This window comes from Bradyrhizobium lupini (assembly GCF_040939785.1).
Taxonomy (GTDB): domain Bacteria; phylum Pseudomonadota; class Alphaproteobacteria; order Rhizobiales; family Xanthobacteraceae; genus Bradyrhizobium; species Bradyrhizobium canariense_D.
Genome location: NZ_CP162553.1, coordinates 2,436,485 through 2,494,155, shown reverse-complemented (window position 1 = coordinate 2,494,155; position 57,671 = coordinate 2,436,485). Strand labels below are relative to the sequence as shown.

The following is a 57,671-nucleotide window of genomic DNA, read 5'->3' as shown; positions in this document are numbered from 1 at the left end:
CGCACCTGCAATTGCGCATAACATGCATCGCACGTATTCAATCTTACGCTTGCCGACTACGCGCTTGGCGTGCTGCATCAGTCGCTATTCGGATGCGATCGGTGGGAAGGATCAGGGAGTAGCGATCACATTGCCTGGCGCGGCCTTTCCACACAATCCCGGAAACAATGAATTAATCCTGCGGGGCGGCCATCCAAAAAAAAGCATACCGACGCTGAGCATGGTCTACTCAGTGCATGACCGAAAAGTTAGCTGAATCTCGCTCGCGTACTCGGGAGGTTGAGCCTTGCCGACAACGAACTGTGGCCTCGGCTCGATTCCGTTAAAGAACCGTCGGGGCTGACGGCTATCCTGGATGTCGAGTTTAGGCGCAACGAAATTGCACGCCGGGGACGGAAGTCTCGAGGTTTCGCCGGTTGTGTCAGCTTGAGGATTATATGACCCTGTCAAATTCGCTCGCCACAATGGATGTCGCGACTTCGCTGCACCCGTATACGGATGCACGCGCCTTTGAGGCGACGGGGCCTCTGATCATGGATCGGGGGGACGGCATTTATGTCTATGATTCTAGCGGCAAGCAGTACATCGAGGCGCTTGCTGGATTGTGGTCGGTTGCCGTCGGATTTAGTGAAAAGCGCTTGCTCAGCGCGGCTATGCAGCAGATGGAAAAGCTGCCATATTATCACATCTTCGCCGGCAAATCGCACGAGCCGTCTATCAGGTTGTCGGATAAACTAGTCGAGATTGCGGACGATCAGCGCCTGTCAAGAGTGTTCTATACTAACTCCGGCTCCGAGGCGAACGATACGATAATTAAGCTTGTCTGGTTCATGAACAATGCTTTGGGCCGGCCTCAAAAGAAAACGTTCTTGGCTCGCAACAAAGCCTATCATGGTATTACTATCGGCGCGGGCAGTCTAACTGGCCTGCCCAACAACCACCGCGATTTCGACCTGCCTGCAATCCCAGTAGTGCATCTGACTTGTCCGCACTACTACCGCTTCGGGATAGATGGAGAATCTGAGGCCGAGTTTACCCAGCGCCTGCTGGTCGAGGCCGAACACACAATATTGCAAAAAGGGCCTGAGACGATCGCCGCGTTCATCGGCGAGCCCGTTATGGCAGCCGGCGGCGTCTTGCTGCCGCCGGAAGGCTATTGGCCCGGCATCGAAGCGCTTTGCCGCAAGTACGATATTCTCCTAGTCGCGGATGAGGTTATTACCGGCTTTGGGCGTCTGGGCACGTCGTTCGGGTACAAAAAGTTCGGTTTCTCGCCCGACATCGTCACCGTCTCGAAGCAGATCACGTCAAGCTATATGCCGTTGGGTGCAGTCCTGTTCGGAGAGCGTATCTACAACGCCGTCGCCGACAACTCTCACAAAATCGGTACATTCGGCCATGGCTATACTGGATCTGCGCATCCCGTCGCTACAGCTGTCGCGCTCGAAAATCTGAAAATCATCGAGGAGCGCGACCTGATTGGCAACGCCGCAAAACTACAGGATCAGTTCCAGGACCGTCTTAGTCAACTGGCTGAACTTCCGTTTGTCGGAGAGGTACGTGGTGTGGGCCTCATTTGTGCCGTAGAGCTTGTCGCGGACAAGGCTTCGAAACGCCCGTTCTCGAAGCCTGGACGAGTGGGTACTCTGGCAATGCAGATTGGCCACGAGCAAGGTCTTATCTTCCGCTCTATCGGCGATACGCTGGCACTATGTCCACCGTTGATCGTGACTGAGGACCAAATTAGCGAGATTGTCGCTCGGATGCACCGCGTTTTGACTCTCACTGTGGCTCAGATTAAAGCCCTCGGCATCGATTGAACCGACGGCGGCATTCCTGATCTATGATCATGCTTACTATCTTGAGAACTCTAAATCTGGCGCAATGGCGTCCGCGATCCTTCTTGCCGCCATCTGAAGCGGTGACGTCGAAGGAAACGTCGATATTGTCGAATTTGTGTGACCTTGCCCCCGGGTTTTATCCAGTCCTGAGTTCGCCCGTGCCGTTGGTGACGTGCCCCCGCCAAATTAGGCCAGTTTGAACTGGAATTTTCCATTTATGATCCCCTGACGGGACGAGGAGAGTTCCATGAAGGCATCGAAGTTTTCAGAGGCGCAGATCGCATTTGTTTTGCAAGCTGAAGATGGCTCGGCAGTGGCAGAGGTCTGCCGCAAGGCCGGGATCAGCGAGGCGACGTTCTACAATTGGCGGAAGAAATATGCTGGCCTGTTGCCCTCAGAGATGAAGCGGCTGCGTCAGCTTGAGGAAGAGAACAGCAAGCTGAAGCGGATTGTCGCCGACCTGTCGTTGGACAAGGCCATGCTTCAGGATGTGCTGTCAAAAAAGCTCTAAAGCCTGGCCGCAAGCGTGAGCTTGTCGACAAGGTGCGAAGTGACTGGAAGGTCTCGATCAGGCGGGCCTGCTCGGCTCTTCGGATCGATCGCGCACTGTACGTCTACAAGTCGAAACGCGCCGGCCAGGCCGCTCTCAAAAGTCGGATCGAGGACATCTGCGAGACGCAGGTGAGATACGGCTATCGCCGGGTCCATGTCCTGCTGCAACGTGACGGCTGGGCCATCAACGTCAAACGCGTCTATCGTCTTTATCGGGAATTAAGCCTGCAATTACGCAACAAGGCGCCGAAGCGTAGCGTCAAGGCTAAGCTGCGCGAGGATAGGACGGAAGCACGCCAGATCAATGAGACCTGGGCAATGGACTTCGTTCACGACCAGCTCGCCACAGGCCGCAAGATTCGTGTTCTCACGATTGTGGACACCTTCAGTCGCTTCTCGCCAGCCGTCGATCCGCGCTTCAGTTATCGAGGCGAGGATGTCGTGCTGACCTTGGAGCGTATCTGCAAGCTCCTTGGCTATCCCAGGACGATTCGCGTCGACCACGGATCAGAGTTTATCTCCCGCGATCTCGATATCTGGGCTTACCACAAGGGCGTGGTGCTGGATTTCTCGCGGCCCGGAAAACCGAGACGACAGCTTCATCGAATCTTTCAACGGCAAGTTCAGAAGCGAGTGCCTGAACACGCACTGGTTCCTGAGCCTTGACGACGCGCGGCAGAAAATGGAGGATTGGCGTAGAGACTACAACGAAGTCCGGCCCCACAGCGCGATCGGCAATAAGGCGCCGATATCGCTGTTGAATGGCTCATCGGCGCCCCAGCCGGCATGAGCATAACCCCGGCAAATTCCAGCGCCGGCTGGCCTAGGTTTGGGGAGCACTTCAGTCTTGGGCCAGAACGAACTTCAAACTGGATTAAGCCCAAGGGGCAAGGTCATGTGTTTCGTAGGAACGGGCGAATTCAACCCGGACAGCGTCGCCCTAGCAGCTATCGTCCGTCCTATAATTTTACGCGCCCGTCGCCCACTTCCGTCATCGACGCCGCGCTCGATGATCCGCCCCACGTTACGTGAGCAGCTCGGTTCTACGTCGCCAATCGCGATCCCGAACTTGTCTCGGCACGCTGTCGCCTCACACGACAGCCGAGCACTGGCGGAACGCCCTCAAACTGGCTGTAGGCATCCGTTTGGGCCGTTCAGCTTGGCCTGGTTGTTCGAGGGCAGGCGTAGGACGTCGAGCCGCTGTTTGGCTAACCTGCGGCGATGCGTGCAAGATTGGTGGTGAGCCAACCTGAGATCGACGATTGTTCAAGCCGGGCGACGTCGAATAGAGTTGCGCTGGTGGCCAGCTTCGACCGTCGCCATCGAGCGCGAACAGACATTCTTGCGCTCGAGTACGCGCTGACGCTTGCTCCACCACGAGCAGTCCATCTCACATGACCGCCAGCTGATGTGCCCCTCGGGCGGGTAGAGAGATAGAGAACGATCGTTTTCTGTTACAACGTGCGAAGCAGTGTGCGGGCTTACTGATGAGATGCGCGGGCTTCATCGCGCGCTGCACGGGGGGTGATTCTGGTGATGAGCTCTATATACGTGGCAGGGTCTGGTACGCAGTAGCGCAGCAGCGAGTGCAATCTCTGCTGAGCTAGTGCGCGTGGTCCCTCGCATCATTGGCTCATGAGTTAGATCCTGGCGATATGACTACCGCGCTCGATATCGTTCTCTGGTCCGATCCTGGCAGTCCTAGTGGCGATCTGATCATACTCTCGAGGCAGCCGAATGAGAATTTGATTGGCCGCATTGGCGAGCGAGCGGTTGCTTCAAGCCACCGGACTGACCCGTGGTGCGTTGAAATAAGTCGATCTGCAGGGGCTGATTGCAGAATTTAAGCGGTAAGGCGCGGTTTGCTGCATCAAACGGCATTGAAATCCCGTTATCTTTAGGAGGAGACCCAGCGTGGGTGTTTGACGTTCTTGGCCGGTAAAGGGAGATGACTTTGACAGGCGTCGCGCGGCCAGATGTCCACACGTCTTCCCATTTCACCTCGAGGTTCTCTCGGTCGATGAGAACCCGATCTTGATCCACGTGGGGCGATTACTCAAAGCTACGTCGCTGTTCTGGCTTAGTGCAAATCGAGGCCAGCGTGATTGAGTGTCTGTGGATGTTGCGTGCGCGGAACGCAGTAAGTTGTGCTCGCGCGCGATGCGCACCTGCGACGTTTTTCGCTGCCTACTACAACCGACGTCATTCTGTTTGGCGGTGCTAAGGTCTCGCTTGACGCGAGTCGAGAAGTCTTGGTCCGCAGCCAGAGGTGAATCCACACGCCGTAGTGATCGATTCGGAATCAAACCAGGGGAGAACTATGAGCGATCAAACCAACACTGCACCTAAAACTTCCGGCCTCGATCGCCGGAGTGTCCTGCGGGCCGCTGCCGCCGCAATGGCGATCCCTGCGGTTGCGCGAGCTACGGCCGCCTTTGCAAAGGAGAAGCTCTCCGGTAGCGGCGAAGTCGTTGTGTTTGTGTGGGGCGGTTCAACCACCGAAGCAGTACGTAAAAACGTATTCGAACCCTTCACCAGTACGACTGGCATCAAAGTTAGCGACGTGGTGGGTGATATTGCCGAGCCCCAGGTCAAGGCAATGAACCAAGCCGGCCGTGTGGATTGGGACATCGCCCCGATACAGGCGTCCACCTATCCGGCGATGAGCCAGGCCGGTATGTTCGTTCCGATCGACTATAGCCTCTGGGACGACGAATCGATCGAAGGCGTACCTAAAGCCGTGCGCATGAAAGACGCATTCCCCGTGATCCAATCGGGCCAGGTGCTGGCTTATGACGAGCGCGTATTCGGAAAGAATGGACCAAAGAACTGGGCCGATTTCTGGAACGTCAAGGCTTTCCCTGGGCCGCGCGGCCTCTACGCTCCTATCGGCAAGTTCAGCATCATTCCCGCATTGTTGGCCGACGGCGTCGCTAAGACCGACATCTGGCCGCTGACGGACGACAAAATTGATCGAGCATTCAAAAAGCTCGACGAAATTAAACCGCACGTGGCGAAGTGGTGGACATCCGGTGGTGAATCGGGCCAGCTCCTTGTCAATCGCGAGTATGTGATGACCACTGCCTATGAAGCTACCATAATTGTGCTAGCCCGGCAGGGAGCGCCGCTGGGAATGGTGTGGGACAACACGCCTGTCAATTACACGTACTGGACGGTACTCAAGGGCGGGCCGAACAACGAAAATGCGCAAAAGCTGATCGCATTTGTGAATCGAGCAAAAATTGCTGCCGGCTGGACGTTGAGCTTGCCCGAGCCTGGTCCGAATGTGCATCAGCTCCAATATCTCCCGTCCGATCTGGTCCCGCTGCTCAGCATCAGCCACCCCGATAGCTTGATCATTGAGGACTCCGCTTGGCTTGGCACGATGCGGCCGGACGGCAAAACCAATTACGATCACATTCAGGAGCGGTGGCTGGCGTGGCGGGCACGATAATCTTCCCACCACGAGACGGGGAGCCGAAGTCCGCGTGGGTCTTGCGATCAGCGAGACCCACGCCGTGGGCTTGGCTTCTGCTACCCGGAGGACTCTTCCTCGCGGTACTCTTTATCTTACCGCTGATAGGACTGTTGGCGCTTTCACTTGGAATGCCCAATTGGACCCTTTCGAATTTTTTGCGTATCGGCGCGGATCCCGCCTATGTGAAGGTTCTGCGTACAACAGTTGAGATAAGTGTGCCTGTGACCGCGCTGGCCTTGGTGCTGGCGTACCCAATCGCCTACGCATTGGCCACGCGAGGATCGATCCTGCGTGTCTTCCTCCTCATGGCAGTCGTGTTGCCGTATTTCACGAGCGTCTTGGTTCGGACCTTTGCCTGGATCATTCTTTTGGGACGAGGCGGGGTAATCAACGACGTCCTGCTCAAACTTGGCTTCGTCTCTCAGCCAATCTCGATGCTCTACAACCGTTTTACTGTAATCATGGGCATGACCCAAATTATCATGCCCCTCATGATCCTGCCTATTTATACGGTCATGTCGAGCGTTGATCAGAGACTGTTGCGTGCTGCAAGGGCGAACGGCGCGAGTGCGCTCGCGGCCTTTCTAACCGTTTTCCTGCCGCTCAGCTTGCCAGGCGTGTTGGCCGCCGTGTTGCTGGTCTTTATCAGTTGCCTCGGCTTTTACATAACGCCAGCATTGCTTGGAGGTTTGTCTGACGTCACGATAACAATGGAAATTTATAATCAGGTGGTTGATCAGCTCAATTGGAGCTTTGGATCGGCACTGTCCATGGTTCTTCTAGCGGCGGTATTGGCAATTCTGTGGATCGGTTCCCGCTTCTTTCCCATCGATCGGCTTCTGGGATTGTCGGACGACGAGAATGCATCGCTTGTGGCTGTCCGCCAGCCCCTGGGGAGATCCTGGCTGATGCATATTGGCTCGGCAGCCAACGCGCTCGACCGATGGCTTCCCTCGATCGGAGGCTATGGCGTCTCGATTGCTTCGAGCCTGATGGGAGCGCTTCTTCTGCTCCCGGTGCTAGGCGTGGTCTATCTGTCGTTCAGCTCGTCGCCCTATTTCGAATTTCCGGCGCCAGGTTACTCGCTCCACAATTACCAGGCCTATCTCTCTGACATGCATTGGATACGCGCTACGCTGACCAGCGTCCGTGTCGCGTTGATGGCAACCGCGATAGCAACAGTGCTTGGAACCACGCTGGCTTTCGGTCTTGCTCGTGGTCGTGTGCCCGGACGCAAAGCAATTGTCGCACTTGTCATCGCCCCAATCATCGTACCAACGATTGTGGTGGCGGTTGCCACCTACTTCCTGCTCGCGCGGGTGGGGCTTCAAGGCACAGAGTTCGGATTGGCGCTTGGTCAGGCGGTCTACTCCATCCCTTTCGTGGTCGTGATCGTAGCTGCCAATCTTCGTGACCTCAACCCGGCATATGAGCGTGCGGCCCGCAGCCTTGGCGCGGGACCGGTTGCGACCATCCGAACCATCGTCGCACCGCTGATTATGCCGTCGTTGGTCGTAGCCGCCTTTTTCGCCTTTCTGAATTCGTTTGACGATGTTGTCTATGTTCTGTTTCTAGGCATCGGGAGGATCAGTACTTTGCCTATGCTCATGTGGCAAAGCATCAGACAAAGTGTAAATCCGACCATATCAGCGGTGGCCACTCTGCAGGTTGCATTGGCAGCGATTGTCATCGCCGCCAATGCCCTATCGAGGTATCGAAGAAGGACCTGACAGTCGCGATTTCACAATCTCTTTGAAGGGATCGGCTTGCGTCTATGCTTGACCATACGCTTAAGTCGGACGTGACGTCGCGCCGGCTGGAAGTGATTACGGAGCCGGGACGCCGTCGTTGATTTCCAAGGGCGACACAGGCCGGATCGTCGAGAAGGCGCTGGTCCCGGGCGCCGTCGTTTCCGAGATTTCCCGGCGACACGGGCTTACCCCACAACAAGTTGCTGACCTTGCGGGGGGGCTGGGTTGAAAGCAATTAACGAAGCTGGACGCATCGATTGGGATTCGAGGATCGCCCCTTGGGCCGTACCCAACTTACACAGGCGGTAGCGGTGTATGCACGTATCAGCGCAGTTTGCTCACGTAGACAGGCGGTCATTGAAGCTCCTAAGAAGTGGGACCCAAGGCTTTTCCGGGACGCCGCACGGATCAATCCTACAGTGCGCCTATACTCAGTTTTTTAGAGGCCAGCCCGCTGTTCTTGGCGATCGAAGCCAACCGCTTGTTAAGATAGTCAAGGGATGCCTCGTCTAGCCCGGCGAACATCGTCAAATTGAGAGCCTGCCTCTTGCTTGAGAGGTTCGCAATTTCCGCCCGCGCCTCTTCGGTCAGCGAGATCTGCAGGAAACGTGCGTCGTCACGGGATGTCACGCGAGATAGAAATCGCTTCTCTTCAAGCTTTTTCGTTTGGTTCGTAACGAACGCCGGGTGGATCCGAAGCTTGTTTGCTACCGCAATCCCAGAAACCCCGCGACCCTCATCGATTTCATCGATAGCCATCAGAATCAACCATTGGGGCTCGCTTATTCCCATCATGTCGGCCCACGTCTTGTGTATCTCCTCCAGCTGGGAGTGGATCTCAACGATGTTCCAGATGAACTCCGTAACAGCCTTATCTAATTGATCTTCATCGCCCATTTGGTCTTTCCGCCACATGTCCGTGCTCCCGACAGGCACAAATCCGATCATTAGCGGGAATACGGGCGGCCGTCTCGCTACGATTTGAAGCGGTATACCGGTCATGCATAAATTAATTGACATATGCAATTCATATGACTTAAGAAGACTGAGTACCACGAGGCCGTTTTGGCCGATGGTTCATGAGAAATCTCCAAGGAGAGCCTCTGGGATGCCCCCCGAGGTTCTTTTTTTGATTCTGCTCGATTTAGGTCTGCTCGGACCATTGATATGTTGCAAAAATGTAACAATCCGCGCTTAAATATTGGCACTCTAAATTAATTAATGGAAGCAATTGTTGAACAGCGCTATACGGCGTTGGACGGAGAGGGGGCGCCTCGAAGTCGTTCCGTCAAGGCCGACCCACTGGGCAGGCTAGTAGCGGCGGGATCTGGACGACGGAAACGATTTTTCAACTAGGAGCTTCATCGATGAAACTAACAAAAGGTCTCATCCTCGGTTCTGCGGCACTGTTCGCGGGCGCCGGGGCACAGGCAGCCGATCTGCCTGTCAAGGCTAAGGCCGTTGAGTACGTGAAAATCTGCTCACTTTACGGTGCAGGTTTCTATTATATCCCCGGCACCGACACATGCATCAAGCTGGGTGGTTATTTGCGTGTCGACGGCACATTCGGCACGAACGCCGACTTTGATGCTGCCAGCAGTGGTGTTAACGGGGCGCGGAACCGACTGAGCAATTACTACGGGACTCTTGCCCGTCAGGACCTTCAGATCGACACCCGGACTGCGACCGAATACGGTGTGGTCCGGACCTTCGCCGAGCTGGTGTTCACCTGGACGTCCGGCAGTTATACTGGTGCTGGCACGACCGCCGTGAATGGCCAGACCGCGTACAATGGCAGCAACCCCGCAGGAAGCGGTGGCGGCCAGGTTGCCGGCGGTAAGCTTGGTATCTACTACGCCTTCATCCAGTTCGCCGGCTTCACATTCGGCAAAGCGGAATCGCAGTTCCGAACGCCGTGGGGCGAATATCCGGCGAACAACATGGAGTTGCCGGGTAGCGCCGGCTGGGACCCTGTGAACCAGATCTCTTACACTGCGGATTTTGGCCAGGGCATTACGGCTTCATTCTCGGCCCAGGACCAGGTTCCCAATTATCAGGGTAACGTCTGGAACGTCAGCGGCGCAACCGCTGCAGGTCTTGCAACCGGCGCCTACGGTGCCAACGACCTCGGCGGGTCACGAGCTCCCGACCTTGTCGCGCGTGTTCGCGTCGATCAGGCTTGGGGTCTTTTCCAGGCATCATTCGCCGCGCATGACAACCATACGGGATACTACGGCGCCGACGAAACGACTGGGTATGCAGGAGACAAGTGGGGCTGGGCTGGACAGCTGGCATTGTCGATCAAGAACCTGCCCACCGGCGCTGGCGATACGGTCAACCTGACGGCCGTGTATACGAACGGTGCGAGCCGCTACAACTTCCATGACTATATGGGGAGCACCTTCGCGATGTACGGCGGCACGAGTGCCGCGGGTGCGTACCAAAGCCTCGGACTTGCCGGTGTTTCTGATTCTGTGTTCGTCACCGGTGCCGGACAGCAGCTGACGAGGACCTATGGCTTCAATGGTGGCTTCACGCACAACTGGGACCCATACTGGAACACGTCACTTTTCGGTGGGTGGGCGGCTGTACGCTACAACAACACGGCCAAGGGCTACATCTGTGGAACGTTTGTCACGACCCTAGCTCTCTCGACCGGGGTCGCAGGCTGCAATCCCGACTTCAACTATGCAGTCGTTGGTACGAAGACGTCCTGGAGTCCGGTCAAGAACCTCACGTTCACGGGCGAGCTTTCGTACATGTTGCTCGATCAGAAGTACGTGGGGGGAAGCACCTTTACCCTTCCGTTGCAGTCGAGCATCGCCAAACCTGCCGCGGCATATGAGCTCAAGGATCAAGGCAGCCTTCAGTTGCTGCTTCGAGCTCAACGCAACTTCTGAATTTTGCAAGCGCAACGAAAGGAGAGAAGGCTCTTCGATCTAAGTTTAACCTCCAAGAAGGCCTCCGGCATGCCCGCCGGGGGCCTTTCTCGGGTAAAGCGGGTGACGGAGCCGATCAGGGGCGCGGCTTTTGGCGGCAACGAGCTACGTGCTGTCGATGGATCCGACAACGGCGCCAGCAACTGATGTGGGTGGGGGTCGAAGCTGGCCTCGATGTTTAGTCCCGCCATTTGCAGGAGCTGGTTCACGCTGAATCGTTCTGGCTGGCCCACCTTTGGCAGATGTATTCGTACGGTGTGGGGGGCTTCAGCCGAGCGCAATTGCGCTGAAGGGGGGCAAGTTGAGCTTCCAGCTGATCGTGTCGATCCCAATGGTAGCGTTGAACGGTCACTTCTTTGATCGTGCGTTTCATGCTGTCGTTGATCCCATTGCGCCTTGCGAGCGCTCTCAGGCTCCCTTGACCATTTTTGAATTGCTCGAGGACTGCCTCCGTCGTGGTGGCCAGCCCGCGTAAAATTTGGCATAGAGGATCCTCCGAATCGGGCGATGCATCATCAAAGCTTGAGAATAAAACCTCGACCTCGGCCCCGAACTCCTCGTAGGTTCCGGACTTAGATTGGAGGGCGGTGTCGCGAAGAAGGCTACGTCGTTCCTAAGAGCAGCCAATTCAGGATTCACTTGCAGGCGGAAGCGGACCGGCCTGGCGCGTGGCCTGACATTGGCAACGTCCACCGGCGGACCGCGTTTGCTGAAGACCGTGCAAAACGATACGCCGTCCGAGGTCCTGTTGATCATCAGGCGGGCCTTACCTCTGATATGACCATAACCCTCAACGGCGATTCCGCGATCGGGTGTCGGGTGGTCGGTAGGTTTTATCTTCGGCGCCGCTTGAACTGGTGGGCGTGCGTGTAGCGCCACACCATGATGGCGGCGAGCTTGGCCACGCGCAGATAGCTTTGGCGCAGTTCGACGCACTCGCGTTTGGCCAAATCGACCGGCTTCTCGATCGCCCGTTGCGTGAGCCACGCATCGCTCGGATGCGAGATCGCCTTTTTCTGGATGGTGGTGTCCACAACGACCCGCTCGAGATCTTTGGTCTCGATCGCCCCGTTCGATGTGCCACCGAGGGGCTTTCCCGGTATTCCTGCGTTGAGGGCCGCCTTGTTTGACGGACGCGAACGCTGCAGGTCCTAGGGGTAATCCTAGGAGAAGCGCTATGACGATTTCGAGGGCGGAGGTGATCACATCGGTCGAGCGGCGGCGCCGGTGGTCGCAGGTTGAGAAGGAACGGCTTGTTGCAGCATCGCTCGAGCCCGGAGCCTGCGTTTCCGAGGTGGCTCGCATGGCTGGCCTTCATGTGAGCCAGCTGTTTAGGTGGCGCAAAGAGCTTTGCAAGCACGCTGAAGCGAGTATAGCGCCGTTCGTGCCGGTCGAGATTGGGCCGTCTGTGCCGCCGCGGGAGGTGGCCGAAGCGCCGCTGACGACGACGGCGGCGCGTCGACGGAAGAGCCTGGGCATCATCGAGATCGACCTTGGTAGCGGGCACCGCATCCGGGTCGATGGCGACGTTGATGGAGACGCACTACGTCGCGTTCTCGATGCTTTGGTACGCCGATGATCCCGGTTCCGACGGGCGCGCGCGTGTGGCTTGCGACAGGCTACACGGACATGCGCCGAGGCTTTCCAACGCTGGCACTCCAGGTGCAGGAGGTGCTGCGCAAGGACCCGCTCAGCGGTCATCTGTTTGTCTTCCGCGGTCGCCGAAGCGATCTTGTGAAGGTGATCTGGCACGATGGCCAGGGAGCATGCCTGTTCACCAAAAGACTGGAGAGAGGGCGGTTCATCTGGCCTTCGGTTGCCGGCGAAGCAGTGACGATCTCTCCGGCGCAGATGAGCTACCTGTTGTCCGGAATCGATTGGCGCAACCCGCAAGAAGCCCAGCGTCCGACGCGGATCGGATAGCCGTTTTGGGTTTGAATCTGCTGCTTGATCTGATTCAATGGCTTCATGATATCGAAGCCGGACGAACTTCCATCGGACCTTGTGAGTGCCCTGGCGGCGCTGCAGGGCGAGCGTGAGGCGCGGCTGCTCGCCGAGGCGGTGGCTGCCAGTGCGCGGGCGGAGCTGTCGGACAACGCGGCGCTGATCGCGCATCTCGAGCTGCGGATCGAGAAGCTCAAGCGCGAACTGTACGGGCAGCGCTCCGAGCGCACGGCGCGTCTGATCGAACAATTGGAATTGGAACTCGAAGAACTCGCCACCACGGCGAGCGAGGATGAGCTTGCGGCTCAGGCCGCGGCGGCGAAGACCCAGAGCGTGCGCGCCTTCACGCGCAAGCGGCCGGTACGCAAGCCCTGGCCGGACGACATCGAACACGAGCGCATCGTTATCGAGGCTCCGACGAGCTGCGCCTGCTGCGGCGGATCGCGGCTGGCGAAGATCGGCGAGGATGTGACCAAGACGCTGGAGGAGATCCCGCGCCGCTTCAAGGTCATCGAGACAGTGCGCGAGAAGTTCACCTGCCGCGATTGCGAGAAGATCAGCCAGCCGCCGGCGCCGTTCCATGCCACGCCGCGCGGCTTCATCGGCCCACAATTGCTGGCGACGATTCTGTTCGACAAGTTCGGCATGCACATCCCGCTTAATCGCCAGAGTGCGCGCTTTAAGGCCGAGGGGATCGACCTGCCATTGTCGACGCTGGCCGACCAGGTCGGCCACGGGACCTTCGCCGTCATGCCGCTCTTCCACTATCGAACGCCATGTGCTTGCTGCCGAGCGCCTGCATGGCGACGACACCATCCGCATCCTGGCGAAGGGCAAGTGCAAGACCGGTCGGATCTGGACATATGTGCGGGATGACCGGCCCTTCGCCGGGCCAGCGCCACCGGCGGCGGTCTTTTACGCCTCGAGCGACCGTCGAGGCGAGCATCCACAGAAGCATCTGGCCGCCTTCACCGGTATCCTGCAAGCTGATTGCTACAACGGCTTCGAGCCGTTGTTCGATCCGCAGAAGAAGGTGCTGCCGATTACGCCGGCGTTTTGCTTCGCCCACGCGCGGCGGGGCTTCTTCGAGCTGGCCGACATCGAGAAGAACGCCTGGGAAGGCCACAGGGGCAAACCCGTCTCGCCGATCGCGTTGGAGGCGGTCAGACGCCTCGACGCTTTGTTCGAGATCGAGCGCGCCATCAACGGCCGCGGCGCCGACGAGCGGTGCGCCGTGCGCCACGAAAAGAGCAAGCCGCTTCTCGAGGACATGCATGCCTGGCTGCTCCTCCAGCGCGAACCCCTCTCGCGCTCCTCCGAGGTCCTGAAGCCCATGAATTACATGCTCAGGCGCTGGGACCACTTCGCCCGCTTCCTCGACGATGGCAGGATCTGCTTGACCAACAATTGTGCTGAGCGCGCATTGAGAGGCATCGCCCTGGGAAGGCGCAATTGGACCTTCGCCGGCAGCCTGCGCGGTGCCGACCGCGCCGCCATCATGCTGACAATGATCACCACCTGTCGTCTTAACGATGTCGATCCCAAGGCCTGGCTCGCCGATATCGTCGCCCGTATCGCCGATCTTCCCGTATCGCGTCTGCACGAACTGCTGCCCTGGGAATGGAAGCTCCTCCGCCAAGGCGACACTCCCGCCGATCAGCAGGCTGCCTGATCTTCACGCAACGCCCTTCATAGAGCTCGTCGCGCTCGCGCGCATGCGTCAATCAGGCGGCCTTCGTCGTATGCGTACCTTTCCCGCAACAGCGCGCGATCTGCTCCCCCCAGCCGCTGGCGCCAGTGGGTCATCGACGAGCGATCGAACGGCAGGGCGTGCCGTTGAGGATGAACAGTCCGGCTACCAATCGTGTCGGCAACGGTGGCTGCCCCGGGCCCGAGGCGACACATCCCACCAGGAAGTCTCAATCGATCTCCGCCGCCAGACGCACCAGCGGATGGCGAAGGTTGACGATCTTTTCCAGAGATGGACGAAGCAGATCGTCCTGACGATTGTCGCGTGGCTGGCTCATGGGCTCTCCCCAACAGCGAATCTCGCAGTCAAAGGGATCACGAAGCCGCCAAATCCGGAATCCCAAAACACCAGAAACCCAGATCTACCCACGGTTTTCTTGCAAAATCGAATACTTGCTATCAAATCACTGCGCCGGATCAATCACTTCCGAATTCTTCACGGACGGCCGATTAAGTAGAGTCAAACAGTCAAACGAGGATAGAGCGCATTTCAGTTAGGTCGCCATGTCAATGATCCACAAATGACTTGAAAATTGATGCACTCCCTTCTTGTGCTCATGTCGATGAGAGCATGCTAGTTTTCACTTGCAGCTTAGCGAGCTTCGCCGACGCATGACGTCATCTCAGAGGGTAGGGCTTTCCAGTTGTTTGTACGATTGTTTCCAAGATCCCGTCGCACAGCCGCTCAATGTCGCAAACCTCATGCTCAGATGTAATAAACACCCGGATCCCGGCCGTCCCGTCACCGCACTTTGGGAAGAACGTCACTGAGGTGCGGAAACCACTGTCGCGAAGCCGTCGAGCGACTTCAATCGCATTGGCCTCCGACCCAATGATGATCGTTCTAATCGGAAGTGAATTGCCTTGTTCGGCCGTAGCGAGACGACGGTCAAAGAAGCCGATGCGTTGTACCAATCGCTGCTGCCGCTCGCCGAGTTCTGCCGACCGGTGAATTTTGCATGACGCAAGTGCCGCGCCAACCGCGGCCCGATTGGGTGCCTCTGAAAACGAACCCGAAGCGATGTATCTTCGGCACAGAGCCTCGTTCTGGCTCGTTCCGAGCATTAACAGGCCTCCAGATGCGCCGAATCCCTCTGCTAACGAGGCCGCTATGATTGTTCGCTCGCCGAGCATTTGCGGAAACTGAGACCGAGCAAACCCTTGGCCTTGGCGCCCGAAGATCGATATGCCATGAGCATCGTGGACATTGAGAAACAGCCCGTAACGTTCTTGGAGCCGACGCAATTCAGTCAGCCGTGAGTGGGCTCCCATGGGGTAAATATCACCACATACATAGACGACCGCGGGATTGTCGCGGCACAGCCGTTTGAGATCGTTGACATCATTGTGTGCGATCGTTTCCACGTGGACTTCGTCAGAAACAACCGGCTTGTGACAGACCAGCGAGTCGTGCAGAGCTCGGTCAAACACGATAATCGGCTTCCTTCCGCTCGTCAGTTGGCCCGAACCAAGAAAGCGGGTCGCCTCCAAGCTGGCAAGCAGAAGACTGGAGAAACATATCACGCGCGCGCGAAACATTTCGGACAGCTCTTCTTCCAGCTCTACCACAAGATCGCGTTCAAAAGGCGTTCGGGCCGCGAACGAACTGAATGAGCGGTTCGCCTGGACCGCCTCGATCGCCCCACCGACGATCAGCGGATGATTGTCGAGGCCCAGGTAAGAGCGTCGCGCGAAATCAATTACCTGCCGACGGTTGTACCAACGTTTGCTTAGAGAACTGGTGCGCCCGGTTGTAGAAAGTCCATCGGCGGTGTTGAGATGAACGCCTTGTCTCGGGCGGCCAGGTTCTGAACTTAACAGCTTTTCTTGTGGTTCATTTTCCATTTTGATCTCCCACTATATACAGCCGCCGTGCTGAGCCGGCATGATATCTATCGAGATAGCGGCAGAACGTCTGCACGGAGATAGGGATGGTCCGACGCCCGCCTAGTCCAAACCAGCTAAACTATTGCCACTTCCCTGGACAGCTACCCGATCAGATAGAACTTGCGCGCACGAGAGCCATCGCAGCAGCGCCCCCCGAGGGGCGGCAGGAAATACGCGTCCGGTGACGGGCCCTGGTTACGTCATCTTGAGTGGATAGCTGACTGCGTTTATGCGGCCTAAGCGACGTTCTGAGGTCGCCAATTCCAGGGCGTGCGTTCGTGCATGCGCTTGGCAGGGTGATCCGGTAGGCGCGCCAGCACGTCGAGCCTGCGGGTCGATGTCATTGAGTTTGGCGGTGGCGATGAGGCTGTAGATGGCAGCCGCACGCCGGCCGCCCTCGTCGGACGCGGCAAAGGTCCAATTTTTTCGTCCCACGGCGACCGCCCCTAGCTCACGCTCAGCAGCATTGTTCGACATGCAAAGCCGTCCGATCTAAGGAAGGCTAAGTGCATCCTACCGGCTGATGCAATAATTGATCGCCTTGGTCGTATCGTTGTTCCTGGAGAGCTTGGCGCGGTGCTCGCGCAACCACGCCTCCAAGTCGACGATCAGGCTACGCTTGCGGCGCGGCAATCAGGATGGAAGTGCGTATTGCCGCATGTAGCGATGTTCCTGATAGACCTACTGTTGCGCCATCTATTTTGCTGCCTAGCTCCAGGGAGCAAAAGGTAGCCGGTCGCACAACTGGTGGTCATCTCGAGCGCGCCGATGTCGCGCTCGGTCCTGGACCGAGCGCTTGCAAAGCCAACAGACCGGTGATCGACCGTGGTCGAGGCCGCCAGCCGCCGAAGGCGGTGGCGCAACGCACCAGTCTTGAGCACGGTCGATCACCGGTCTACTTCAAACCGCCGTTCCGTTATCCAGCAGCGGCGCGCTTTCCGGTGATGTGTCGATCACGTGGGCTTGTGCTGCGTTTTCCCGCGAGCTAAACAACGGTGCGCTTGCTTGCTCGCTGCGCCACGATTTGAGACGACGTTGAAGAGTTCGGAGTACCTAGCTCGGGTAAAGCCCGGGGCATTCTGCCTGAAGCTTGCGAAGGCGTTCGCTGACCGTTCGCCACGGCTCGGCCTCGAACCATTCGCCCAGCTGTGGCGTAGCGTTGACGAGGGGATCACGGCTTGGCCTGTCGGTGGGGCGGACCGCTCCTTCTTTCCACGCAATCCGCAAGCTCGACAAAACTGTTCGATCGGTGGCGCCGCAGTTGGATGGCTTGCTGGGGCGGCAGCGATGAGGTTGGCCAACTTCTCCTGCACGGCTCGATATCGCGCAATAAGGCGATCGGATCCAGGCGGCATATATTTCATCGACGCTGGCACGGATGGCGTCAGGTGTTCTTGCTTCGGCAACCAGCCGCTGATGTGGGGTCGCGGGGGCGCTATACGTTTTGTGGACGCGCGCTCCGTTGCGCTCCTTTCGCATCAATTTGAACGACGGCTGGAAAACGTTCACGAACAAGCGGCGAACGGTAAAGCTGAGCCGGCAGAGCAGCCGCTTCGAGCTCCTCGAATCGACGGCAGCCGACCATTCGTCGGACCACCGCGCCGTTCTTCTGCTCCACGAAGGCCGGATCGTTCTTGCGACAGGGGCGGCAGCGCGTGAAGACGATACCAGCCTGTTGCAATACACCTTCAAGGTCTCATTCATGAACACAGAGTCGTTGTCGGTGTCCAGACCCAGGAGCGCAAACGGTAGCTGTTTACGAAGTGCGGTGAGAACCGTGCTCGACAGCTTCTGCTCACGCACCTGAAGCCGCGCGCATTCCGTCCAGCCGGTCGCGATGTCCGTGAGAACGAGCGTGTGGACGAAACTGCCGCGCCGAAGGACCGCTGTGGTCGCCGCACTCGTCGACAATAATTTAGCCCGGATCTCAGACGCTAGGTCGATATGGCCGTGCCGCTCCATCGATTCAAATCGGCAGCAGGGGCTTCAGACGCTTGCCACACACCCGGTCTGCAGCCTCCCAAAGCAGTATCAGCCCTCAGAATCGCAGCGCAGCAACCGCATCGCATGCTTCCGAGGGAAGCCCGTGATCGCACAAACTCGTCGAGAATGCGGCCCTGTTCGACGCGGCTCGACATCCTGTAGCGCCGCGCCAAAGCAGACTTCAGTTCCTTGCGCCTCGCCATACTCAATCGCCTCATCGTTGTCCCTGCGCTCCATTGGGGAGCAATTTACGTAAGGCAACAAATCAGCATTCAGGAACATTTCTGGGACGCAATGCGACTTCCATCCGGATTGTCGTGCCTCAATCCAACCCCCGGACACTTGAAGGCTGAACGTCACCTCTGCCGCTGCTATCTCGAAGGCTGCCCTGGGAGAAGTCGCAATCGCTCGCCCTCTCATCCCGCGGCCACAGCTAGAGACGCATCGTCGCCCGGCTCCGGGCCCGTTCCTGCGGCTGCCATGGCCCTCACCGTTCCCAGCTCAAGCGGCCATCTTGACGGACGACTAGCTATCCCCGCGGGCACGCTTTGGCCCGAGAAGGACCACCATCATCCGGAGCTGACATCGGCCAAATCATCATCGCCGACCGTGCGCTCGGGCTGGACAACAAATCAAGAAATCATCCTAGGCTGCCAGGAGAGGCACCGCGGCTCTGCTCGCGCGGCAGCAGCAGTTTGACCTTCCAGGCAATCGCACGTGGATGAAATTCTCGACTCTTCAGATGATGATATTCCCGAAACACGCGGCTTCGCATTCTAAGGTAACAGTGCCATCCACTTCGCCCGTGTCTTATGGCGGCAAAAGCCGAGGGCCATGGGATACTTCATCTCCGACGCCACGTCGAGACGAAGCAGAGATCAGAGACGATGCCCGCCTGGATCAAACATCTCGTGGCGCTGTGCTGCCTTCAGGGCGCGCCCGGTCCCCCCTCGACCGTTTTGAGCGGCTCATTCCTAAAGGCCCCAACTTCGCCAGGGCTGCTTACCTTACGGGCGTTTTAGTCCAGAGCAGGCCATCGGACCATACGCGCTCAACGCGTCCCCACCGGCAGGCCGCTGCGGCATCTGGGAAGAATCCACATCCCTTGAGGTTGGCACTTGTATTACAAAGCAACGGAATCCCCGTGAGTTTTTCATATTCTACGAGAAGCTCGGCGATTACGTGATGAGAGGTTCGGGGGATGGTCTGTAATCGGGCAGATCCGTCGAGATGTACAACGGCTGGGATTTTGTCCCGCCACTCACTCCGTGTTTGGTGATCGAACAGCATGTAACGGTCAGGCGTACCCGGGTTGAAAATATTCGGCGCACGATCTTCCAGACAAATGGGAGCGACCGGTCGGAAGTATTCGCGCTGTTTGATATCATTGAGGTGATTCTTCATTTCTGGTGATGTCGCGGCGGCGAGAATGCTTCTGCCACCCAATGCCCGCGGCCCAAGCTCGGCGCGGCCGGCAAGGAAAATCACAGGCTTGTTGCTCGCGAGAATGATTGCAAGTTCACGGATATGGCACGTCGCAGCTGACCATTCGGGCGGCACCTCTCCGCGTTGCAGGGCCGGTCCGCTGTAGACCGACCATTCCAGCGGCACAAAACCTTTCTGCGCCGCCATTTCCGCACAGGCAGTACCAATTGCGGAACCGCTGTCATTCGGAAACGGCGGCACCCAAACTTCATCGAAGAGACCTGCCCCACGAATCGCACTGTTCCATTTGATGTTGAGACCGCAGCCACCGGCTATACACAGGTTCCGCGGAACGGGTGCGCACAACCGCTCCAAAACAAGAGACATTTCCCGGACGAGCAGACGCTCAAGGAACGAATGAAAGGATGCAAGCACGTCTTCGGGTGACTTAGCCTTCAACCTTATCGCGCCAGCCGCTAAGAAATCGTGTACAGCCTCAAGCGCCGAGTCCATGCCCTTGACGTCTGAACTGTAGCGGCGAGCAAATTCGGACGCGAAGCGCTGGTCGTAGAGGTCACGAAATGCCCTCACGATATCTTCATCGACAGACCCAAGCGCGATATAGGCCATCACCTTGCCGGCAATATCCCGGTCTGTCCACCCGCCAGGCGTCTCTCGCTTATAAGGTCCGAAGTGTTGGCCCGCAGCAACATACGCACGTCCAATTATCGGGAGCAGGACTTCGAGGAACCGCGCGCCGCCAGGCTCCACATAGTAAAGGCGTGGAGGCATGCCGCCGTCCCACACCAAACAGAGCGCTGGTTGTCCCGCTCTGGCAAACGGACTGGTGCAGTATGCGGAGGCCAAATGGCCTGTGACGTGAGGATAGCTTTTGTAAGGAAAAAGCCGGTCCTCGAGCGCCAGGCCAAACCCGTCGCGCGAAGTGAGCAGGCCCTGCGCATGTCGTTCAAGATATGGCGCTCCATTGAGAATGATGGGTGCCCCCCACTAAGGACCCGGAATTGCGGTTCGACCTCCCCACTCCAGCCGTCGATGACGAACTGGTCAACATCCTGCGCACGAAGGCCGTGCTCCGCCAAAGCGGCAGCAACTGCCTCGAGATTGTCGATAGGTTGATACCGCGGATTATTGTAGCGTTTCTCCTGCTCAATGCAAAAGACCAGTCTTGCGTCGTCGACCAAAGCTATCGCTCCGTCATGCGTTAGTTTTATACCGCAGATTCGCATAGTGCCTCCAGTTGAAGGTTACCAAAACAAGCGTGTGTGCGCCGAGGATCTGTGACCCGTTCTTTCTGCAACAATCTAAAGCTGAACCGCATTCGTGCGCATGATCAATGCAGTCACCGACGCGCCTCAATGGCCTCGCTCCGCGGCCGCCCTCGATCTGATTGTCCAGGTTGAAGGTGGAAGATTGCACCGCCGCAATCAGCTTCAGTCGGCCATCAGGGGAAGCGATGCCGAAATGAAACCGAGGATGTCCATGCATGAAACGAGGCCAACCGCGCGTGCTGTAACGAAATATGCTCTTCCTGAACTTGTACGCGTGCAAGACGTCCGGCCGCCCCGACCAAGATCGGGGATAGGCTCTATTGTCGCATTTGGTCCTTCGCTCCATGCCAAGCTCTACTTTGGCCGACGATACAGATAAGCGAGAGCGGCCGGCGCCTGGACGAAATTTGGCGAACTGGAGCTTCTACGCATCTTGCGGGCGGATCGGGTGGATTCATTTGTTTCTTAACTAAACATTGCAACGGCTCCTGGGCAGCTACCAAATTGAATAGGCTACAGCGCGATCGAGTGGAGTGCGATGCTTTCTGAGCTTATGCAGCAGCGATAAGTGTCGGTTGATTCATTGCCAGGCCCCGCCCCAACGTAACCCTACGCGGTAGGCCGCAGCGCGCTGATCTTTCCAGTTAACCGTTAGAGCTCGTCGGACTCCTCGGTTTTCGGCTTCATCGGCGCAGCGAGCACTTGGCGGCGTTTTTCGATGATGCTAGGGTCCTCTTTGTGGATTGCGATCAGCTCTTTGAGGTTCTCGATCCCCTCATCGGTGAACGCCATCACCCCATCTTCACCGACGCCCACGACCCATAGCTGGCCATCCTCGGGGTCCATTTCTTCGGCGACCTCGAACAGCCATTCCTCGTCTTCTCCAAGCATCTCGGCGACATGGCCGAGGGTAAACACGTGGCTGACTTTGTTGACGGGCCCCATCAAGCCGCCTGCGCCGCGAGGCCTTGCTGTTGCGCAATCTTCCAGTTCCAGGGCAGCAGCTCATCGAGCCTGTGGGCGGGGTGGATGGCGATGCGAGCGAGTACATCGGCAAGCCAGACCTGAGGATCGACGTCGTTCATCTTCGCAGAGACGATGAGGCTATACATGGCGGCGGCACGACGCCCTCCGCGGTCGGACCCGCAGAATAACCAAGACTTTCTGCCCAATGCGATGCCGCGCAGCGCTCTTTCGGCGGCGTTGTTCGAGAGACAGACGCGGCCATCGTCGAGGAAGCGTGTGAAGGAGCCCCAGCGCTTGAACATGTAGTTCATGGCCTTGGCCAGATCGTGACCGCGGAGAGCTTGGCGCACTGCTCACGCATATAGGCTTCCAGATCGGCAACCAACGGAGCGCTCTGCGCCTGGCGGACAGCCTCTCGGTGGTCGGCGCCTTGGCCATTGATCGTGCGCTCGATTGCGAAGAGGGCGTCGATGCGACGCACGATCTCGATCGCAATCGGCGAGAGGGCGATCTCCTTCTTGCCAGCAGCCTTACGTCGCGCGTTTTCCTCAAGATCCGCCATGGCGAAGAACGGGCGCCGGGCATGCACCCAACAGGCCGCCTCCCTGATAGGCCCAGGACTTCGCGGGGGCTCGTAGAGTTTGGTGTATCCGCCGAAGGCGTCGGCCTGCAGGATACCGCTATAGTTGGCCAGATGCGCCTGCGGATGCTCGCCCCTTCGATCGCGCGAGTAATAGAACATTGCCGCCGGCGGATCTGAGCCGCCGAAGGGGCGGTCGTCCTTTACATAGACCCAGCATCGAGCGACATCGCACTTGCCCAAGGCCAGCACGGGCACGGTGGTGTCGTCGCCGTGGAGGCGTTCGGATGCCATGACGTGGGCTTCCAACAGACGCAACAGCGGCTCCAATACCGTGCAGCACGCTCCGACGGCGTCGGCTGCGGTCGACAGACTGATCGGCACGCCTTCCAACGCGTAACGCTCGGTTTGCCGGTTCAGAGGCTGATGCTGGCCGAACTTCTCATAGAGCAGCATGGCCAGCAGGCTCGGCCCCGCCCACCCTCGCGGGATCACATGGAATGGCGCCGGTGCCTGGCTGATCTTCTCGCAGTCGCGGCAAGAGAACTTCTCGCGCACCGTCTCGATTACCTTCCACTGACGCGGCACCGATTCCAGCGTTCGGGTCACATCTTCGCCGAGCTTGCGCAAGCGATTGCCGCCGCAGCATTCGCACGCCGTCGGCGGATCGATCACCACCCGCTCGCGCGGAAGGTGGTCTGGGAACGTGTTGCGCTCAGCGCGCTTGCGCGTAAATCCGTCAACCGTAGTCGTTTTGGCGACTGCCTGCTCCGCCGCCAATTCGTCTTCCGTCGCGTTAGCTTCAATTCTTCGAAGGTAAGCGCCAGCTGGTCGATCAACCGCGCCGAGCGCTCCGATTTCTGGCCGTAAACCTGGCGCTCGAGCTTCGCTATCCGCAAGGTCTGCTGCACAATCAGCGCGGCGTCCTCCGACGCCTTTGCCCGCGCTACCGCCAGCTCCGCTTTCAGCGCGGCGTTTTCTTCGGCAAGAGCGGCGCGATCAGCATCCATGAGACGAAGTGAATCATAGTTTTAGTGATTTGCGGCACCCCAAAATACGCGGGTTTCCACATTTTTCTTCGCTCATCCCGCCCTTGTCGGCCGCCACGTCAGTTGTGGATTGCGCCAATCGATCCCTTCGAGCATGTACGCCATCTGCGCCGCCGAGATCGACACCGCGTCACCTGACGCCGAAGGCCAGATGAACTTTCCGCGATCCAAGCGTTTCGCATAGAGCGACAGCCCGATCCCGTCATGCCAGAGGATCTTTGCCAAATCGCCACGCCGGCCTCGGAAGATATAGAGATCTCCGGCGTGGGGATCCCGCTTCAGGCTCTCCTGAACCTGCAAAGCCAGACCCTGCATGCCGCGACGCATGTCGGTGCGGCCGGTTGCGATCCAGACTCTGACGCCACCCGGTATCGGGATCATCGCCGGCTCAGAACATCAAGGACCCGCCCCAACGCGTCAGCATCGACGTTCTCGTCAACGCTGACACGCTTGCCGCCACCGAGTTCGATCTCGATCAGGCCCCGGCGCCTCCGGGGCGAAATCACCGCTGGGGCTTCAATCGATGGAACGCTTTCGGTCGCACCCGGGGTGAGCTGAACAGGGACAAGCTTCGGTCCCGCCGAAACGACACTCGCCAGGCGCGCCCGCCGCCGCCACGTGAACACCAAACTCGTCGAAATGCCGTGCCGCCGCGCGATCTCCGTCACAACCGCGCCGGGCGCCAGCGTCTCTTCGATGATCCGCATCTTATCGTCGCGAGACCAGCGACGACGACGCTCAACCCCGCCCAGGACCTCTACCCGCATCTACCGACCTTAAGGCTAGCCTTAAAGCTAGATCCTCGTCGGATACCTGCAACTCAACAAGGCGGCCCACCCCGGAGGAATACGCCCCAACCTCTGTAGGTGTAGAAGAGCGGTGTCGAAATCACTGCTATACACGCTGTTAGACTGCCGCGGTTACAGACAAGGCTCTATTGAGGTTCACCAGAAATGAAAAACGCCGGCTGAGAGCCGGATCATCGTCTCGAAAGTATCATCTGTTTTCCGCATCGCACCGCTGTGCGTTTGAATTCCTTCAGCTTGCCGGAACGGTTTCGATCAGGAGCGCCATTTTCAATCTCGGTAGCGCCTGAACACCGTATTCCAGTTGTCGAGCCTCGGAGGCTGATCCCTCCATCGCTTGCCCGTGAGCTATCACCAAATTTTGGTGACGGCCGGGCCGGTCAGGCGGCGGCGGTGGTTATGGGCTGACGCTCGGTCGAGCTTGGCGATGGCCTCGATTCCCTCGTTGAATGTCACACCAAGGACGAGTTTTGGCAACTGGTTGTGGCCATCGAGACGGCGCCAGCTTTTCTGCGCGCCCTCGACGAGTTTGATGCTATGGCGAACGCGGTCCCGTTCGACAGACAACCCTTCGATCGGATGGCGCGGTGGCGCACGGTGGCGAAGGTGCTTTCGATGGGGTTGGTAACCGGTATGAGAGTTTCTCGGTGCCGATGTTCCGCTGCGATATTCAGGATCGTAGCGTATGGTGCGACCATCGGGACAGAGGCACCGGGAGCATGAAAGGTGCGGGCAGGCCGATGCATTCGATGAGCCGCGAGCTCGAGTTAGTAGCTGGCCGCCTCTGCGACTCGCCCGGTTGCGCTGAGAGCGCGAATCCGTAGTTGTCGTGTCGCCCGTAGCTCCCGTTCTGTGGTCTAATTGGCAGGAGGTGCGAATGCGACGGGTGATTGGCATCGACGTCCACCGAACTTTCGGGGAGGTGGTGGTTTGGGAGGATGGCAGGCTCCGACATGCGGGCCGCATTGATATGACGCGGACTGCATTGGAAGGATTTGGCAAGACCCTGCTGGCCAGTGATGAGGTGGTGGTCGAAGCGACCGGCAACAGCATGGCGGTATCGCGGGTTCTGGCCCCGTTCGTGGCACGGGTGATTATCGCCAATCCGCAGCAGGTGAAGGCGATCGCCCAGGCTCACGTCAAGACCGACAAGATTGATGCCGGCACGCTCGCCAGTCTGCAGGCGGCCGGGTACCTGCCGCAGATCTGGACGCCTGACGCGGAGACGGAACGCAAGCGTCGGCTGGTGGCGCGGCGCTACCAGGTCGTGCGGCATCGCACGCGGCTCAAAAACGAGGTCCATTCGATCCTGCACGCGCACCTGATCCCGAAGTGCCCGAATGCCGATCTTTTCAACGGCCGCGGCCGGACGTGGTTGGCCGCTCAACCGTTGCCGGACGATGAGCGCGCAGCGATCGATCGGCACGTGCGCGAGCTTGACCGGCTGGCGGAAGATCTGGCCCTGCTCGACCGCGAGATCGCGCAGGACGCCATAGACGATTCCGCGGTCAACAGATTGATGACGATCACCGGCGTCAACTTGGCGGTCGCTGCCGGCATCATGGCGGCGATCGGCGACATAAGCCGGTTCAACAGCCCGCAGAAGCTGGTGAGCTATTTTGGGCTGACCCCCCGGGTGCGGCAATCCGGACTGGGCGCCGCTCATCACGGCCGCATCAGCAAGATCGGCCGCAGTCACGCGCGCCATGCTGGTCGAGGCGGCCTGGGCAGCGGCCAAGGCGCCCGGTCCGCTGCATGCGTTTTTCGTGCGCATCCGAGCCCGGCGCGGCCATCAGATCGCCGCAGTGGCCGTGGCCCGGAAGCTCACCGTGCTTTGCTGGCATTTGTTGACGAAGCGCGAGGATTACCTGTGGGCGCGCCCGGCACTGGTCGCCATCAAGACCCGCGCGATGCAGCTTCAAGCCGGACATCCGCAACAAAAAAGCAGCCGACGTGGGCCAGCGTATGCCTACAACATCAAGGCATTGCGCGACCGCGAGATGTTGATTGCCGCACAGGCGGAGCAAAGCTACGAGCGCTTGGTGACGCAATGGAAACCACGGCCAAAAACCGGCGCGCGGGCGCCTTAGGTCGACAAGACAAAATAGGGCAGCCTGGTGGCGCTTGCAGCCGATGCGCCACGCTTCGCCACGAGGTCGCCCGCGCCCGCCGAGGGTAATCCCGTCTGACGGCAAGTGCCAGCCAGGAATGTATTCCCGTTCCACGCCAGCATGCCGACGTGCTCGGGCCGGTCAAGGCCAAGCCTTGCGGTGGCCGCAAACGCGGCCAGCCTTGACCGCCCCTGCGCGCGGCGGCTGCGAGATCGATGGCCGGGACGGAAGAATGGCCCGCGGCGCAGCCGAACAAAAGAATGGACGTACGCGATTTCTGCAATCGTCATCTCGGTCATGAACAAATCGCTTGTCCATCTCATCCGTCGTCCGCAGGCGTTTCCAGCGCTCGGCCGGGAAGTCGTAGAATGCGACCAGCGTGTGTCGATCCTTGCTCAGGCAGTCGGCCGCCTTCTGTATTTCAGCAAGTAGCTCTCGACGAAGGCTTCGAACGCCAGCCCGGCGGCGGCCTCGGTTTCGGCCATCCAGATCTCCTGCAACGCGTGTTTGGCTTTCGGCTGCTGGCTGTTCGGCAATTTGGCGAGCACGTTTGCAGTCTTGTGCACCCAGCAGCGCTGCTCGCGCGTGTTCGGCCAGACCTCGCCGGCGGCTTTCCAGAAGCCGAGTGCGCCATCGGCGATGACGAGCCGCGGAGGCACGTCGAGCTCGTGCCGCTTCAGATCAAGCAGCAGATCGCGCCAGTCGTGCGCGCTCTCGCGGGCACCATCGGTGAAGCCGACCAGTTCCTTGCGGCCTTCCGGCCGTCGCACCGATCAGCACGAGGATGCATTGCTTTTCGTCCTCGAGCCGCGCCTCCAGATGGATGCCATCGGCCCAGATGTAAACGTAGTGCTTCGCCAACAGATCGAGCTTCTGCCACCCGGTGTGCTCGTCGCGCCATCCATCCTTTAAGGGACCAATGGCGGAGGCCGACAACCCGGTAGCATCCTTGCCGAGCAGCGCAGCCAGCCCTCAGAGACGTCGCCAGTCGATATACCCTTCAGGTAAAGGATCGGCAGCAGCGTCTCGATCCACTTAGACCGGCCGAATGCAGGGCGGCAGGATCGACGGAGAGAACCGGATGCGGTCCGGATCGGTGGCGTCCGCCTCGCGATCGCGTACACGCGGCTGGCGGACGGCGACCGGACGGATACCGGCCATCACCTCGCGCTCCGGCAGGTGGCCGTCCGCGGTCTTCAAATCGGCATGCTGGCCGAGAAGGTCTGCGACCTCGGCTTCGACCGCCTTGGCGAGACGGGCACGTGCCCCGCTGCGCAAGGCTTCTGTGAGTTGGTCGTCGAAGATTCCTGGCTGAATCAGCTGGATGACGTTATCGTTGGACACGGCATATCGCTCCTTCGGTGGAGAAGTGGAGGCGTCAAGCACCCCCACGACATGCCGCCTTCCCGATTCCCGCCGTCACCAACTTTGGGCGATAGCTCCTTGCCCGTGCGTGCGATCCAAGCGGGCTGCACTCAATCTGAACTGACTTAGTCCCAGCGGCTACGAGAGCCGCAGGATACGAGGGTTGCCTGTGGAGTGGCAGACGACCACGCTTCGACCCAAGATTGCCGTTACCTGTCACTTTCGGGCCGCTGATCAGGTCTGCGCCTCAATGAAACCCGGTCCTGGAGCGCCATGGGCCATGGACGTACGGCGGCGAGACAGAGCTGGGACGGTGGGTACAGCGAGGAACCGCACGCCGGATCGTCCCAGCCCACACAGTCTCAGGGCGAGGGTGGTCCCACGCGGAAATCTCGCCCTGGGCGACTTCACGTGTCGGCAACGTGCTGATGGAGGCACTGCGCGTATTCCCGATTTAAGTGAATCCGTAGGACGGAGGAGGGCGGCACGTCTTTTTCATCCGATTGACAACGAAACTTCGTCAAGTCGCAGAGAACCTGATCACCACCGGTTGCTAGCAGCCTAAAAGATCCTAGAACGTTACGAGCCTAACGATGCAGCGTGGGAGTTCAACAATGCGATCGACTGCGACTCAGCGACGCAGCGCGATTATTTTTGAGCGTGTTGTCTGCGAACCATTTTTTATTCCCAGCAATAATGCTCGCAACCTTGTACGTAAGGCTTGCTGCAACCCGTTTTAATCACCGGCCACTTCAGAACCTCTCCGTCAACTATCAACATCGATGATTGTCTAAGACTGAAGAAGCATCCAACGATGGGCCACTAGGTTGGGGGTCGGCCGAGCGTCCCCCGTGCTTGCAAGGAGTTCCGATGCAACGCCACTACAGCGGCCGATGGCCTGATCTATGCCGATTGCTCGGTTCCGCGCTAACGAAAACGCTTCATGCAACCCAGCCGGTGAGAACATTTCCGCGCTTGTTGATGCCGGCTTTCGAAATCCGGTTCCAGGCTTTCTTTGCAGCGCAAATGGCGCAAGCGTGGCGCTGCAGGGGGCCGATGACCACGCGCGCTCAGTGCCACGACTGAAAAGCGTCGTTGAAATCGATGAACTCTTCAATCTCAGTGGACGACCAGCAACTGGCCCAAACGGCAGGCCGTCTCGGCCCCAGCAGCTCGCGAACCGGCGGCCACCCGGCCCGGATCACCTCACAAACTTGATAATAGCCGCAGGAGCCGATCATGTTGGCGCAACGGATGTCGTCCCTTTCACGTTGGGCCACTACGGCCGCCGGCGACTCGGTCACGATTGCCGGCGCGGCTGGACACCAAATCATTGATCTGGCGACTGGCGACGTCGCCATCGCTCCTCCTTCATCCGTACGCGATGGAGCCATCATTGCCGTGAGTACTGGAATGGACCGATATACCGATCCGATTGGTCTCGCATCGCTCCGCCAGGCTGTCGCCGAAAGGCTCTCAGCGGAGAGTGGCATTGATTGGAATACGGAAGACATTGTAATCACCTCTGGCGCAAAAGAAGCACTACTTGAGGTGCTCTTTGCGGTGCTCAACCCAGGTGATGAGGTCATCATAATTCGTCCCTGCTGGCCAACATTCCCGGCCCAAGTTCTTCTCGCCGGGGCAATGCCCGTTTTCGTTGATGCTCGCGGCCCGAGATACATTCCAGATGTAACCGCAATCCGCGCCGCTGTCACACCGCGCACGAAAGCCATAATAATCAACTCACCTAATAACCCGACCGGCGCAGTCTATGACCGAACGACGCTTCAAAGGATCGGCGAGCTTGCGATTAATACTCAGCTCTGGATCATTTCGGACGAAAGCTATTCTAATTTCGTGTTCAGCGTTGTGCGCCGCCATGTGTCGATCGTCAGCGCGCACCCTAGCGTGCGTTCACGAACAATCGTACTAAAGGCATTCGCGAAAGAACTGTCCATTACCGGGTGGCGCTTGGGCTATTTTGCCGCGCCCACGGAGATCGTTTTCGCGGCCAGAGAACTGCAGAGCCATACAACAGCAACTCCAAATGTGGTTGCGCAGCTCGCGGTTTTGCACCACCTTCAAATCAGTGACGGCAGCTTTGAACGGAATTTGCATCAGCGCCTGGCTGCTGCTCGCAACACTGGTCTTCACATCCTCTCTGATCTGCGCGACGTGGCGCCGCCTCGTGCCGATGGATCATTCTTCTTCTATTTAGATCTGAGTAGGCTCCTCTCCGCGCTATCAATTGACGGCCCCATTCGATGCGCCAATGATGTTGCGCGATTGCTCCTAGAAGAAGCGAATGTGGGATGCGTTGCCGGCGGCGCCTTCGGCGATGCGAACGGCCTACGCGTCTCCTTCAGCGCACCACCAGATCTATTGGAGATAGGACTAAAACGCATCGTTGAAACACTGAACAGTCTAAGAACCAGACAAAGCATCGCTTGATTCTGGCCAGAGGGACACTTAGAGATGCGCAACTCGCCGCGATCCTTTGCCGCACACACGTTAGAGGTTACTCTCCTTGGCCCCTCATACAGTTGACGTCGGCATCGCTGGAGATGGGCCGAGTCGGCGGCCCCGGGTGAGGAGACGTAGATCAAAATTCTTCGTCGATCGAGTTAATGATCTCGCCGTCTTGGTTGTGTGCAGACGATCTCTCGAACGCGCGGGCCGATAGCCTCAGGATAATGAACTACCGCCGGCCCTGCTGCGGGAGAGATTAAGTTGTGCCCTCGATTTGGCTGCCTTGCAAACGAATGTGCCATTGGATGACACCGGCTTCTGTACCTTCACGACATTGATTTCGCTCCTTAATATCCGCGACATGAGGTTGCGATCGCGAGGCGCCGGTCGCCTGCGACCACCCACAGTCGGGAGTCGGCAAGTCGAGGATGTCTGTCGTTCTGCTTAGCGGCAATGGCCCGTATGGCCTTATCGTAAAATGCGGCCAGCTCGCCTTCGAGATCGCGCAGGCGTTGCACGGCGTCCTCCGGCTCGTGTTGTGCGCGGCGCGAGAGACTCGAGATCCATACGTTAGGCGCGATGCGGTCCTTAGCTTAGCGCTACACCGCACGTTCGAATATGCGCAGGCTGACGATGATGCCGTTCTTGGCCGCCAGCTCTTGGTGAATTACGCCAGCATTGTCGTGGTGCTGCCGCCGACAATCCTTGAGCCGGGTCTCCTGGCGAGCGAGCACCTTTTTGCGCTGCGGCCATCGATCCGTGACTTCGAATGCTCCACCGTCGCCTGCAAAGACTTGGCCCGCCAATGCGACTCGGACACCGTGCTCATGAACTCCGTCAAAGGAACTCGCCTCGTCGCAACTAAACTACCGAGGCGCAGGTATCCCGTCCACGCGGCGCGAAAGCAATCACTTCCTGTCTCGCTCGCACCCGCTCTTTTGGCCTGCCGATCGCTCAAGATCAACACTCTTCAGGGCCTAGCGGCCTCGCAATCTCCGGCCGTGGGATTCACATGAACCTCGCTCGATCGATTGAAGCCAATGTGGTGGATGCCGCACAGTTGAGCGCGGTCCCGTCACTTGAGGCTTTATCGTACTTGGCGCAGGCGCCGCTGTCCGGCAGCAGATTTGAATCCTAGGTCCGACTAGTAGCCGGCAGCGAGGCCCGTCACTTCGAGGGAGCAACTTCTTTCGCCCGTAGTCGGCCCGACTGACGGGCGCGCGGAATCCAGACGAGCTATTACCTCAATCAACCAAATCCAAGCGAATGAAGTCGACAGTAAGCAAGCATCAAAGGAGCAGCTCATGCGAGTAGCAGTCATCTGGACTGTGCCGATCCAGTTCAAATCATTCGCGGAGATTCAACGTGCCACCGCCGAAAGCGTGGTGCCGGCGCTGCGAGAGAACGGCCACAAACACTGCTGTGTGAGAGTGATAAAGGACTGCTCGCTCCACTTGAGCAATTCATGCCACTCGATCCGCAAGGCGGCCCCGCCGGAATGGTCCTTAACCTGGCGTACGGAAGTAAGGGCGAGTGGAGTTGCAGCCAGATTCCAACGGTGCTTGAGATGGCCGGTATTCCGTACACCGGAGCGAGCCCTTCGGGGCTGCGCTCGAGCTCGACAAGGTCATCACTAAGAAGCTCATCCGCGACGACGGCGTGCCAACGCCGAATTTGGGTTGATGCGTCGCGGCACAGAGAGAACAAGCGACTTACGATTTCCACTGATAGTGAAGCCACGTTCCGAATCTGTCAGCGCTGGATTACAACTAGTACATGACCCTCGTAGTCTGAGGCAAGCCGTAGAAATGATCGCCACGCAGTATACGCAGGATTCACTCGTTGAGGAATATATCGAGGGACAGGAAATCTGCGTCGCGCGCTAGGGAAACGAAGAAATAGAGGTGCTGTCGCCGGTCGAGCACGACTTCGGCGACCGCGAAACGCGTCTGATCACCTTGGAAGATAAGAATCACACGTCTGTTGCGGAGCTGCAAAAGATTTGCCCGGCTAAAATCGGAAGCGAGCTTGCGATGATGTTGCCGGATATTTCAGTTGCGACCTTCCGTGCCTCCCTTGGCGGGGACCACGCCCGCGTCGATTTCCGGATTGACCGCTGCGGCCGGCCTTTTGTCATCGAGATCAACTACAGCCCGTCACTCAATCGTGCGCACTCTTACGTCCAGGCTGCGACGACGGGGGGATGCAGCTTCTCGAACTTGGTGAATCGCATCCTCGATCACGCGCACACGCGGCATTATGGAACCGGCATTAAAAGGTCGCAAACGTACTGAAACGAGGCAGAGTCTCTGCCACAGACGGCCGTTTCGAGCCAGAAGAAGTCAAGGCCCTAGTCGTCTAGAATGATTCTTGCAACCATTCACGGCTCGCGTCCACGGACGGCATTGGTTCGATTTTGTTGCAAAAGTAGGCTGCAATGGATTTGGCCGCTGGGCCTTTCGAGAGCCGCGCTTTGAAGCGCTGGCCCTGGCTCATTTTACGCAACTTTGACGCTACGCGATGCGCAGAACCTGAGCCGGTCTCGTCCTGGGCACCTTGCGGGCCGCGCAATCGGAGCCGACCAAGCGTGAGGATGCGCTTCAACTGTGCGAACCTCATCTCGATCTTCTTGCGCTGACGCCGAGAGAGCTCGAAGCCCTCGGTGCCAGCGAACGACCGGGCAAAGTCTCGGGCATGCTCATGGATATCGCGCGGGATCTTGCGTGATGGTTCCTTTGGGCAGCACTGCGGTTTGAGCGGGCATACATCGCAGTCGAGCTTGCTTGCACGATACAGAAGGGTCTTGCCCTCGTGCACGGTACCGCTCGTCCCAAGCCGCTTGCCACCCGGGCAGTGGTAAATGTCCCCGGTCGGCATATCGAAAGTCGCTCCGCGAGAAGGTGCCATCATCCCGCTTCGACTTATCGAACACAGGGATATGCGGCGCGATGCCCTTCTCCTCGACCAGCCAGTTCAGCATCGGAGCCGCTCCGTAAGCGGTATCCCCGACAAGTCGCTCTGGCTTGAGACCGAAGCGCTCCTCGGTTCGTTCGATCATGGTCTTTGCTGCACCGACCTCGGCCTGGCGAATGGCGCGGGAGGCCTGGACATCAACGATGACGCCGAACTTCACGTCGATGAGATAGTTGTCGGAGTACGCGAAGAATGCCGGCCCCTTGTGAGCGCCGGTCCACTGCGCTGCCGGATCGGATCGCGAACTAAACTTTGGGACGACATTGCTGGCGGCGCCCCACGCCGGATCGTCGAGGGTTGCCAAATACTCCTTCACCGTGCGGCTAGACCTGGCCGGATCGCGATCCCTCCGCCGGTCCTGACCGGCGATCGAGCGCTGCTTGTTCGCGTCAGCCGCAATCAGGCTCGCATCGACTGCAAATCCTTCGCCACCAACCAGACCGGCGGCAATGCATGCCTCGACAATCCGTTCGAACACGCGGCGGAGAACATCTCCATCGCGGAAGCGCTCGTTGCGGGCGCGCGAGAACGCCGAATGATCCGGGACAGCGTCCTCAAGACCGAGCTTGCAGAACCAGCTAGGCGAGGTTCACCTGCACTTCACGGCAGATCAGCCGTTCCGAGCGGATCGCAAAGACATATCCCACGACCAGCATCCGGATCATCAGTTCCGGATCAATCGACGGGCGCCCCATCGACGAATAGTGAGATGCTAGTTCACCGCGAAGCCAGGACAGGTCGAGAGCAGCATCGATCTTCCGCACCAGATGATCTTCAGGAACCGCGTTGCCAAGATGAAACTCGTAGAACAGTTGACCTTGGTCACTCTTCAGACGGCCCATCATGGATCGACCTCACCGAGATCTGCGTCAGCACAACGGAATCACGCTTCGTGACTTGTCTCAACCGACTTTTGCAACAAAATCGGCCCATTGCGAAGCTATTCTCGGTGCTGCTATGCCGCCATCAACAGCATCTTCCCTTTGCGTGATCAGCTCAACTGCCCGCCTGAGCGTACCTATCCGGGTGCGTGCAGACGTGTGATCACGCCGGAGTTGCCTATCAATGTGGGCGAACCGACCAGATCGTGTTGCGGCGCGGCGAAGACGTCACCGGACATCTCGGAAAAGACGCGCAGGACAACTGGGGTCTTCAATCGCGCTTCGTCGAAAGACGCCGAGAAGTTTCCGAATCCGAAGCGGATTCGACGCAGCGCCACGAGACAAGCGGCTAAGCCCACCCATGTCGTCTCTAAATTCGGGCCGGTGATACGCATACATTCTCAATTCAACTGCGCGAAAGTGTATCGCAATGAAAACACTCATCACCGTATGATTAAGGGTGCCTATGAGCTACTGTCGTAGCAGATGAAGGTCTTCGCACATCCGACGCGGTTGCGTGGCTGCCCACGGGCGAGCAGACGCGCCGAACGGCAAGCGCGACCTGTGATCGATAGGGACAAAGACACTGGCGCGAAACGCTCTTTTGCCGGCCGCGAGGATGGTAGATTTCGGCGTTCAAGGCTTCCTATCTATTTACGGGCGGCGCAGCCTGGGAGCGGTCTCGGCTCCTTACTGGTCAGATCGTAGGTGGCATTGAAAGCTACCGGGCTGGGGCTCGGCAGTCCTCCGCAAGGTACACTTCGAAGTACTACCAATCATCGCTGAGGCCTTCTTAAATCGGGCGGCAGCCGCTCGATGGGAGAGAATGGCAAGCCAAGACTCTCATCGATGGCTTTAGCTGCGTCTGTTCGGTTTCTGACAGCCGTACGCGGCTGTCAGGTCAAAAACACCAGACTTGCGACGCGCGAAGTTTCTCAAAACGAATTAATCGATTAGTGACGTTGAGCTCTGCTGGCATGCCAATTGCTGCTTAGAGCCGGCAACACCGCAGGAGAGACGGCTAAATGCATTCAGACACCCAAGACTGGCGACGTTCCTTTTCAATTGGATCGCGGCAACGCTCGCGTCGATAAATCGGGCAGTTCGCTCAACACATTAGCGGCACCACCCCCGATGGCTCACACCATCCTGCTCGTTCGCGGGGTCTGAGTCGGCTTCGATGCTAGTGTCGGCTTCCGAACAACATTGGAAAATCCGCCTCATTCTTGGCGCGCCCCAAGCTTTGACAATACGAGGAGTTACATGTCCACTATCAGCGATGGAACAACCGTGCAAGCAGTGAGAGATGCGACGCAGGTTTATCGATTTGTTTCGGGCAAGTTAGAAATGACCGGCGTCGAGCGTGACCTCCGATCTCTCTTCGAACCTCGGGGAGTTGTAGTGGTCGGAGCTTCGCCGAGGCCTAGCCTCGCGAAAAGCATTCTTAACAACATTATCGCGTCCGGTTTCGATGGAAACGTCGCTGCCGTTAACCCGAACTACGATACGGTTGACGAAGTGGATTGTTACAAGTGCATCTCAGACGTTCCGTTCCCAGTCGATCTGGCCCTCCTATGCGTTCGGGCTGAGAATATTCTTCCTGTTTTGGAGGAATGCAGACGAAGGTCGGTGGGCGCCGCACAGATCATCTCGAGCGGCTTCGCCGAACTTGAATCCGAGGAGGGCCGCGCAAGGCAGCAGCGAATTCAGCTGTGGGCAGACGACTCTACAACCGTCGTTGTTGGCCCCAATACGATTGGGGTCATCAATCTGCATCGGCCGATCATTGCCGTTTGGGAAAGCAAGCTACCCAAGATTGTCGCGGGAGCCGTCAGTGGCGTATTCCAGAGCGGGCAGATGGTTGCAATTATGCATCCGCTTATCGCCAGGGGAGTGGGCATCAGCAAAATCGCTACGACCGGTAACGAAGTCAGCATCACAACCGCTGAAGTAATTAATTTCCTCGCTGCCGATCCACAAACAGAAATCATCGTAAGTTATTCCGAAGGGATCAAGGATCCCGAGCGCTTCGCGCTTGCCTGTACGCACGCGCGGGAACAAGGCAAGCCGATCATCATGCTGCGCGTCGGCGCTCATCCTGAGGTGCGAAATGCCATCAACCGACATACGGCAACACAAGCCGCGAATAGCTATGAAAGCGACATCCGGCTTCTCGAAGAACAGGGTGTGATCACGGTTAATTCCGTCGAGGACTTGATCGAGACTATCGTGGCCTTCAAGGCATCCGGCAAACCGCGGGGCAATCGCGTCGCCTTTGCGAGCTTTTCAGGTGGAATGGGAAACATCATGGCTGATTTGATTTTGTCGACGCCCGGACTGAAGCTCGTTTCGTTCTCTAATCAGCTGCGCAAGCGATTAGCCGACGTCTTGCCGAGATTCGCGAACAGCTTCAATCCCCTGGATCTGAGTGCTCAAAGCTCTTTCGATTCTGGCGTCCTGAGCGGCTGTTTACAGGTACTCGGACAGAGTGGAGAGTTTGACATCCTTCTCTGGGGCATGGATTTGCCAACGAGCATCGATAACGACTCACCGCTTGGCATCGTGCTTAATGAGCTGGTAGCCCAACATCCTGAAATTGCGCTTATTCCGGTCTCGCAGATTAGTGGAGTATCTCGGAGTAAGGAGGTTGATGGGAACCCGCCCGTGTTTGCCGGCCTACCAATCCTGCAAGGCACGGGAGTTTCGGTTCGAGCTCTGGGCAAGGCGATCGAGTGGCATGCGTCGACTTAGAGACCACACCGGTCAAGATCATGCGTTTCGAGGGCATGGATGCAATCGCTCACTGACTCGTCTATTTGCAGCTGAGCGGCTAGACATTAAGGCCCAAACTTCGTTCGAGCTGAACGAGAAACATCAGTTCGCCGTCGGATGGGGCGGAGATCGGCATGGCACGTAAAGCGCGAGATCGCATCAGCGGTAGCGAGCAGGATCAAGCGGACGATCGACTAGAGAAAGGGACGGTTGACGAGCGTTGCGCGTTGGCAACGCAAGCATGCGATCCGGGCCTCGATCAGACCGTGCGGGGCCAGCGCGTCCAGCCGCGCTCCGCAGGGTTGTTCGGGGTACAATAACCGCCAGACGCCTCGGACATGGTTTTCAGAAAAGCGCCGGCGAGGCGCTGCATGACCGGCCGTGTCGCCGCGTAAGCGAATGGTATGAGAACGCGCCCGCGTACTCGCGCATCAACATGATCGAGGGGGTTGTCTCCCTCCGCCAGACATCTGTGACACTCTTAAGGCAACTGCCCCACTGCAACGAGAATTGCTAGCTACCGGGGGAGATGCTGCGGATGGCGCTTCGACACCTGGTTCAAACTGCGCAAGAAAGCCGACGACGTGGCTGGAGAGGCCGTGATCTCTCGAGACATGTTGGCCGTGCTGGGCTCGGAAGGCGTGCTTGCGCTTGGCCGGACTGCGGGGATCTGCTTAGCGCTGCGGCCTTAAGCGACGGTTTTCGCGTTCTCACAAAATCAGATGTAAGCCGGCATCTATGCGCACGCATTCGCCGGTCATGTTACTCGACGCCGGGCTTGCGAGAAAGCAGACGAGCTGCGCGATGTCCTCGGCGGTCGAGGCAGCCTTGAGCGGCGCACGCGCCAACACGGCATCGCGCACCTGCCGGGCGCCCGCCTCACCACGACCCTTGGTGAACCAGGGCGTATCGATGTAGCCAGGACAAACGGTATTGACGCGAATGGAAGGTGCCAGCGCGCGCGCCAACGGTAGCGTCATTGCATTTAGCGCTCCCTTGCTCGCTGAGTACGCGACGGATGAGCCGTCACCGTTGATCCCTGCGATCGAGGAGACGTTCACCACCGCGGCCGGCCGTCCGCTCATCTTGCAGCCAGCCTCGAGCAGCGAGCGTGTGGCACGGATCATCTGGTACGGCCCGATGGTGTTGATGGCATAAATACGTTGAAAATCCTCCGCCGAGAGCCCGTCGAGATCGTGACTCGGCACATGTTTTGTTGTGCCGGCATTGTTGACGAGCAAGTCGAGCCGCCCCCAGGGCGAGGCAGCGGCGACGATCTTCCTGCAATCATCATCGCGAGAAACGTCGCCCTGCACAACCATGACGTCGGCAGCGCCGGCCATGCGGCAGGCTTCAGCTGTGGCCTCGGCTTCCTTCTGGCTCTTCGAATAGTTGATCACGAGGTGTGCCCCGCACTTCGCTAAGAGGCCCGCTATCGCCGCTCCAAGGCCGGACGCTGAACCCGTCACTATTGCACACAAGCCATTCTCTGACATCGTTCCCACTCCTAAGATAATTACGGCCGCAGACGCGGGTATGCGGCCGCGCGTTGGCCACCGCCTCCCGCCCGCGCTCAAGCATGCGAGCCGCCGAGTCATATGGCCGCACGTGCACCCCGTCGAGCACTAAACGAGCGGCCCACCCACCGCCGATTATTCTCGCCACTAGCAGCCCGACCGCCGGCGCACGCGTCGCAGACATAACGTTTGACCTTCACACGTGAACTTGCAACGCAAGCTTTTTACGCACCTCATCCGGACTCATCACTCGCACGCCCATCCTTTCGAGAATCTCGACTGCCCGCTGCGCAAGCTCAGCATTGGTCGCCAGCCGCCCGCGAGAGAGATAGAGGTTGTCTTCCAAACCGACTCGCACATTCGCGCCAACCAGCGGGGCCAATGCCACGTACGGAAGCTGCATACGTCCAATCGAGAAGGCAGAGTAGATGGCCTGCGGCGGGAGCTGGTGTACCAGCGCCATCAGCGTCGTCGGGTCATCTGGCGCGCCGTAGCGAATCCCCATGCACAATTGGATCAACGCTGGATTGTCGATCAGGCCTTGCTCGATGAGATCGCGCACAAGCACCAAGTGACCGATATCGAAGACCTCGAGCTCAGGACGCACACCAAGCTCCTTTACGCGCGCAGCCATCGCGCGCAGCGTCCCGGCGGTGTTGACCATGACGTACTGGCTGCCGGCGCCCCAGTTCATCGACCCGCAATCCAGCGTACAGATCTCGGGTCGTAGCTCTTCCACATGCACTAGCCGCTCACGCACGCCGGCCATGTCCGTGCCAGCCGGATTCAGCGGCAGCGGAGATTCCGGGTCGCCCAGCACGAGATCGCCGCCCATTCCCGCAGTCAGGTTGATGAGCGGATTCACGTCCGATTCTCGAATACGCTGTACCACTTCCCGATACATCGCCGGATCACGAGTGCCACGCCGCGTCTTGGGATCACGCACGTGGATGTGCACCACCGCCGCACCCGCCCGCGCAGCCTCGATCGCGGACTGCGCGATCTGCTCGGGGGTGACCGGCACATGAGGGCTACGCTCCACCGCAGTTCCTGCCCCTGTGAGCGCACACGTAATGAACACCTCAGAAATCATCCCAGCTTCTCCTTTGAAAGCGTGACCTTTAGCTCTACGCAGCAAAATTTTGGAATGCTGACGTTTACCACTTTTGAATTTCCTACCGTCAACTCGGTAAGCGCATTGGCTAGATCAATCGAACGGGGCCTCATGGGTGACAGGGCCGCTGCTAGGGCCCACAGCCGGAATCCTCTAAGCAATCGGCGTGCCGCTCGGGGAAATCCCGCGCGGGGCTTGCCCGAAAAGAGAGAGCAGCTGGAGCAAGTAGTCCGGTATTGGAGCGACCTACGAATCGTCGGATCTCCGACATTCCGTAAATGAACCCGACATGACTAGCATAACAAAAAGGAATTCATGTGATACCTGTCGTTCCCCGCCGAGCTTCAACAGCCTGATGATGCACCCGCGTGGCGATCCTCATGACCGGCGCGGTCGATATTGTGTTCGGGCACCATCCGTTTTCTGGCCGATTGTGCGGTGATGTTCACCGTGTCGCCCGAGAAAGTGGGGTTACGCCGCTTCAAAGGAAGTGAGCTTCCTGAGCTAACGCTTATCGCATGTCGACATACACATCCTCCGAGGCTGGACGTGAACCCAACCGCACGGGACCGGTTGGGCGGATATGGCGCGTGGTACGCCGGCCGACCGTCCAATCTCAGTTTGCGAGTGCTGCGGAAGGAGGTTACCGGCGCTTTGTGAGCGACATGGATGTGGCGATCTCGCCAGAAAAACGCGGCGCGAGCGCTTCTTGGTTACCAGCGATGTCGCAACCGTCCTCGCCTAAAACTCAGAGTTGCAGGACCATTCGTTTGCTGATGCTCGAGTGCGCCTTGGGAATGTTGGAGCTTATTGCGTTCCGCAGGCTCCTGAAGACGCCGGTGATGCGGCATTGGACGCCGAGAGCGAGCACTTGGCGCGTCTGTGGAATGGTACGGACTACGAGATCAGCTCTGTGGTCCATGGCAAGCTTCGCAGCATCAAGTGCATCGGCGCGGCAATCAGGATGGAGAGGAATGTAGCGATGTTCCCGGTAGACCGTATTGCCGCAACAGCGAATGTTACCCAGTCTGCCTGACCAGAAAAAATGCGCTCTTCGCCGGCCATGAAGTCGGCGCGGACAACTGGCTCCTACTCGCGTCGGTCGTCGCCATCTGCAAGCTCAACGACGTCAACCCCGCCGCCTACGTCGCCGAAACACTCGAGACGATCATCGACGGTCATCCCCATAGCCGCATCGAAGACCTCATGCCGTGGCGATTCCGCAAAACGTCAAGCCAGCCTCAATAGGGTCGCGGCTAAGCGCTTGCGGATCATCGCCACCTCATGTCCCAGCAACCGCAGCCTCCGCGTCCAATAGTGCGATGGTCCGCAACCTTGCATCGCGACAAGCCAAGACGGCAAACCGCCGAAGAGAGCCGAACAATCGTTTCCACGGGCGGCTCCTTCGTGCAACAAAGGGCCGAAGAGTCGCGTGAAGGCCAAGCTGCGCGAAGACAGGACGGAAGCTCGCCAGATCAATGAGACCTGGGCAATGGACTTCGTTCACGACCAGCTCGCCACGAGCCGCAAGATCCGTGTTCTCACGATCGTGGACACCTTTAGTCGCTTCTCGCGAGCCGTCGATCCGCGCTTCAGTTATCGAGGCGAGGATGTCGTGCTGACCTTGGAGCGTATCTGCAAGATCCTTGGCTATCCCAGGACGATCCGCGTCGACCAGGAGCAGAGTTTATCTCCCGCTCGACATCTGGGCTTATCAAAGAGGCGTTGTGCTCGACTTCTCACGTCCCGGCAAGCCGACGGACAATAGCTTCATCGAATCCTTCAACGGCAAGTTCAGAACCGAATGCCTGAACACGCACTGGTTCCTGAGCCTTGACGACGCCCGGCAGAAAATGGAGGATTGGCGTAGAGACTACAACGAAGTCCGGCCCCATAGCGCGATCGGCAACAAGGCGCCGATATCGCTGTTGAATGGCTCATCGGCGCCCCCGCCGGCATGAGCTAAACCCCGGAAAATTCCAGCATCAGCTGGCCTAGTTTTGGGGAGCACTTCACAAACGGCCAGGGCGAATTCAGAACTGGATAAAGCTTGGGGGCAAGGTCACAGCAACCACGTGCGAGCGTGCGAGCGGCGCCCGTCTTCACCTCAAAAGGAAAGCGGCTGAAGACCATGCAGATAGGGGACAAGGGCACTCGGTTGAGTAGGTTTTCGGCTGACGCTGCGCTGGATGTCCCCGGCTCGGAAGGACTTGCAGCGGAACGAGTCGTGACGCGCATGCAAGCGGAACCTGTCGAGCAGGTAGTAAGTGACCATCGGATCTATGAACCGACGCCGTATAAAGCCATGAGGCGCTCAAATTCGAATACCAAGGCGAATTCGAGATAACTTCTTGCGGGACGCCAGCCACACGGCGCGATATCTCGCGCCGCCCACATCAATTTTCAAAATAGCCACGTCCGCAGGCGTTTATTCGACAGGTGATGGACACACACACGTTCCTCAGTTGAGTTCACGCGGTTATAAGTCTTTGCAGAATCAGAATGTCGTAGTTGTGCCCGCTATCGGAAAACGCCGCTGGGAGACATCCGGAAATCGAAAGGCAACATTTTTTCTGTGCGAAAGAAATAACGTTCGGCGCATCAGCAAACGACATTGCTAAGATGCAATGTAGGTCGGCTGTACTTTGTTGACTTAGAATTGCGCGCGCAAGCGCGGAACCCACTCCTTGACGACGAAACCGCGCTTGAACAAAGAGCGACATTTCCGCCGTCTGCCGCACCCCTTCATTGATATGGTGCCGAGTAAGCGCTGCCCATCCGATGACCTTGCCTTTGCTGATACATGTGTAGGAGACGAATGAGGGACGAAGCGCAAATAGAAACCGATTCATTTCTGCAACGCTCCAAGGACGTGTTCCTTGCGTCGATTCCCTGTCCCGACACGCGGCATTATAGATGTCCGTTACTTCGGGTAGATCACCTCTCCGCAGCCGGCGCAGTTCGTAGCACATTTGAAAACCCCTAATCTCGTGTAGCATCGAGATCCGGCATGACGCGGCGAAACACCCGATGCTCCTCCGACTTATTTGGACAACAGCTTCTTTCATCCGTCAGGTGACCCGAGCATCGCGGCCCGAGGTCTACGGCTCCCAATCGCCGCTTTCGTCATAAGCCCTGATCAGCCAGAGAAGCATGGCTGCGCTTTATGCGCATTCGCGGCAGCTCTCCTGTGCAGTAAACTGAAGCAACATGCTGCAGTTAACGTTCAGAAAGCGACGGCAATGCCCCCGTGTCCCTCAAGGATAGATGCCGAGGCTAACGCGTAACAGACGTTCCGAGACCTACCAGAGCTTATAGCTTGTGTAGATTTCCAATACTGCGCATTGTTGAATGCAGGTAATCCGATTCCGCTCGCTCCCTGCACGGGTGAACTCGGATGTCCGGACTGCCCAACCAACGATGGGACGCGTTCGACAGAGACTAGTAGTCGTCACCGCAAGCTCAAGAGTCCAACGCGCTATCAAACAGATCGGACGAGATCGTGATTCGACGCGCGAAATGTTCGGACGCTGAAGACATCGCCGCAATCTACAATCAAGCGATGGCACCCGGCGTCTTTGCCATTAGTCGAGTGTCGCCTGATACTCGCACCGAACGATTGGCTTGGCTTGAGGAGCATCAAGACCCATACGCAGCCTTCGTTTATGAAAATGACAGCAGGAAAACAATCGCGTGGTGTTCCCTAAACTCGTTTTCGATGCGCCCTGAGTATACGGGGCTCTCCGAAATTTCGTGCTACGTTGATGAAAAACACCGAGGAATGGGGATTGGAAGGCTGATGATTGCGCACTTGATTGAGACCGCCAAAACGTTTGGACTGCATGCGCTATTGGGCCGCACTCTTGAAAGAAATGTCGGAGCAATCAAAAATTTCAATTCGTTCGAGTTTCGACGTGTCGCGAAATTACGCGAACTGTCACGTGTTCGAGGTGAATGGCACAACGACGTATGGCTGTGGAAGCAATTGCCATAATGTCTGCCCTCGGAAGGCTAACCAGCCAAGCAGACTTTGCAAGTACACCGAGCGAACGCCCAACGTTTCCTTGGGGCAACCAAAGCTCAAGGGCTGCGAACGCCGCCGTACAAAAGCTATGTCGGGGGGCTCGGATACCGGCTAGCGCTGCCGACGCGAGATGCGTTTCTCTTTAGGGAGATGCGTTTCCTTGCAAGCCGTTGTGATTCTGCCGACAGCGCTGTTGAGCCAGCGGCTCCATTGGGCGAAGCATCCAAGCGTGCGCCGCGAGCTATATTGTCCACTCAAGTCTATAATCCTTGTCATGTCCCCAACAGCGGCACGAACCTTGTCCGACCTCCTGCCCGTCTCGATGGAGCGCCACCTCTTCGGACGAACTCAGTCGCCTACTGGACCAATTTAACTTTGGCACGCGCGTTGCTAGCTGCCTGATGCAGCACTGGGCCAATACCGGAGCTCAGGCCGGGTGGGCTGCAAACCGACGCGGTGCTCGAAGTTTAACAGTAGAGGTGCCTGCGTGATGGGGAACTCAGATAGCGGACAGCTCTAGGAGAATGTTATGAGACTGCTGATACTCACGAACACGCTCGACAGTTTAGGCGAGAACGACGCCCCAATCAGTAACGCATTTCGCCGGTTGGGTTGGGAAGTACTTTTCGGCGAGTTGAATTCAATTTCGGCAGACGACTATCGCTTTTTCACACGCGGAGTTTTAGTGCCAAAAAACGCCGAGCCTTATCATCCCGGCTGCGCCGCAGCAGGAATTCGAGCTAACTATTTTCTCGACGAATGTCAGTTGGTCTGGGTCATGGGCCATCCTCAGGATCGCGTATCCCTTGACATTTGGCAAATGCTTTGGCTGGCATCTCAGACGACGTCGTTTGTCAACAGCGTCGAAGGTCTGGTGTTCCTTACTCCAAAACATGCTCTGGGCCACGTCGTGCCCAAGGCGAACAGAGCGCTTTCGTACATATCGAACGACTTTTCGCTGCTCTGGGATCGCTACCAGGAAACTTCAGATCAGTGGTGGGTAGCTAAGCCGCCAAATTCCACCTGTGGGCAAAACGTCTTTTTACTGACCCCGAAGGGACCAAATGTCCGAGCAATCTTGCAATGCCTTACCGGAAATACCGCTGCTCACAAGGATAGCTATGGCGAGTTAGGCGGCTTCAAAGCCGAGTACACCGTACTTCAGCAGTATATTCCTGAAGTGGTCCACGGCGAAAAGCGTATCATCGTTGTTTGCGGACAGGCGACCGCTTGGCACGGCCGGATCGGGCATCCGGACGATCACAGGTCGAACATAGTGCTGGGAGGAAAACCTGTTCCGGTGGATCTGCATCAAGATGAAATTGAGCTAGCTGAGTCAATCGGTCGAAAGCTGATGGCTCACGGAATCAACTTCGCAGGGATAGACATTGCCTATCCTTACATCATCGAAATAAATCTTGTGAATCCGGGAGGGCTGTACGACTTGCAGTGTGCTTCTGGGGTAGACCGCTCGGACAAAGTGTCCGAGGTAATCACTACTCACTTCAAGAGGCGTTTGTCGTCATGAAGTTCGCTCTTACAAGTCATGAACGTAACGCAATCTTTCGCGAACATGACCAGCCTTGTCTCGCGGCTTGCCGCGACATGGACGACTGCTTCGACAATGCCATCATGGTGAGCGTCTTGCACGCACCTGAATGCGGAGAGTTCGTTCATCATCATCACTCTGAGCCCCGCGGCGGTGACCGACATGATCTCTTCGCCTCAATCCGCGGCTTCAGCAATCGAACCCGGCTCCATTCCGCGTCGAATATATCTCAGCTATCAAAGATGGAACTAAAAAAGTGCTTAAACGAGGCCCACCTCGTCTGAGAAAGATGATGCTTGCGGCCGCGTCGGGACCTCGCAGTATGCGCGTGACTTCGTCATGCTTCCTAACGCAAGCTAGATGTGCGGTCTCACTCGGCGAGGTTGGCTTGCGCAGTGTAATGGAGATTGAAGACATTGACGTATGACTGACCATACCCCTATGACGCGCCTTTCGGCCGGAAGTTGTCTCGACGTGCGCTCGTCGCGCGCCAGAGCGAGCAGATCGACCATGATCCGGTAGACTTTCCTGTCCGGCAGCCGTTCGCGCAAGCAATCGAAGGTTCGGCGATAGGCATCGCGCGGGAACAGCCGATCACGGTAGACGAGATTGAGGAGTGCCGTTGCCTTGCGCTGCAAGGAATGGATCACGTGCCCATAATCGACGACCTGATCGTGCTTGCCGTTGGGATGCGGCCGCACGCGCGGCAGGGTGACGAGGTGGGTGCTGCCGACGAACACGTCGAGACGATCGTTGTAAAGGCGCACCCGCAGTTGGTGCTCGAAAACGCGACGGCACGGTGTAGAACACCTTGCGGAAGGTGAAGCCGCCGCTTGACGTCACGCGGACAATCACCTCCTCATAGTCCGAGGTGCGCGGCGATCTGGCAACGCCTGCAGGGCGGCGCGCTGGTGGTCGATCCGCTTGGCGTTGCGGGCATTGCGGCGGCTGACGATCTCGTCGATGAAGCCGCGATCGGCGGCGAGATCATCGAATTCGGCAGTGCCGCGCAACAGCAGCGTATCGGCGATCGCCCGGTTGAGATGGCCATGCGAGCTCTCGATCGCCCCGTTCTCGTGGGCGATGCCGCGATTGTTGCGGGAAGGCCGCATGCCGTAGTGGGCGCAGAGGTCCTCGTACCGCCGGGTCAGATCGTCCCTCGCATTGCGCTCGAGATTGCAGAAGGCGGCCGACAGGCTGTCGGTACGATGCTCCCGCGGTGCCCACCGAGCGACCACAGGGCATTCCGCAGCCCTTCGGCCAATGCGACGAAGATCTCGCGACCGAGCACGTCATGGGCGTGTTCAAAACCGCAATAGGCCAACCCCAAGTCATAGGGGCGATGATCGAGCGGCACGCCCGCGATGGTGACCCCAAGCTCGCCCATATCGGCGAAGTCGGACAGGCCGACCTGGCCCCACTTGCCGACCTGGCCCACTTCATGGGTCTGGCGCAAGATGACCTCCTGCTCCTCGCCGTGGATCACCCGCCAGGCGCGGATGCGGCGCTCGAGCGTGCGGCGGATTGCAGCGCGCAGCTCAGGATGGCGTCGGAGCATCTCCTCGAAGATGGCCACGGGCCGCACGCCGGCAGCCGCGTTCAGCATCGGCACGCCCTCTAGGCCGAAGACGTTGGCCAAGGGACCCGGCCGGCGCCTTTGCCGCGGTGACTTCCTTTGCGACGGAAGACGCAGATCCTTTTCGAGCCGATAAGCGGTCGACGAACTGAACGACACCTTCGCGGCCGTCACTGGCGGCGAATTGGTTTGACAGGATTTCATGTAGAGCCTCATCTGGTGATCGGTGACATGGGAGCCTGGCAACGGGTGATTGCTCTTTGGCGATAAGAACCATCCATCACCGGCCAGCCGCGATCACCAGACGGCGCGGTCCGCTCGGATCGCGCCGTCGCCTCTTCGACTTTGTACCGCTGACTCAATCAAAGCATCATTCCGGGCGAGCAGTTGACGCCTGGCACGCCCTGGCGCATTCGCCTGACCGATGACCTCACTGCGCGATTCAGCCAGGCTGCTGGAGCTCCGTGACCATGCACGAGGCAACCCGCAAGGTCGGCCTCTAAGCCGAACCGTCAAGCGCGGCGACCTCGAAATCGTGCACGTCACGAATGGCAGGAAAAAGGGGAATCCGAATCAAGATGATAACCCGGCAATCCGAACTCCTTTCAAACCTCATGAACCAGGGGCATTATGAAGCGGTGTCCAAGAAGCTGCGTATGTCGGCATCGAGCACCATGTTCACTCGCTGGCTCATCATCCCAGCATGCAGGGCATCAAGCGGAATGTGAGGATTCCGCACCGGGGAAGCCGCAAGAGAACCAGAGCAAGTCGGTCTCGGAGACGGCGCTCGCATGCCACCGCACTTTGGACGATCTTATCCTCTGGCGCCGGCACACCGAGAGGCTGCTTACCGCCATCGGCTTTGGGCATGTAGACTCGCCGCACCGGCTTCGGCTGGTAGCGACCCGTGTGGAGCCGTCCGCAGCGTTGCAGCAGATATTGTCTGAGAAGCGCCTGACTGAGGTTGGTGAGCCGCCTTTCGAGATCATATTTCTGCGGGTAGTCGCGACAGCACATACGAGCAAGCAAGGCCTCCACGTCAGCTAAACCCAGGATTGCCCGGTTCAATTCGATTTGCGGATGTCACCTCGATCTTCGCCGATCGCGAGAGGCTCACGTTCGCATTCCGCTGTGGTGCAGAGGGGAAGACCGTGGACAGCTTCCGCGTCAGGCCTGGCGTTTACGCCTTCGCACTCTGCCTGATGTTTGGCGCAGTTAACGGGCGGGCGTTAGTGCAGGCCACGATCACTGTCAATCGCAACAAACTGAGTGAGGTGCTGAAGGGTCATCTGCGGCTCTCATCAATTGGCATCGATCCTTTCAGCAACAGGCCGGTGTTTGCCTCCAGCCGTCACACTCGAGATCGGAGATGCGCTTTTGCCGCACTACCCTCGTTGCTGCTAACTATGCCGCGCCCGCTGCCTTCCCGCAACAGCCGCCTGCCAGACCGACGTCCGCTTGCAAGGCGAGCTAAAAGTTGCGAATCAAACGGCCTTGAGCAAGAGCATCCCTCAAATTGCCGGGGGGACTATACGATTATCAGCTGACTTCTGGAGTAGATTGCTTCGAGAAAGTTGCCGAACTACTCATTGCTCACTTCCAGAAGAGTACGTCTTCATGAAATTACGAAAGATACCGTTAGTGTCGGCATTAGACAATGGCGGTGCCCGCAGACATCAAGTAGCGGATTCGAAGACTCGTTCGCGTGCTTCGTCTCGTCCAGCCCACAATTGGCGACGGCTGCAATTGGAAATCGACCTTACCCGTCCATTGCTCTATCAACGATCAGCCGAGATCGACGCCGTCACGCGCGTCGATCGCTTTCCTGCCGGTACAGGGGCCGCCAGTCGCGTATCAAGACTGGGATCTGGGCGAGAAGCGCTTCGGTCGAAAGGCCGCTTTCAATTGCGTGCGGCGAGGCCGGCCTGAACTACGTGTCATCGCGATTGCGATAGATGCATTTGGGTTGACTATCACGCAGAACTTTGCCGGTGTCACGTCGACGCGCATTAACACAGCCTCGCCGATCAGAACCTTTTTCAGGCCTTCAACCAGGAGACATCCGGGAAGGGATCTCCACCCGCACCAGATGCGAGCCGAACTCCTTGCGAGGCCGCGGCGCGCGTTGCGGCTTGACCTTGCCGCCTGTCTTGGCCCGTTCGGCTTCGATGGCCGCCACGCCGGTAGAACTCTCGCAAGCACGAAGGCGATCTGCTCATGGCTTGGCTTTTGGCTCCGCAAGCGTTCTGAGCGCATGCCGTAAGGCGTGCGCTCCGAGATCTTCACGATCGCCGCCAGCTCTAGGATCCGCGCGTCGGCCGCCTGGTTGACCGCGGCGAGATCGAGAGTTCGCCGTAGTCAGTATTGTAATCTCGGAGACGATGCGGCCTTAATCACTGCCGTTCTGGCAGCAAGGCGAAGATTCGCGCATGGGCATCGGCAAGGGCAGTCGGAACCTCTGCAACAGGCGGAGCCATCGCCCGCCATCACAGCAAAGTCGGCGCAAATCTCTCCTAGCCTTTCAGCGCTCTAATTCAATTCGCCGCAAGTTTCATCTCGTCGAGTGAGGTCGCTTCACAACTACCGTACCACCTTCGTCCAGTCCACTGCCACGACTTGTCAGCTCCGGTCCTAAATTGCGGACTTCCGCGCAACCGAGTTTTTCAACGTAGTGTAACGGTTGGCAGTCGGATGCATCCAGCCGATCGGCGGCGTACTGATCGCCCCAATACCGTGTGCTATGGCTAAGAAGGAACTCAACCTTTACCGCGCGATCTGCTTAGCGTAACGGGACAGGCGCATGGCCGCCTCCTCCATTTCCGCGTCGGTGGCACCAAGGCTAATGCGCAAATGACCAGCTGCGCTTTCGCCAAAACTATCCGCGGGTAGAATTGCAACTCCCTCTTGGAGAACTAGGCCCTTGGCAAAGTCATACGCCGAGAGACCCGTGGCGCGCGCATCCAACATAATGAACATGCCGCCTTCCGGGCGGTGGAAAGACACTAGGGGAACCGTTTCCATCCACTCACAAAGCTGGTCGCGGCGGCGACGATAGGCTGCTCGCAGTTCGGGGAGCCCGTTCGGAAACTGCTCCAGCGCCGCGACGCCGGCATCTTGGAGAAAAGTAGGAACGCCGTAGGTCGAGCAGAGCGCTACGTTGCCAGCATGACGCACCAACTCCTGCGGACCGATCATCCAACCGAGCCGCCAACCCGCCATCGCATGTGACTTGGAAAGACTGCTGATGGTGATGGTGCGCTCCGCCATGCCGGGAAGCATAGAGGGCGAGACATGTTGGCCCTCATAGATGAGTTCGCCGTAGACCTCATCCGAGACCAGCCAGAGATTCTGATTGCGGCAGAGGCCCGCTATAGCCAGCAGTTCGTCTGTCGTATAGACCGCCCCCGTCGGATTGTTGGGGGTGGCCAAAAAGATCGCGCGAGTTCGTGGAGTGATAGCGGCTTCCATCTCGTTAATCAACGGATGAAACCGGTTTCCTGGTGGCGAGCGGATGCTGATGATCTCGCCGCCAGCAGCAGCGACAGTGCCGGGATAAGTTGTATACATTGGCTCAGGTACTAAGACCTGGTCCCCTGGCTCGATGAGACAAAGGGCGGCGGTGAGCAGCGCGTTCTGAGCGCCAATAGTGACTATGACCTGATCGGCGTTGATCGCTTGGCCAGTCTTGCGCGTATGTCGCCGTGCAATCGCCTCGCGGAACGGACGGCCGCCTGCACTCGGGCTGTAATGGGTCCGGCCGGCCGCGAGGTCTTGACGTACAGCGGCGATCGACGTTTTAGGACTGGTGAAATCGGTGTTGCCAACCGTCAACAGAATGACGTCATCGCCGCGATTCCGTTTCTCGGTGGCGATGTGATGTATCTCCCAAGCCCCCAATCCGTTATCGGCCATTCTGTAGAGTCGGGACGCGTAATGCATGGGCTAATTCCCTTCACTGAGCTCGGGAGATGAGGCCGATTGCGCCATGGGCCCGGAAACCAGCCATTCTGATTATCTCGATCATTGGCCTGATTGCATCGGCCCAACTGATTGCAACACTGCCGAAATGCCGAAAGGCCCAAGCATCTCAACCGTTCCACCTCGAGTATGGTGAGGCGATCAATGAACGATGGCTCGCGGGGGAAGTGCTCTTTCGATCACGCCCGTCATCGCGCCTACTTGGAAGGCCAAGGCCCAAGGCCCTCGGCAACCGAAAGGAACCGCTTTTCATTTAGTCTGCCCAGCAGCAGGTCACCCATTGAATTCATGAATCGACTTACTTCCGGCACCTACCCGCCGGACACAGTGCAAATTTCTTGCCATCGATGACACAGCTCGTGTCTGTACCAAACAAACCGCGGACTTAGATAGAGTCGCGTCCGCCGACGAACCAGACGGGCCCGGCGCCCGACGACATCGACGCATCATTGGCGGTATCATTCACATCTCCAGTGCGGCGCACGCTGGCGCGATTGCCCGCCCCAATATGGTCCTTACACGACAATCTACAATCGGTTCATCGCTAGGCTAAGCGCGGACATTGGCAGGCGATCTTTGAAACGCTCGCGCGCTGCGGTGAGGACGACGTGACTTTGCCCATCAACTCCAGCTCGATCAAAGCGCATCGCTCGGGAGCGGCGAAAAAAGGCCCTAATTGCAAGCCTTGCGCAGTTCATCTCACTCCGGGACAAGACTTAGACATTGCCGCAGGACGTCCGTTTTGAAACTCGCGCCGCCCATGTCTTCCCTCATTGGGACGAAGGCTGCGATGGCAACGGCTTCCGCGCCGAATCATCAATCGCGGCGCGAAGCTCGTCGTTGCGAACAAGTCCAACAGGGATGCCCCTCCACAGCTTCAGTCAAACGCGCTTACGAAGGGCGCAAGATTATCGAGTGCTGTTTCTGTTGGCTTTAGGATTCTAGGCGAGACGCTACTCGTTACGACAAACTTGCCAGAAACTTATTGGCTGCCGTCCACCTAGTCGCCGTCTATTGAATGAATCTGAAGCCTAAGCCTCAGTGAGGGACGCGCAGTTCCGACCGATGGCCTCGGAATTCTTAGACGCATCGCAAATGGAACAACCTCCATCGAAATGAGATTCTACAGCGCTTGTAAATCGGGGCGTTGGGTTGCGCCACAATCGGCGCGATGATGAAGACTTGGCGGAGAGTTTCTCGGTGTCTCTCGATTCATCCGAGTGCTAAATGCTCGCGCAAAGGGTCACCGCGCGTCTCACTTTGACACGAAAAGGACCTTCGACGGTTTTGTCGAGTTTCCGACGATAGGGTCGGACATCTCTTGCACCAAACAAGACCTTTGTGACCGCATGAAGATCGTCTCTCCAACTTGCTTGCGCCTCCGAATGAGCGGAGCCTTAGGTGAGATTCGTGAGGTGTGCAGGATTTGCTGACGAAGTGATCAGAAGCCATGATTTGCTGGCGATCGGGATTATATCAATCCTTAAACTCCCATCTGCACTGATTTTGGCCGCGTTAAGCCTTTACGCAGCGGCGCTCAGAAGCTGGAACGCGATGAGTTGGTGGCGTAAGCGAGATGCAAATGCGCCCGATGCGGGAGGTGGTAGAATGGACCAGGGGCGCCATGCTAGGTTAACATCTGTCGCACAGAGAGGAGCTCGCGCAACGTTCAATCATCGAGGCGGCAGTGTTGGACGCCTGTGAGGGAAGCGCTCAGAGTGTGTATCCTTACGAGGCCTACCCGCGATGCGCACTGCTCGCAGCCCGGCCCACCGGGGTTTCTGGAACTGGTGAAGGACGACGGGCCGACCTTGAAAAGCTGCTCAACAATGGTCTGCTATGCTTGAAGCTGGTACCCGCGTGCACCTCACCTAGGTAGGTAGTGCTTCGATTCTTTTTAATGATGTAGAACTCGGCATGTGGGCCATCAGGCTACAACACAGCTGATCACGACAGAAGGTGCCGCAATGGCAAATATAGCCCGTCTCTCGCCCGTTCCGCGCTTATTTCAAGCAACCCAAACTCTGCCCCTTAGCACTGCTAAGCTCTGGGAGCGCCTCAGGATCGTACGGGCGCACAGAGCCTGTGTGAAGGACGGGAGGTTCAAGATCCCTCGATGATAGCGGCGTGACTCCTCACGCGCATGCTGGACGCCATGCCGAGTTTTTAGTGGGGTCCCGCTGATCCTGATCGACAATGTCGGTTGGCTCTAAATCCAAAGAATGCGTCTTTCGGTACGCCTACTTTTGTCCCCTGAACCGAGGTTTCCAATGCTCCCCAGAACAGATAGTCAGCAGCAAGAGCGTGTCACGAATGCGTTGCGGAAGATCCAGGCCCTGGAAGCTGCGTATGAGACGATCACTATTGGACAGCTGGTTTCAGAACGAGCGAGAACGCATGGATCCTCGATCGCAATCGACGTCTTCGAGCAGGGCATGCGCGCGACTTACTCTGAAATGGACCGGGCTTCTAACAAATGCGCACAGGCCCTACGTTTGTTCGGTGTACGCAAGCACGACCGCGTCGGGGTGATGCTACCTAATCGCATTGAATATCCCATCCTATGGTTCGCGATCGCGAAACTTGGGGCGGTGATGGTTCCGATCGACATGCGCTACACGCCAAGGGAGATCGAATACGTTCTCAGCGACACACAAGCCAAATTCGCCGTGGTCGACGAGACCGCTTGGCCAGTCTTCTCGGTAATGGACCCCTGGCCGCAATACTTTACCAATGAGCGTATAGTTCTCGTTGGACAGCTTTCCGCAGGAGCAGCCACTACCTTCGATGATTTGCTTAAAGGAGCCGACGACTCTGTGGTGGACGAGGGTATCCGCTCCGACGACTTGTTGACCATTCAATATACCTCGGGAACGACGGGCTTTCCGAAGGGCTGCATGTTGACGCACGACTATTGGGGCATTAGCTCGTGCCAGGAGGCGTCCGGGGACGAGCAGCCGTACCAAAGCTATCTGTGTACAAATTCGTTTTCCTACGGCGATGCGAGACAATACTTTCTGAGGTCGTATCGACAGGGCGGCACGCTCTACTTGGCTCCGTCGTTAAACCCGGCACGCTTCGTCGGTTGGCTGAAGCAGCATCGCATTGAGTGGTGCGCTTTTCCAGAGTTGGTGGCGCGCCAGGTGGAGACCTCAGGCGAAGGCGGGGTGACATGCCTGAGGCAGACTCTGAATTGGGGTTGGAGTCCTTACTCGGTCCGTCAATTCCGAAAACGCTTTCGCGTGCGCACGCAGGACGCTTATGGGATGACGGAAATTTGGCTTGGCACGCAAATGCCCAGCAATTTGGACGAGATGTCCGAATCCGGTTCTGTTGGGATTCGAGCTCCATTCCGGAATCTGCTATTGATGAATGAGGATGGCACCCCCACCGACATTGGTGAAGTCGGCGAGCTCTGGGTGAGTGGCCGTGGAATCTTCAAGGGTTATTGGAATAGACCTGAGGTAAATGCGGCCTCATTCAACGGCGAATGGTTTAAGACAGGAGACCTGTTGCGGTGTGACAAATTCGGCTTTCATTGGCTAGTAGGACGCACGAAGGATATGATTCGGCGCTCCGGTGACAACATCGCTGCGCGTGAGGTGGAAGCCGTGATCCGCGAAATTTCGGAGATCGCGGACGTAGCTGCCATTCCCGTTCCCCACGCGGATTGCGGCGAGGAAGTCAAGATCTGCGTGGAGCTGAAAGAAGGTCTGGCACCCGACGATCTGCTTTTGCAGCGGATTCTCGAAAAAGCTCGTGCTGAACTTGCTGTGTTCAAGGTGCCGCGGTACATCGCCTTTATACCGAAGCTTCCTAGGACCACCTCCAGCAATAAGGTGCTAAAACGTGAGCTGATGGCCGTGAGTGATCCGCGTGCCGGCACCTACGACGCTGAGAAAAAGCGCTGGCGCTGAGATAGACATCTTAGTATCGCATTCCGGGTCGGCTGCCGTTTCGGCGACCATTGCAATATGGCCAAACACTCTGAGCGCCCCACTGTCCCTGGACTCTGCGCTTGGGTGCTGTGGAGGGGTCCTAGAGTACGCCTGTACTCAGTTTGGCTATGGTCGCCCAGTCCCGCTCTCTGCCGACCACCGCCAAAGTTGCGACCAGCTTTGAGCTGCTGCCGGTTTGATGGACACCGGGTTAAGCGAATCCCACCTTGCGTTCGAACTCAACGGGGCTGATGTATCCGATCGTGGAATGACGTTGGGTTGGATTGTAGAACCTCTCGATGTAGTCGAACACATCTGCCCTGGTCTCGTTCCTGGTGCGATAGAGTTTGCGCTCGGTGCGCTCGGTCTTCAGCGAAGAGAAGAAGCTCTCCATCGCGGCGTTATTCCAGACGTTGCCGGACCGGCTCATGCTGCACACGATGCCGCTGTCAGCCATCAGGCGCTGGAACTGTTCGCTGGCGTATTGGGCGGATTTAAACGGTCGTCGCAACACTCGCACATTGGAGGTTGCGATGAGTATTGGAGGACGGAGATAGGCACGATCTGGACGAGCGCCAATGCCATCGCCGGGGCGGCCGCAAGTTGCGGGGCGTGATGAACAGAGCAGATTTTGGCGGGGGATTGCCGCGGGCCAAGCAGTGAAGAAGCTGCGCTTGAAGCCGGAGTATCGCAGCCTGTCGGATACAGATTGTTCCGAAAGGCGGGCGGCATGCCACCAGCAATGTTCAGATCCTCGGCAAAGCCGCTCTCCGGGCGGTACCTGTCGTTTGCCGAGCGCGAGGAGATCGCACTTCTCAAGGTGCAGGGCCACTCCATGCAAGAAATCGGGCGCCGCCTCGCTCGGTCCGCCTCGACAATCTCCCGTGAACTGCGACGCAATGCAGCTACCAGAAGCGGCGGGTTGGAGTATCGTGCGACGACTGCCCAGTGGCATGCAGACCGATCGGCATGTCGGCCCAAACTGACCAAACTTGCGCTCAACAAAACCTTGCGCACTTATGTGGAGGAGAGACTTGCCGGCCGTCGTGGCACCGAGCGGCGCTTCCGTTCCCGGTCCCGTCGTTCCGTGGAACGGTCGCCGGCATGGCCCGCGAAGAGATCGGCGATGGGCCAAGGCCTGGAGCCCGGAGCAGATTGCCCGACGCTTGCCGATCGACTTCCCGGACGACAACACGATGCGCATCAGCCACGAAGCCATCTATCAGGCTCTCTTCGTTCAAGGCCGGGGAACGCTACGCCGCGAACTGACGGCCTGCTTGCGAACGGGGCGCCTGCTAAGAGTGCCCAGAGCACGCGTAAAAAGGCGAGGCAAGGGCTTTGTCTCGCCGGAGATCATGATCAGTCAACGTCCCGCCGAAGCAACCGATCGAGCCAGGCCTTGGAATGCGTGGTGCCACGGGCCAAAATCAGGCGTGCGCCAAAGGCGCATCTCCTCAACAGAAATGGCACCCGCAGGAGCGTGAGCATAGCGACGCCGGCATACTCCGTGACAGCGGGCCGCTTGCCGAGTGAGCTCTGCCACGCGCCGTGGCGCTTAATGGAATCAGCTACAAGATCGCGCGAAGCCTAGGTCCGGGATACGGGGCATCACTTGTGGCCACGCCAGGGACCGGTGCAGCAATGCCACGATGAGCTGGCCGTGCAGATCCGCAATCGCGCCCACCGTATAGCGGATGAGCATCACCATCGAGGCTGATGACATCCATCGCCTAGCTGTCGATGAAGGTTTTCGAAAGCGCGCTCGGCGGTAGCGTTGGCTTCGATCATCCAGATCTCCTGACCTTGCCCCCAGGTTTTATCCAGTTCTGAATTCGCCCTGGCCGTTTGTGAAGTGCTCCCCAAAACTAGGCCAGCTGATGCTGGAAGTTTCCGGGGTTTAGCTCATGCCGGCGGGGCGCCGATGAGCCATTCAACAGCGATATCGGCGCCTTGTTGCCGATCGCGCTATGGGGCCGGATTTCGTTGTAGTCTCTACGCCAATCCTCCATTTTCTGCCGGGCGTCGTCAAGGCTCAGGAACCAGTGCGTGTTCAGGCATTCGGTTCTGAACTTGCCGTTGAAGGATTCGATGAAGCTATTGTCCGTCGGCTTGCCGGGACGTGAGAAGTCGAGCACAACGCCGCTTTGATAAGCCCAGATGTCGAGCGGGAGATGAACTCCGATCCCTGATCCACACGAATGCTCTTCGGGTAACCGACGGTTTTGCAGATGCGCTCCAGAGTCAGCACAACGTCCTCGCCTCGATAGCTGAACCGCGGATCGACCGCCGGCGAGAAGCGGCTGAAGATGTCGACAATCGTCAGCACGCGGAGTTTGCGGCCGGTGGCCAGCTGGTCGTGAACGAAGTCCATGGCCCAGGTCTCGTTGATCTGTTTGGCATCGGTTCGATCTTCTCGCAGCTTGGCCTTGACGCGGCGCTTGGGCGGTTTGTTGCGTAATTGCAGGCTCAATTCCCGGTACAGGCGATAGACCCGTTTGACGTTAACGGCCCAGCCCTCCCGTTGCAGCAGCACATGAATGCGTCGATAGCCGTATCTCACGCGCGTCGCGCAGATGTCCTTGATCCGGTGTTTGAGAGCGGCCTGGTCGCCGCGCTTCGACTTGTAGACGTAAAGAGCGCGATCAACCCGAAGCGTGGAGCAGGCCCGCCTGACTGACACCTTCCAGTCACTTCGCACCTTGTCGACAAGCTCGCGCTTGCGGCCAGGCCTCAGAGCTTTTTTGAGAGCACATCCTGAAGCATGGCCTTGTCCAACGACAGGTCGGCGACAATCCGCTTCAGCTTGCTGTTCTCTTCCTCGAGCTGAAGCAGCCGCTTCATCTCTGAGGGCAACAGGCCAGCATACTTCTTGCGCCAATTGTAGAACGTCGCCTTGTCAATCCCGGCCTTAGGGCAGACCTCTGCCACTGCCGAGCCATCTTCAGCTTGCTTCAAAACAAATGCGATCTGCGCCTCTGAAAACTTCGATCTTTCATGGAACTCTCCTCGTCCCCGTCAGGGGATGATATTGGAAAATTCAGTTCAAACTGGCCTCATTTGGCGGGGGCACGTCACTGGATTTGCCGTGTTGGGCGGTGGGAGCGACGGGAGCTGGCGCGGAGCCTTCGGCATAGCGCAGCGCCAGATCCCGGCGCGGGTGGCAGG

Annotated in this window: 27 protein-coding genes and 18 pseudogenes (1 of these 45 cut by a window edge); 19 read left to right on the top strand and 26 right to left on the bottom strand. The window is 58.3% G+C overall.

The window, feature by feature from the left end; translation table 11 throughout:
* Positions 1–437: 437 nt before the first annotated feature.
* From AB3L03_RS11945 to AB3L03_RS11930, 4 genes and pseudogenes are all read left to right on the top strand, one after another.
* Positions 438–1,820 carry an aspartate aminotransferase family protein gene (locus AB3L03_RS11945; protein ID WP_085349005.1) on the top strand — a complete coding sequence of 461 codons (1,383 nt, stop codon included), beginning with the start codon at positions 438–440 and terminating at the stop codon, positions 1,818–1,820.
* A gap of 268 nt (positions 1,821–2,088) precedes the next feature.
* Positions 2,089–3,183: pseudogene (locus AB3L03_RS11940) on the top strand (IS3 family transposase).
* A gap of 1,530 nt (positions 3,184–4,713) precedes the next feature.
* Positions 4,714–5,847, top strand: a complete 1,134-nt coding sequence (locus AB3L03_RS11935; protein WP_085348590.1) for an ABC transporter substrate-binding protein — start codon at positions 4,714–4,716, stop codon at positions 5,845–5,847.
* 134 nt (positions 5,848–5,981) lie between these two features.
* On the top strand, positions 5,982–7,601 hold the full coding sequence (locus AB3L03_RS11930; RefSeq protein ID WP_368508644.1) for an ABC transporter permease subunit: 1,620 nt from the start codon (positions 5,982–5,984) through the stop codon (positions 7,599–7,601).
* Positions 7,602–8,036: 435 nt separating this feature from the next.
* Here AB3L03_RS11930 and AB3L03_RS11925 read toward each other — a convergent pair whose 3' ends face one another.
* Positions 8,037–8,537 (bottom strand): MarR family winged helix-turn-helix transcriptional regulator, encoded by a 501-nt coding sequence (locus AB3L03_RS11925; protein ID WP_368508643.1) that lies wholly within the window; start codon positions 8,535–8,537, stop codon positions 8,037–8,039.
* Between the two features lie 452 nt (positions 8,538–8,989).
* On the opposite strand from AB3L03_RS11925, the gene AB3L03_RS11920 reads away from it, so the two are divergent.
* Entirely contained in the window at positions 8,990–10,522 is a 1,533-nt protein-coding gene (locus AB3L03_RS11920; protein ID WP_368508642.1) for a porin, read from the top strand.
* 884 nt (positions 10,523–11,406) lie between these two features.
* On the opposite strand, the pseudogene AB3L03_RS11915 reads toward AB3L03_RS11920, so the two are convergent.
* Positions 11,407–11,660, bottom strand: a pseudogene (locus AB3L03_RS11915) (IS5/IS1182 family transposase); the annotation flags it as partial.
* A gap of 78 nt (positions 11,661–11,738) precedes the next feature.
* Between AB3L03_RS11915 and AB3L03_RS11910 the strand changes: the two are divergent.
* The 3 genes from AB3L03_RS11910 (at position 11,739) to AB3L03_RS11900 (ending at position 14,177) form a co-directional block, all read left to right on the top strand.
* Positions 11,739–12,140: a transposase gene (locus AB3L03_RS11910; RefSeq protein ID WP_368508641.1), complete on the top strand. Its 402-nt coding sequence runs from the start codon at positions 11,739–11,741 to the stop codon at positions 12,138–12,140.
* The gene (gene tnpB / locus AB3L03_RS11905; protein ID WP_231188510.1) at positions 12,137–12,484 is read left to right on the top strand and encodes an IS66 family insertion sequence element accessory protein TnpB; all 348 of its coding nucleotides are present in this window, start codon (positions 12,137–12,139) and stop codon (positions 12,482–12,484) included. The genes AB3L03_RS11910 and tnpB (AB3L03_RS11905) overlap by 4 nt, the downstream gene beginning before the upstream one ends.
* 45 nt (positions 12,485–12,529) lie before the next feature.
* Positions 12,530–14,177 (top strand): IS66 family transposase gene (locus AB3L03_RS11900; RefSeq protein ID WP_368508640.1). Its coding sequence is split into 2 segments (ribosomal slippage): positions 12,530–13,272 and positions 13,271–14,177, totalling 1,650 coding nucleotides; the frame shifts between segments, so codons are not numbered across the junction.
* A 107-nt stretch (positions 14,178–14,284) separates the two neighbouring features.
* On the opposite strand, the pseudogene AB3L03_RS11895 reads toward AB3L03_RS11900, so the two are convergent.
* From AB3L03_RS11895 to AB3L03_RS11850, 10 genes and pseudogenes are all read right to left on the bottom strand, one after another.
* Positions 14,285–14,532 (bottom strand): annotated as a pseudogene (locus AB3L03_RS11895) (IS5/IS1182 family transposase); the annotation flags it as partial.
* Between the two features lie 340 nt (positions 14,533–14,872).
* Positions 14,873–16,099, bottom strand: coding sequence for a 7-keto-8-aminopelargonate synthetase (locus tag AB3L03_RS11890; protein WP_368508639.1), 1,227 nt, complete (start codon positions 16,097–16,099; stop codon positions 14,873–14,875).
* A gap of 237 nt (positions 16,100–16,336) precedes the next feature.
* Positions 16,337–16,618: a transposase gene (locus AB3L03_RS11885; RefSeq protein WP_085348597.1), complete on the bottom strand. Its 282-nt coding sequence runs from the start codon at positions 16,616–16,618 to the stop codon at positions 16,337–16,339.
* 423 nt (positions 16,619–17,041) lie between these two features.
* Positions 17,042–18,342 (bottom strand): annotated as a pseudogene (locus AB3L03_RS11880) (ISNCY family transposase).
* Positions 18,343–19,126: 784 nt separating this feature from the next.
* Positions 19,127–20,796, bottom strand: a pseudogene (gene nodU, locus AB3L03_RS11875) (nodulation protein NodU).
* A 693-nt stretch (positions 20,797–21,489) separates the two neighbouring features.
* Complete coding sequence (locus tag AB3L03_RS11870; protein ID WP_368508638.1) at positions 21,490–21,783, bottom strand: hypothetical protein; 294 nt, start codon at positions 21,781–21,783, stop codon at positions 21,490–21,492.
* A pseudogene (locus AB3L03_RS11865) lies at positions 21,783–23,394 on the bottom strand (IS66 family transposase). The gene AB3L03_RS11870 and the pseudogene AB3L03_RS11865 overlap by 1 nt, the downstream one beginning before the upstream one ends.
* Before the next feature lie 72 nt (positions 23,395–23,466).
* Positions 23,467–23,814 (bottom strand): IS66 family insertion sequence element accessory protein TnpB, encoded by a 348-nt coding sequence (tnpB, locus tag AB3L03_RS11860; protein ID WP_368508637.1) that lies wholly within the window; start codon positions 23,812–23,814, stop codon positions 23,467–23,469.
* A complete protein-coding gene (locus AB3L03_RS11855) occupies positions 23,811–24,140 on the bottom strand; it encodes a transposase (protein ID WP_157158533.1) in 330 nt (109 codons plus the stop codon). Before AB3L03_RS11855 ends, tnpB (AB3L03_RS11860) begins: the two co-directional genes overlap by 4 nt.
* A gap of 479 nt (positions 24,141–24,619) precedes the next feature.
* Positions 24,620–24,865 (bottom strand): annotated as a pseudogene (locus AB3L03_RS11850) (IS256 family transposase); the annotation flags it as partial.
* A 269-nt stretch (positions 24,866–25,134) separates the two neighbouring features.
* Between AB3L03_RS11850 and AB3L03_RS11845 the strand changes: the two are divergent.
* A pseudogene (locus AB3L03_RS11845) lies at positions 25,135–26,329 on the top strand (IS110 family transposase).
* A gap of 333 nt (positions 26,330–26,662) precedes the next feature.
* Here the strand turns inward: AB3L03_RS11845 and AB3L03_RS11840 are convergent.
* Positions 26,663–27,742 (bottom strand): annotated as a pseudogene (locus AB3L03_RS11840) (IS256 family transposase); the annotation flags it as partial.
* 1,212 nt (positions 27,743–28,954) lie between these two features.
* Here AB3L03_RS11840 and AB3L03_RS11835 point away from each other — a divergent pair.
* On the top strand, positions 28,955–30,166 hold the full coding sequence (locus tag AB3L03_RS11835; protein ID WP_368508636.1) for a pyridoxal phosphate-dependent aminotransferase: 1,212 nt from the start codon (positions 28,955–28,957) through the stop codon (positions 30,164–30,166).
* 617 nt (positions 30,167–30,783) lie between these two features.
* Here the strand turns inward: AB3L03_RS11835 and AB3L03_RS11830 are convergent.
* The gene (locus tag AB3L03_RS11830; RefSeq protein WP_143273068.1) at positions 30,784–30,990 is read right to left on the bottom strand and encodes a hypothetical protein; all 207 of its coding nucleotides are present in this window, start codon (positions 30,988–30,990) and stop codon (positions 30,784–30,786) included.
* An 876-nt stretch (positions 30,991–31,866) separates the two neighbouring features.
* On the opposite strand from AB3L03_RS11830, the pseudogene AB3L03_RS11825 reads away from it, so the two are divergent.
* Positions 31,867–32,478: pseudogene (locus AB3L03_RS11825) on the top strand (ATP-grasp domain-containing protein).
* 193 nt (positions 32,479–32,671) lie between these two features.
* Here the strand turns inward: AB3L03_RS11825 and AB3L03_RS11820 are convergent.
* Both AB3L03_RS11820 and AB3L03_RS11815 read right to left on the bottom strand, forming a co-directional pair.
* Positions 32,672–34,002: pseudogene (locus AB3L03_RS11820) on the bottom strand (transposase); the annotation flags it as partial.
* A 173-nt stretch (positions 34,003–34,175) separates the two neighbouring features.
* A complete protein-coding gene (locus tag AB3L03_RS11815; protein WP_368508635.1) occupies positions 34,176–34,433 on the bottom strand; it encodes a hypothetical protein in 258 nt (85 codons plus the stop codon).
* 868 nt (positions 34,434–35,301) lie between these two features.
* On the opposite strand from AB3L03_RS11815, the gene AB3L03_RS11810 reads away from it, so the two are divergent.
* A complete protein-coding gene (locus AB3L03_RS11810; RefSeq protein ID WP_368508634.1) occupies positions 35,302–36,789 on the top strand; it encodes a CoA-binding protein in 1,488 nt (495 codons plus the stop codon).
* Positions 36,790–37,520: 731 nt separating this feature from the next.
* Here AB3L03_RS11810 and AB3L03_RS11805 read toward each other — a convergent pair.
* Positions 37,521–38,306, bottom strand: coding sequence for an SDR family NAD(P)-dependent oxidoreductase (locus AB3L03_RS11805; protein ID WP_368509041.1), 786 nt, complete (start codon positions 38,304–38,306; stop codon positions 37,521–37,523).
* A gap of 217 nt (positions 38,307–38,523) precedes the next feature.
* A complete protein-coding gene (locus tag AB3L03_RS11800; protein WP_085348606.1) occupies positions 38,524–39,420 on the bottom strand; it encodes a 3-keto-5-aminohexanoate cleavage protein in 897 nt (298 codons plus the stop codon).
* Positions 39,421–40,383: 963 nt separating this feature from the next.
* On the opposite strand from AB3L03_RS11800, the gene AB3L03_RS11795 reads away from it, so the two are divergent.
* Together AB3L03_RS11795 and AB3L03_RS11790 are read left to right on the top strand one after the other, a co-directional pair.
* Entirely contained in the window at positions 40,384–40,689 is a 306-nt protein-coding gene (locus AB3L03_RS11795) for a transposase domain-containing protein (protein ID WP_368508633.1), read from the top strand.
* Between the two features lie 155 nt (positions 40,690–40,844).
* Positions 40,845–41,402, top strand: a pseudogene (locus tag AB3L03_RS11790) (integrase core domain-containing protein); the annotation flags it as partial.
* Between the two features lie 510 nt (positions 41,403–41,912).
* Here AB3L03_RS11790 and AB3L03_RS11785 read toward each other — a convergent pair.
* Positions 41,913–42,293, bottom strand: coding sequence for an N-acetyltransferase family protein (locus AB3L03_RS11785; protein ID WP_368509040.1), 381 nt, complete (start codon positions 42,291–42,293; stop codon positions 41,913–41,915).
* Positions 42,294–42,943: 650 nt separating this feature from the next.
* Between AB3L03_RS11785 and AB3L03_RS11780 the strand changes: the two genes are divergently transcribed.
* Entirely contained in the window at positions 42,944–43,435 is a 492-nt protein-coding gene (locus tag AB3L03_RS11780; protein ID WP_085348607.1) for a GNAT family N-acetyltransferase, read from the top strand.
* A gap of 559 nt (positions 43,436–43,994) precedes the next feature.
* The gene (locus tag AB3L03_RS11775; RefSeq protein ID WP_368508632.1) at positions 43,995–44,993 is read left to right on the top strand and encodes a RimK family alpha-L-glutamate ligase; all 999 of its coding nucleotides are present in this window, start codon (positions 43,995–43,997) and stop codon (positions 44,991–44,993) included.
* Here the strand turns inward: AB3L03_RS11775 and AB3L03_RS11770 are convergent.
* The 4 genes and pseudogenes from AB3L03_RS11770 to AB3L03_RS11755 all read right to left on the bottom strand — a co-directional run bounded on the left by AB3L03_RS11770 (position 44,966) and on the right by AB3L03_RS11755 (position 50,529).
* Complete coding sequence (locus tag AB3L03_RS11770; RefSeq protein WP_085348609.1) at positions 44,966–45,178, bottom strand: hypothetical protein; 213 nt, start codon at positions 45,176–45,178, stop codon at positions 44,966–44,968. The genes AB3L03_RS11775 and AB3L03_RS11770 overlap by 28 nt on opposite strands.
* A 318-nt stretch (positions 45,179–45,496) precedes the next feature.
* Positions 45,497–46,806, bottom strand: a pseudogene (locus tag AB3L03_RS11765) (IS21 family transposase); the annotation flags it as partial.
* Between the two features lie 1,831 nt (positions 46,807–48,637).
* Positions 48,638–48,769 carry a hypothetical protein gene (locus AB3L03_RS11760; RefSeq protein ID WP_368508631.1) on the bottom strand — a complete coding sequence of 44 codons (132 nt, stop codon included), beginning with the start codon at positions 48,767–48,769 and terminating at the stop codon, positions 48,638–48,640.
* Positions 48,770–49,353: 584 nt separating this feature from the next.
* On the bottom strand, positions 49,354–50,529 hold the full coding sequence (locus tag AB3L03_RS11755; RefSeq protein ID WP_368508630.1) for a pyridoxal phosphate-dependent aminotransferase: 1,176 nt from the start codon (positions 50,527–50,529) through the stop codon (positions 49,354–49,356).
* A 478-nt stretch (positions 50,530–51,007) separates the two neighbouring features.
* On the opposite strand from AB3L03_RS11755, the pseudogene AB3L03_RS11750 reads away from it, so the two are divergent.
* Together AB3L03_RS11750 and AB3L03_RS11745 are read left to right on the top strand one after the other, a co-directional pair.
* Positions 51,008–51,586: pseudogene (locus tag AB3L03_RS11750) on the top strand (transposase); the annotation flags it as partial.
* A gap of 1,252 nt (positions 51,587–52,838) precedes the next feature.
* Positions 52,839–54,485, top strand: a complete 1,647-nt coding sequence (locus AB3L03_RS11745) for a class I adenylate-forming enzyme family protein (protein ID WP_085348611.1) — start codon at positions 52,839–52,841, stop codon at positions 54,483–54,485.
* Positions 54,486–54,717: 232 nt separating this feature from the next.
* Here AB3L03_RS11745 and AB3L03_RS11740 read toward each other — a convergent pair.
* Positions 54,718–55,002, bottom strand: a pseudogene (locus tag AB3L03_RS11740) (IS3 family transposase); the annotation flags it as partial.
* An 82-nt stretch (positions 55,003–55,084) separates the two neighbouring features.
* Between AB3L03_RS11740 and AB3L03_RS11735 the strand changes: the two are divergent.
* Positions 55,085–55,906 (top strand): annotated as a pseudogene (locus AB3L03_RS11735) (transposase); the annotation flags it as partial.
* A 465-nt stretch (positions 55,907–56,371) separates the two neighbouring features.
* Here AB3L03_RS11735 and AB3L03_RS11730 read toward each other — a convergent pair.
* Together AB3L03_RS11730 and AB3L03_RS11725 are read right to left on the bottom strand one after the other, a co-directional pair.
* Positions 56,372–57,473: pseudogene (locus AB3L03_RS11730) on the bottom strand (IS3 family transposase).
* Positions 57,474–57,543: 70 nt separating this feature from the next.
* A pseudogene (locus AB3L03_RS11725) lies at positions 57,544–57,671 on the bottom strand (transposase); its annotated part runs 151 nt beyond the window's last position; the annotation flags it as partial.

Excerpts from the sequence above, each read along its gene's own strand:
- AB3L03_RS11835 (WP_368508636.1), top strand. The coding sequence starts at position 28,955 with ATGTTGGCGCAACGGATGTCGTCCCTTTCACGTTGGGCCACTACGGCC.
- tnpB (WP_368508637.1), bottom strand. The coding sequence starts at position 23,814 with ATGATCCCGATACCGGGTGGCGTCAGAGTCTGGATCGCAACCGGCCGC.
- AB3L03_RS11770 (WP_085348609.1), bottom strand. The coding sequence starts at position 45,178 with ATGTCGGTCACCGCCGCGGGGCTCAGAGTGATGATGATGAACGAACTC.
- tnpB (WP_231188510.1), top strand. The coding sequence starts at position 12,137 with ATGATCCCGGTTCCGACGGGCGCGCGCGTGTGGCTTGCGACAGGCTAC.
- AB3L03_RS11945 (WP_085349005.1), top strand. The coding sequence starts at position 438 with ATGACCCTGTCAAATTCGCTCGCCACAATGGATGTCGCGACTTCGCTG.
- AB3L03_RS11775 (WP_368508632.1), top strand. The coding sequence starts at position 43,995 with ATGAGACTGCTGATACTCACGAACACGCTCGACAGTTTAGGCGAGAAC.
- AB3L03_RS11805 (WP_368509041.1), bottom strand. The coding sequence starts at position 38,306 with ATGTCAGAGAATGGCTTGTGTGCAATAGTGACGGGTTCAGCGTCCGGC.
- AB3L03_RS11755 (WP_368508630.1), bottom strand. The coding sequence starts at position 50,529 with ATGCATTACGCGTCCCGACTCTACAGAATGGCCGATAACGGATTGGGG.
- AB3L03_RS11800 (WP_085348606.1), bottom strand. The coding sequence starts at position 39,420 with ATGATTTCTGAGGTGTTCATTACGTGTGCGCTCACAGGGGCAGGAACT.
- AB3L03_RS11935 (WP_085348590.1), top strand. The coding sequence starts at position 4,714 with ATGAGCGATCAAACCAACACTGCACCTAAAACTTCCGGCCTCGATCGC.
- AB3L03_RS11920 (WP_368508642.1), top strand. The coding sequence starts at position 8,990 with ATGAAACTAACAAAAGGTCTCATCCTCGGTTCTGCGGCACTGTTCGCG.
- AB3L03_RS11810 (WP_368508634.1), top strand. The coding sequence starts at position 35,302 with ATGTCCACTATCAGCGATGGAACAACCGTGCAAGCAGTGAGAGATGCG.
- AB3L03_RS11890 (WP_368508639.1), bottom strand. The coding sequence starts at position 16,099 with ATGGAAAATGAACCACAAGAAAAGCTGTTAAGTTCAGAACCTGGCCGC.
- AB3L03_RS11910 (WP_368508641.1), top strand. The coding sequence starts at position 11,739 with ATGACGATTTCGAGGGCGGAGGTGATCACATCGGTCGAGCGGCGGCGC.
- AB3L03_RS11855 (WP_157158533.1), bottom strand. The coding sequence starts at position 24,140 with ATGCGGATCATCGAAGAGACGCTGGCGCCCGGCGCGGTTGTGACGGAG.
- AB3L03_RS11785 (WP_368509040.1), bottom strand. The coding sequence starts at position 42,293 with ATGAATCGGTTTCTATTTGCGCTTCGTCCCTCATTCGTCTCCTACACA.
- AB3L03_RS11745 (WP_085348611.1), top strand. The coding sequence starts at position 52,839 with ATGCTCCCCAGAACAGATAGTCAGCAGCAAGAGCGTGTCACGAATGCG.
- AB3L03_RS11925 (WP_368508643.1), bottom strand. The coding sequence starts at position 8,537 with ATGTGGCGGAAAGACCAAATGGGCGATGAAGATCAATTAGATAAGGCT.
- AB3L03_RS11870 (WP_368508638.1), bottom strand. The coding sequence starts at position 21,783 with ATGGGGCCCGTCAACAAAGTCAGCCACGTGTTTACCCTCGGCCATGTC.
- AB3L03_RS11815 (WP_368508635.1), bottom strand. The coding sequence starts at position 34,433 with ATGCGTATCACCGGCCCGAATTTAGAGACGACATGGGTGGGCTTAGCC.
- AB3L03_RS11885 (WP_085348597.1), bottom strand. The coding sequence starts at position 16,618 with ATGTCGAACAATGCTGCTGAGCGTGAGCTAGGGGCGGTCGCCGTGGGA.